Below are 55486 nucleotides of genomic sequence, written 5' to 3' on the forward strand. Positions count from 1 at the left end.
CATCAGGTTTGGTGGCGATAGCGAAGAGGTCACACCCGTTCCCATACCGAACACGGAAGTTAAGCTCTTCAGCGCCGATGGTAGTTGGGGGTCTCCCCCTGTGAGAGTAGGACGCCGCCAAGCTTTTCTAAGGATCAGTTCCATACGGAACTGGTCTTTTTTGTTTTTTAAGAAAAGGAACAAACACCCGATCTGACATGGATACATATACTAAACTACCATCTAAAACATTCTTAATTTTGTATACAATTGAAAGCGCTAGGGCATACTGAAGCTATAAGTGGAGGTGTCACAATGAGCAAAAAAGAGCGAGAAGCGATTTGTTTGATTTGTGAAGAGAAAAAGACAAAGGGAATTTATTTATATCATCAGTTTTTGTGCCGAGACTGTGAGCGAAAGTTAATTTCTACATCGACCTCGGATCCTAGCTATTCCGATTATGTGAGAAAGCTTAAAAATCTTCATACGCCGCCTTTGTATTCATAGACCACTAGATGGTCTTTTTTTATGAGCTATAAAGGATTGGTCTTGTTTTTTGGAACTTAGTTTGGACATCATCCGTAATTCATAATAAGATAAACAGAGAGCCTGATTATTCATAGGAGTCGATAAACATGAAATCAATCTTTTATACATTTATATGGGCCATCCTCTCTACTTTTTTTTCGCTTGTGATTTTAACCGTTAGTATTGGGGTTTTCCATCATCATGCTGGATTATCGATACTGTATGCGATGATTGGATGGGGTGTGATGTTTGTAGGGAGCAGATGGACTGCTTTCCAATTGTTTTTAAAGAAACACGGACTGTCTCGTAGTGATTATGTATATATCAAACAGCATTTAAAAGAAGCAGGGCAAAAGCTCGTGCGTTTAAAAAAAGCTTTATTTGCTGTGAAAAACGTACAAACGATCAAACATAATTATGAAGTTCTTCGGCTTGCACGACGAATCTATACAATAACAAAAAAAGAGCCAAATCGATTTTATGATGCACAGCGTTTTTATTTCGAAAGCTTGGATTCTGTCGTTGAACTAACTGAGAAATATGCACTATTGTATAATCAGCCTAATCGTAGTCATGAGCTGGAAATGACATTGAGCCAAACCCGAGTGACATTGACAGAGCTGCAAAAGCAATTGACCAATGATTTGCAGCAAGTTTTAGGAAGAGACATAGAAGCTCTTCATATTGAGCTTGAAGTAGCAGATAAAATGATGAAGAAATAGATGAAAGGAGTCAAACTCGATGAAACCGGAAGATCACGCCACACCATCACCTGCCTCCACTACAGATCTTCAGTTTCGGGTGTTTGATACCTTATCTGATGAGGAGAAAAAAGAAGCCGTGCAGCGTGCTAAGCAGATCCCTGACAATCCGCAAAAACTGCTTTTCTATGGTACACGTGTGCAGGAACGACTATTGGAACAATCACAACAGATGATGAAATATGTTGAGAAAAAAGATATTGATCAAATAGGAGACGTGCTTGAGACCTTTTTGCAGCAGCTGCATGTAGTGGAGCCTGAGGATTTACTGCCAAAGAAACAAGGTTTTTTTTTAAAATGGTTTCAACGGGATAAACGATCTACTCAGGAGATCATATCGCGTTTTCAACATGCAAAATCACAGATCGAGAGATTGTCAGCAAGGCTTCGTTATGCAAGAGGCGTATTAATCTCGGACCATATGTTATTAGAGCGTTTATTTGAAGAAAATCAAACTTATTTTCAAGAGATGACGCTGCAGGTCGCAGCAGTTGAAGCGAAAATGACAACGTTAGAGCAGCGGCCTATTTCAGAAACGCAACTTTCTGTTGACCGGACAATAGAGGAGCAATTGATGAGTCAAGAAGTCAATGAGGAAGAGTATGTGGAGAGACTAAAGGAACGAAAGTATGATTTGCTGTTAAGCCGGCAAATTGCATTGCAATGTAATGCTCAAATTCGGATGATCCAGCATACGAATCATACTTTGGCCAATCATATTCAATCAACTGTTTCTGCGTCTATTCCACTATGGATCAACCAAATGTCGATTGCGTTAACGCATATTCAGCAGCGGGCCAACTCAGCTCTTGAGAACCGAATCCAAAAAACATATGAAAAGGTATCGAAGCAGCAGGGACAGCTTCTTGAAGAGGCATCTTTTGCTCCTATAGATACGTTGAAAAAGGTCCAACGTCAATTAGCTGAAACATTACAGGAAACGTTACAGGTGAAAGAGCATGGAAGCCAAGAGCGAGCTCAATTGAAAAGCAGTATGTATGAGGCAGAGCAGCAGCTGGCGAATCCAATAAAGGAATGAGAAACCATCTTTCGGTTCACTTGTTTGAACGTTATAATAGACTTAAGATATCGTTAAAGTGAAAAGGGTCGATTTGTTTGAGAACACCTTTATATACAACATTAGCACAGCATGCGGAAAAGAAGCCTTATTCTTTTCACGTTCCAGGACATCACAATGGAGATGTCTTTTTTGATGAGGCACGGTCCCACTATGCTTCAATCCTTCAGCTGGATGTGACGGAGCTTGAAGGTCTAGATGACCTCCATCACCCGACTGGTGTGATTCAAGAGGCAGAAAATTTATTGACTAAGCTATATGGTTCAGATCAAAGCTTTTTCCTTGTAAATGGCACAACAGTCGGAAATTTGGCGATGGTGATGGCGGCATGCCGCACGGGAGACGAGATTTTTGTCCAGCGTAATTGCCATAAGTCTGTCTTCCATGCGATCGAGCTTGCAGGGGCAACGCCTATTCTGGTAGACGCTGAGATAGACCCACACTTGCATGTTCCAACACATGTGACGGATGATACAGTCAGAAAAGCCATCGCAAGACATCCTAATTGCCGAGCAATCGTTTTGACTTATCCGAACTACTATGGACATGCAGCTGATTTATCAAAGCTGATTCACATGTGTCATGAAGCAGGTGTGGTTGTTTTGGTTGATGAGGCTCATGGCGCGCATTTTGTATTAGGCGGCGCATTTCCTCCATCTGCTCTTTCCTATGGAGCGGACGTGGTGGTACAATCAGCACATAAAACCCTTCCGGCAATGACGATGGGTTCCTATCTTCATCTTCAAGGGGACCGAATCGATGCGAAGCGTTTGAAAACATTGCTCACGATGCTTCAAAGCAGTTCGCCGTCTTATCCAATTATGGCCTCATTAGATGTGGCGAGGGCTTATGTCGAGGAGATCAAAGGAAAAGGGACATTGGATGTAATCATGAAAGAACTGACAGAGCTGAAAGATCAGTTCAACCGTCTGACTCATCTTGAAGTGGTTGAGCCTGACTCGCTGCTTTCCGATCCATTAAAATGCGTCATTCGATCAACAAAAGGACTGACTGGTTACGAACTAAAACGGGTGCTTGAATCAGTGGATGTTCATCCAGAGCTTGCGGACGAACATCAGGTTTTACTTATTCTTAGCTTAGAACAGAGGAAGGACGTTCCTTTCAAGCGGATCGAGCAGGCTCTTAAGCAAAGTGATTCATTGCTCAAAGGAAAAAAACATATCCAAAATGAGACGTTATCTATTGAGACTGATGAGCAAAATCAAGACATAGAGGCTGTCCCATTTGAACATGCAGCAGGCCGGATGAGTGCAGAATCAATTATTCCCTATCCGCCTGGTATTCCTTTGATGATTAAGGGAGAGCGTATTGAGATAGATCAAATTAAGGCGTTAAGCCGTTTGCTTGGACATCAGGTTCATGTTCAAGCAAGTCAGGTCATTCATCAGAGAAAATTATATGTTTATATAGAAGAGGAGACACTATGAGCGGTATGTTTATTACGTTTGAAGGGCCAGAGGGCGCCGGAAAAACGACAGTGATTCGAAAAGTGTACGAAGAAATGGAACGTCAAGGATATGCAGTCATGGCAACACGTGAGCCGGGAGGCATTGAGATTGCTGAGCAGATTCGTGAAGTCATTTTAAATGAAAAAAACACGAAAATGGATGCGAAAACAGAGGCATTGCTGTATGCAGCAGCGAGAAGGCAGCATTTGGCTGAAAAGGTAGAACCGGCATTGCAGCGCGGAGACACAGTCTTATGTGATCGTTTTGTTGATAGCTCTCTCGCTTATCAAGGCTATGCGAGAGGGCTTGGAATTGATCAAGTCAGATCAATTAACGACTTTGCTATTGATGGCACGATGCCGCAAATGACCATTTATTTTTCCATTACACCTGAAGAAGGGTTAAAACGAATTCACGCCAATCAAGGAAGAGAAAAAAACAGATTAGACATGGAGACGCTGAATTTCCACCAGTTGGTCAGAGAAGGCTATGAACTGCTTATTGCGCAATCGCCAGAACGATTCCGTGTAGTAGATGCGTCTCAGCCGATACAGGATGTCTATGAAGAAGTACTTCGGGTGATTCAGGACACATTAAAGAAAAATCAAATATGACCTCATTCCCAATCGTTGTTATAATATAGAGGAAGACATCGGCATGTCACCTGTGCCTAAAACAAAGGAGGCCAATCAAATGAAATTAATTGTTGCCGTTGTACAGGACCAAGATAGCAGCAAGTTGTTGAAAATATTGACTGAACATCATTTCGGCGTGACAAAATTAGCTTCAACTGGTGGGTTTTTAAAGTCTGGGAATACGACTTTTATCATTGGTTGTGATGATGTCCGAGTGGATAAAGCATTACAGCTTATAAAAGAAAATTGCCGCAAACGTGATCAAATGATTGCACCTGTATCTCCAATGGGTGGTAACGCAGATTCATATGTACCATACCCTGTTGAGGTTGAAGTTGGTGGAGCTACTGTCTTTATTCTGCCAGTTGAACAATTTCATCAATTCTAAGGATGGGTTGCTGTGAAAATTAATCAAGATATGCGGCTGCTTTTAGAAAAGCGTGAACTCCAAGGCATTAAAGGAAGCCAAACATCTGCCTCCTTTAAAGCATCGATGGAGACGCAAAGCGGCAAAATGCGCTTAGAGCAGCTGACGGTCATGCTGAGTGATATCGAAGTGTTCGGTAAAAAGCTGACAAAGTCACGAAACCTAAAGGACTTGGCTAGGTTTAAAGGGCTTGTGAAGCGCTTTGTGAAAGAGACAGTCGATAATGGATTAAATATAGAAACATCAAGAAGCTTTGACATTTATGGCAACACGCGTACACTCGCTTTAGTCAAAGCATTAGATGAAAAGCTGATTGAATTAACAGAGGATATGATGGACCAAGAGAAACCTTCTATTGATTTGCTTGAACGTATTGGAGAAATAAAAGGTTTATTGATTAACCTTTACACATAGAGAGTGATAACATGGCAATTAGCTGGGATGACATGAATGATTTGCAGCCGCGCGTCATGCGGCTGATTTTTAATAGTATTGATAAAGACCGACTTGCGCATGCCTACTTATTTGAAGGAAAAAAAGGGACGGGAAAGCTGGATGCTGCGATGCTTTTGGCTAAGAGCTTTTTTTGCTTGAAAGCAGGAGTGAAACCATGTGAATCCTGCCAAAACTGCAAAAGGATTGAGTCAGGAAACCATCCCGATTTACATCTCGTGCAGCCTGATGGTCAATCGATTAAGAAAGCGCAAGTGCAGGCATTGCAAGAGGAATTTACAAAAGCAGGTGTGGAATCTCACCGAAAAATGTATATCATTCTTCATGCGGACAAAATGACGGTCAATGCCGCGAACAGTTTATTGAAGTTCCTAGAGGAGCCTAACCGGGAAACGATGGCAATTTTAATCACTGAGCAATCGCATAAAATGCTGGATACGATTATTTCAAGATGTCAGATGCTTAGCTTTCAGCCGCTGCAGCCGCAATCCTTGGAGCAGCAGCTATTACAAGAAGGCGTATCTCAGCATCTTGCAAGGCTTTTGTCGAATTTAACCAATAATTTAGCAGAAGCACTCGAATTAAGTCGAAATGATCAGTTTGCAGAGTCTAGAGCGAAAGTGATAAAATTGTATGAAGTCTTACACCAGCGAAAAGAACATGCATTTTTTTATATACAAGATCAATGGATGCCTTTTTTCAAAGAGAAAGACCTTCAAGAAACAGGTCTGGATATGCTTTTATTTATATATCGTGATGTATTGTCGATTCAAATAGGAAATGAAGATAAAGTCATTTATCAAGACTTATTCCAGACAATGAAGCAGCACGCGCTGCATTCCACACAGCAGATGGTGACGAACCAGATCCTTGCTGTATTAGAAGCGAAAAAGAGACTTCAATCCAACGTGAATGCCCAAGGGCTGATGGAGCAATTGGTGTTGATGTTGCAGGAGGGATAAGTTTGTACAACGTAATTGGTGTTCGTTTTAAAAAAGCGGGCAAAATCTATTATTTCGATCCTAATGGATTTCATATAGAAAATGATAGTTGTGTCATTGTAGAGACGGTCAGAGGAGTTGAGTACGGACAAGTGGTCATCGCTAATAAAAAAGTAGATGAACACGATGTCGTTCTTCCTCTGCGTAAGGTGATTCGTGTAGCAGACGAACGAGACCGGCTCATCGTTGAGGAAAACAAAGAAGCAGCGATGACAGCCTTTGATACATGTCTTCAGAAGGTAAGTGAACACGGGCTAGAAATGAAGCTGGTCGATGTTGAATTTACATTTGACCGAAACAAGGTCATCTTCTACTTCACAGCGGATGGCAGAGTAGATTTCCGCGAGCTAGTGAAAGATCTTGCTTCAATTTTCAAGACGAGAATTGAACTTCGCCAGATTGGTGTAAGAGACGAGGCAAAAATGCTGGGCGGCATAGGTCCTTGCGGGCGAATGCTTTGCTGTTCGACATTCTTAGGAGACTTTGAACCAGTATCCATTAAGATGGCAAAAGACCAAAACCTGTCGCTAAATCCTACAAAAATTTCAGGGCTTTGCGGCCGTTTGATGTGCTGCTTGAAATATGAGAATGATGAGTATGAAACAGCGAAAGAACAATTGCCCGATATCGGTGAAACGATTCAGACATCTAGTGGCTCTGCAAAAGTAGTAGGGCTCAACATTTTAGAACGAATTTTGCAAGTTGAATTAACCGGGCAAGAAAAAGTGATAGAATATACTTGGGAAGAATTATTACAAGAAGGCGTTGTATCTGCACAAACAACTGAGTAACGAGGTGTGCCACCTTGGATAAAAAGGAACTATTTGATACGGTGATCAATTTAGAAGAACAAATCGGTTCTCTTTATCGCCAGTTAGGTGATTTGAAAAATCATATCGGTGAAGTGATTGAAGAAAATCATCAGCTGCAGATGGAGAATCAGCACTTGCGTGAACGTCTGGATCAGTCTGATCGGGACAAATCGTCTGAGACAGAGAATGATTCTGCTCAGAAGCCAGGTCATTCTGATATAGGAGAAGGTCATGATAACCTGGCTCGGTTATATCAGGAGGGCTTCCATATTTGTAATGTACATTATGGGAGCATTCGTAAAGAGGGAGACTGTTTGTTCTGTCTGTCATTTTTAAATAAAAAATGAGAAAAGGCTTCCGCTGAATCGGAAGCCTTTTTCACAGGAAAAGAAAGGATACATCATGGTTTCGTTAAGAGAAGATGAACGATTAGATTACTTGCTCGCCGAAGATATGAAGATTATTCAAAGTAAAACGGTTTTCGCCTTTTCATTGGACGCAGTATTATTAGCGAAATTTGCGTATGTGCCAATCCAAAAAGGAGAGATCATTGATCTTTGTACGGGAAATGGCATTGTGCCATTGCTGCTTTCGACTCGATCTAAGGCCTCCATTACTGGGGTCGAAATTCAAGAACGGCTGTTTGATATGGCAAAAAGAAGTGTGGCGTATAATCAACTTGAAAAGCAAATTAAATTGATTCATGGTGATTTGAATGATATGCCAGCACGCTACGGCAACCACAAAGTAGATGTCATCACATGTAATCCGCCATATTTTAAGACACCTTCTAAGGAAGAAATCAATGAAAATGAATACTTGGCAATTGCTCGGCATGAAATCCATTGTACATTAGAAGATGTCATTCGTGTTTCTTCCACGCTGCTGAAGCAAGGGGGTAAACTGGCGATGGTTCATCGGCCGGGTCGGCTGCTTGAGATTGTGGAATTGATGAAGAAATACCGAATTGAGCCAAAACGAATTCAATTTGTTTATCCCAAACAGGGGAAAGAAGCCAATACCATCTTAGTAGAGGGTATAAAAGATGGAAAACCAGATCTGAAAATCCTCCCGCCTCTTTTTGTTTATGGAGATGATCAAGAGTATACAGAGGAAATCAGGACGATACTGTATGGAGAAGCATAATCATTATTTCTATGTATTGAAATGTGCAGACGGCAGCCTATATGCAGGTTATACAAATGATTTACAAAAAAGACTGACGACCCACAATAGTGGAAAGGGAGCAAAGTATACAAGAGCAAGACGGCCGGTTGAGCTGTATTATCATGAATGTTTTGCAACCAAAAGAGAAGCCATGCAGCAAGAATATCGTTTTAAAACGTGGACGCGGAAAAAGAAAGACCTTTATATAGAAGAAAAGCGAATAGAAAAGGAGGCGGCACATGAAAACACAGAAAAGCTTTGATGGTCAATCAGATATGGGCATTCTATATCTCGTCCCAACCCCAATTGGCAATTTAGAAGATATGACGTTTCGAGCCATACAAACATTAAAAGATGTAGACTATATTGCCGCAGAAGATACAAGACAAACGAAAAAACTTTGTCATGTCTATGAAATTGATACGCCATTAACGAGTTATCATGAGCATAACAAAGACAGCAGCGGCCACAAGTTAATCGAATGGTTAAAAGAAGGAAAAAACATCGCACTCGTGAGCGATGCTGGTTTACCGACGATCTCAGATCCAGGTGCTGAAGTGGTTCGAGACTTTACTAATATCGGCGGCTATGTCGTTCCGTTACCTGGAGCAAATGCTGCACTTACAGCACTCATTGCATCAGGGATTACACCTCAGCCATTTTTCTTTTATGGTTTTCTTGACCGACAAAAAAAGGAAAAGAAAAAACAGCTCGAAGCTTTGAAGAAGCGTCAAGAAACAATCATTTTCTATGAAGCGCCCCATCGATTAAAAGAAACGCTGACATTGATGAAGGAAGTGTGGGGCAACCGGAATATCGCCATTACGAGAGAACTAACGAAAAAATTTGAAGAGTTTATTCGTGGAGATTTAGAGTCTGTGCTGACATGGTCCGCAGAGCATCAAATCCGGGGTGAATTCTGTCTTGTCGTACAAGGTAACGATCAAGATGAAGAAGAGCTAAATGAAGATGTCTGGTGGAAGTCCTTATCTGAAAAGGAACACGTGATCCATTACATAGAAGAAGGATTAACGTCGAAGGAAGCCATTAAACGTACAGCCGTCGAACGTGGTGTACCAAAGCGCATGATATACGATGCCTATCATATTGAACAATAAAGAAAGGTTCTTGCAAACGGTGCAAGAACCTTTTTTATATCAAACTTATTTTTGTGATTGAAGTTGGTTTTGGATTTCGTTAATGATTTGCTCTGCACCTTCACGGCTAAGAACTAATTTACCATTAGCAAGTTTAAGGTTATCGTCTGATACTTCACCTGTAACTTGGCAAGTCATGTTTGGTTTATATTTTTTTAGGATAATTTTTTCATCATCAACATAAATTTCCAAAGCGTCTTTTTCAGCGATTCCTAGAGTACGGCGAAGTTCGATTGGAATCACCACGCGTCCTAATTCGTCAACTTTACGTACAATACCTGTAGATTTCATCTTCATTCTCCTCCCAAAGAGTTCTTATTCTTAATATAATATTATCTTCGTCATTATTCGACAAATTCCTTACATTCATAGCATAACAAGGTTTCCATAAATCGTCAATCATTTTGTTTACTATTGTTTGTAAAATATGACTCTTAAAGTCAAAAGACCTTGAAACTATTGATTTATAAGGATTTCTCGGGTTTTTTCTATGAAAATATGAGAAATGACGAGTTCAGATTAACAAGACTTTTGCCCTAAATTAGACAATTGTAAATCTGGAAATAGATTTCATACGACAATATTCGACAAAATGTCGACAGGTTTGTCGTTTTTTTCGAAAAACTCATCTTTTTCGATCATTTCATCTTGTTCTATGTATATATGCTTGATCTTAAAGGCTAAGATGGTATCATAGAGAAAGCACAAGTGCAAAATTTAATGAATTGATCTAACACATTTTCATGTAATGATGATAACCGCTCTCGTCCATTGGGCGGGAGTTTTTGACATTTACACACACGCAGGAGGTTCCGACATGCCGGAAAAGAAAAAAACGTTTTATCTGACAACACCTATTTACTATCCGAGCGGAAAATTACATATTGGACATGCTTATACGACAGTAGCAGGGGATGCTATGGCTCGTTATAAACGTCTTCAAGGCTATGATGTGATGTATTTAACGGGTACAGATGAGCACGGACAAAAAATTCAGCAAAAAGCTGAAGAACAAAATATTACACCGATCGAGTATTTAGATCCGGTCGTAGCAGACATTCAATCATTATGGAAGAAACTCGACATTTCGAATGATGATTTCATCCGTACAACAGAAAAAAGACATACGAAAATCATTGAGCAAGTGTTTCAAAAGCTGCTTGATCAAGGTGATATTTATTTAGATCAATATGAAGGCTGGTACAGTATTCCTGATGAGACATTCTATACGGAAACACAGCTTGTGGATGTTGAGCGGAATGAAAAAGGAGAAGTCATTGGCGGGAAAAGCCCTGACAGCGGACATCCTGTCGAATTAATTAAAGAGGAATCATATTTCTTCCGTATGAGTAAGTACGCGGATCGTTTACTAGACTATTATGAGAAGAATCCAACGTTCATTCAGCCTGAATCAAGAAAAAATGAAATGATCAATAACTTCATTAAACCAGGTTTAGAGGATTTGGCTGTATCAAGAACAACCTTTGATTGGGGAATTAAAGTTCCTAACAATCCAAAACACGTCATCTATGTATGGATTGATGCGTTATTCAACTATTTAACTGCGATTGGCTACGGAACTGATCAGGATGAAAAATATAAAAAATATTGGCCTGCTAACGTGCATCTCGTAGGGAAAGAAATTGTACGCTTCCATACGATTTATTGGCCAATTATGCTGATGGCACTAGATCTGCCGCTGCCGAAACAAATTTTCGCACACGGCTGGCTGCTGATGAAAGATGGGAAGATGTCTAAATCAAAAGGGAACGTAGTAGATCCCGTCACATTAATTGATCGCTATGGCCTTGATGCCCTTCGTTATTACCTCCTTCGTGAAGTACCATTTGGTGCGGATGGTGTGTTTACACCAGAAGGATTCGTGGAACGTGTAAACTATGACCTTGCCAATGATTTAGGTAACTTGCTTAACCGTACAGTTGCGATGGTACAAAAATATTTTGACGGTACATTAAGCAGCTATAAGGGTCCAGTTAATGAGTTTGATGAGGAACTTAAAGCGGTAGCTGAGCAAACAGTCAAAGCCTATGAAGAAGCGATGGAAAACCTTGAATTCTCGGTGGCTCTTTCAAATGTTTGGACATTAATCAGCAGAACCAATAAATATATTGACCAGACAGCTCCATGGGTGCTGGCAAAGGATGAAACAAAACGAAAAGAGCTGCATTCTGTCATGTATCATTTAGCAGAATCACTGCGCATCACAGCGGTGCTCTTAACGCCATTCCTAACGAAAACACCTGAGAAAATCTTCTTCCAGCTTGGCATTGAAGAAGAGAAGCTTAAAAGCTGGGATAGCATTCTATCTTTTGGTGCCATTCAACAAGCGACGGTACAAAAAGGAGAGCCTTTGTTCCCTCGTTTAGAGGTTGAAGAAGAAGTAGCGTATATTAAAGAGAAAATGCAGGGAAGTGCACCAAAGGAAGAAGAGAAAGTTGAAATAGAAGAAACGGAATTACCTGAGCTTGGAGCAGAAATTGCATTTGATGATTTCTCAAAAGTTGATCTTCGAGTAGCACAGGTACTGGAAGCAGCCCCAGTGAAAAAAGCGGATCGTCTCTTAAAGCTTCAGCTTGATTTTGGATTTGAAAAAAGACAAATTGTTTCAGGGGTTGCCAAGCATTATCAACCTGAGGAATTAGTAGGGAAAAAGCTCGTTTGCGTAGCGAATCTCACACCAGTCAAACTCAGAGGGGAAATTTCCCAGGGAATGATTTTAACTGGAGAAACTGATGGGAAATTGCAGGTTCTTGAAGTAGACCGATCTCTAGCAAATGGAACAAAAATTTTATAAATCAACAAAAGGTGTTCCACGTGTAACATTTCGTCGAACACCTTTTGTTTTTTAGAAGAATTGTCGAAAGGAGCAATCAACGATGTTATTTGATACACATGCCCATTTAAATGCTGAACAATATAATGAAGACTTAGAGCAGGTGATCGAAAGAGCGAAAAGTGAAAAAGTCGAAAAAATCGTGGTGGTAGGGTTTGACCGCCCGACAATTACGAGAGCAATGGAATTAATTGAAGAGTATGATTTCATCTATGCAGCCATTGGCTGGCATCCAGTCGATGCCATTGATATGACAGATGAGGATTTGCTGTGGATCAAAGAATTATCTCAACATGAAAAAGTCGTTGCGATTGGAGAAATGGGTCTGGATTACTATTGGGACAAGTCGCCAAAAGATGTACAAAAGGAAGTCTTTAGACGTCAAATTGCTCTTGCGAAGGAAGTGAATCTTCCAATCATTATTCATAATCGTGACGCAACGGAAGATGTCGTGACGATCTTAAAGGAAGAGGGAGCGGCTGATGTTGGAGGGATTATGCATTGCTTTACTGGCAGCCTAGAAATCGCAAAAGCGTGTATGGATATGAACTTTTATATTTCATTCGGTGGACCCGTGACATTTAAAAATGCCAAAAAACCGAAGGAAGTTGTCAAGGACATACCAAGTGACCGGCTTTTAATTGAAACAGACTGCCCTTACTTAACGCCAGCGCCATTTAGAGGGAAACGTAACGAGCCAAGTTATGTGAAATATATCGCAGAACAGATCGCGGAGTTACGAGAAACAAGCTTTGAAGAGCTTGCTGAATTGACCACAAAAAATGCGAAAAAAGTTTTCGGTATAAACTGACAGTATATGATGTCAATCCTTGTTTAAGCTTGTCCAATTGTGAAACATAACGAAAATGTTCTACACGTTTGCGCCTCCTCATAGGATAAGTTGTCGATAAGTCTTTCTTCCCTTCCTTCCATCAATCTCCCATAATAGGGTTACAATCGAGCATTTTTGTACAGTGGGAGGAAGGGTTGACAGGTTTTGAGATACTCTATATAATCTCTCCGAGGAGAAGGAGGCGTTTTTCATCGTACAAAAAATGAAAAATCTGTTTTCTGTTAAGCTAGGAAAAGGCAAGGTTTTATTACTAGTTGTTTGCTTGCTTTTAGCTGGAACTGGGACGGCTTACGGTGCGCATGAGCTCACTAAGCAGTCTATTACCATTTCAATCAATGGTAAAGAGAAGACAATTCGTACACATGAAGAGACAGTAGCACAGCTGCTTTCAGACCTTGGAATAAAGACCAGGGCGGAGGATCATATCTCTCCAAGTCTAAATACAAAAATTGAAGACAACATGAACATTGTGTATGATGCGGCTATACCGGTTCATCTGACCCTAGATGGGAAAGAGAAAACGATATGGACAACAGATCAGACGGTTGGAGCATTATTGAAGAATGAGAAGATAGATATTGGGAAGCACGATCAAGTAACTCCAGGAAAGAATGACAAGATTAAAAAGGATATGAATCTTGTGGTTCAGCAGGCCTTCCAGGTCAGCGTAAATGATGGAGGAAAAGATAAAAAGGTGTGGACCACTTCGACTACGGTCGCTGACTTTTTAAAGCAACAAGAGCTGAGGCTCAAGAAGCACGATAAGATCAAGCCTGCGTTACATAGTAACCTTTCTAAAAAGAGCGCAGATATAAAGATCACTCGGGTGGAAAAAGTCACCGATGTAGTGGAAGAGAAAATTGCTTTTGATACCAAACATAAAAAGGATCGTTCTCTTGAAAAAGGAAAAGAGAAGGTGCTTAAAAAAGGTGAAGAAGGTAAATTGAAGAAGCACTATGCCATTGTGAAAGAAAACGGCAAAGTGGTGTCTAAAGAATTGATTAAAGAAGTGACTGAAAAAGATAGCAAGGATCGTTTAGTGGCTATTGGTACACAAGTGTCCAATAAAGAGCCTAAAGCGACACCTGCCGTTTCAAGAAGCAATGAATCGTCTGGAAAAGAATTTTATGTGGCGTCGACAGCCTATACAGCGAGCTGTGCTGGATGTACGGGCAGAACGTCAACAGGCTTTGATTTAAAAGCAAATCCGGGTGCAAAGGTTATAGCAGTAGATCCGAGTGTCATTCCGCTAGGCTCTAAAGTGTATGTGGAAGGCTATGGATATGCCGTTGCATCAGACACTGGATCTGCTATAAAAGGGAATAAAATCGATGTGTTCGTCCCAAATAAGTCGGCAGCTTATCAATGGGGAAATAAACGAGTGAAAATTAGAGTACTCAAATAAACACATCAAATCATTTATATGAACAGAGGGCTTTGCGCACCCTCTGTTTTTTTGGTTATAATAGAAGCACTGTTTTCTAATTAATTAGACGCAAAAACAGCATGAAAGGTTTCATTTTTTAACCAAAAATTGTTTATTGTTTTTGCAAGCGGAGGAATACATGAAAATCAAAGAAATCATTGTGGTGGAAGGTCGTGATGACACTGCCAGAGTGAAGATGGCAGTTGATGCAGATACGATCGAAACAAACGGATCAGCTATTGGTGATACAGTTATTCAACAAGTGCGTCTTGCTCAGGAGACGAGAGGGGTCATTATTTTAACTGATCCTGATTTCCCTGGTGAGAAGATCCGGAAAACCATCGCAGAAGCGGTTCCTGGCTGTAAGCACGCATTTTTGCCAAAACATCTTGCGAAGGCGAAGCGAGACAAAGGAATTGGTGTCGAGCATGCTTCCTTGGACAGTATTCGAGAATGCCTAGCCCATGTCCATGAGGAAATGGAAGAATCGGAAAGTGACATTACATTAGATGACTTATTTGACGCAGGCCTTATCGGAGGAGAAGCATCGAAACGCCGCCGCGAACGACTAGGTATGCTTTTAAATATAGGATATACCAATGCGAAGCAGCTGCAAAAGCGCCTTCACATGTTCCAAATAACCAAACATGATTTTATTGCGGCCTTAAAGACCGTCATGCAGGAGGAAGCCGATGAATAAAGATATTGCGACACCCATCAGAACGAAGGAAATACTGAAGAAATACGGTTTCTCTTTTAAAAAGAGCTTAGGGCAGAACTTTTTAATTGATACAAATATACTCGATCGTATTGTCGATCACGCAGAGGTGACGGATGAGACCGGCGTGATTGAGATTGGGCCTGGTATCGGTGCATTGACCGAGCAGCTCGCTAAGCGTGCAAAGAAAGTCACCGCTTTTGAAATCGATCAGCGTTTATTGCCCATTTTAAACGATACGCTTTCTCCATATGATAATGTCACGATCATTCATCAAGACGTATTAAAGGCGGATGTGAGGAAGGTCATCGAGGAAAATTTTGCTGACTGTAAAGAAGTGATGGTTGTCGCCAACCTTCCATATTACGTGACGACACCGATTATTATGAAGCTGCTTGAAGAAAACCTTCCATTGAAAGGGATTGTCGTCATGCTGCAAAAAGAAGTAGCAGATCGTATGGCAGCAGTCCCTTCATCAAAGGAATACAATTCGCTGTCTATCGCAGTTCAATACTATACGGAAGCGAAAACAGTAATGGTTGTGCCTAAAACGGTTTTTGTTCCACAGCCAAATGTCGATTCGGCTGTGATCAAGTTGACCGTTCGTGAAACGCCTGCTGTTTCAGTAGAAAATGATGAATTTTTCTTTCAATTGATTCGTGCGAGCTTTGGTCAGCGCCGGAAAACATTGATGAATAACCTCATGAACAACTTACCTGATGGAAAGCAACATAAAGAGATCATTGAAGAAGCACTTCAAACAGCAGACATTGATGGAAAGCGCCGCGGCGAGTCATTATCCATTGAGGAATTTGCCCGTTTGTCGAATGTTTTACAAAAAGCCCTGTTTTAAGGGCTTTTTTTGTTTTTCACCACTTCGCTTGTTCGGGCATAGGCTAGAAAGAACAGCACATATGAAAGACGAACATATTTAGTGCAAGACGATACCAACAGGATATGAGCCTGATTGTGGAGTGAAAAGCATGCAATTTCAAATAGGAGATATGGTGACAAGGGCATCCTATCAAATGGATATTTTGTTTCGAATCATTCGAATTGATGAGACCGATCAGCACGAAGCCACCGCCATATTGCATGGGAATGAAGTGAGGTTGATTGCTGATGCCAAGTTGTCAGATCTCGTCAAGGTTCAAAAAGAGGAACAGCTGACTAGAGAGAAAAATGACGAACGAAAAATCAATGAATCGCTCGACTTACTAAGACAGGATTATCAGCTGCTGCGGGAAAAACAAGAGTATCATACGTCAGGGCAATATCAGCATCAGGAGCAGTATTTTCACATGCCTGGAAAGGTCCTTCATTTAGATGGAGATGCTTCATACTTAAAGAAATGCTTAGATGTATATGAACGAATTGGTGTTCCTGTGTATGGGGTGCATTGCCATGAGAAGAAAATGCCAAGCATGATTGACTCATTAATTGATCAGTATCGACCAGATATATTGGTTATCACAGGACATGATGCGTATTCCAAGCAAAAGGGCGGTGTACATGATATCGGTGCATATCGCCATTCTCGGCATTTCGTTGAAACAGTTCAAAAAGCCAGACGAAAAATCCCTCATTTAGATCAGCTTGTGATTTTTGCCGGTGCCTGTCAATCTCATTTCGAATCATTGATCCAAGCAGGTGCCAATTTTGCGAGCTCGCCTTCCCGTGTGAATATCCATGCGCTCGACCCCGTTTATATCGTTGCGAAGATCAGCTTCACTCCATTTGTAGATCGAATCAACGTGTGGGATGTGCTCCGTAATACATTAACAAGAGAAAAAGGGCTCGGAGGCATCGAGACGAAGGGTGTTCTAAGGGTAGGTATGCCATATAAAAGAGACCATGAATCGACATAACCCGACTGATTTCAGTCTGGTTTTTTTATGTTCAAAAAGAAATTGCAAAAGGATACATAATTCACCGGAATTTGAGAAAAATAGGGAGAAGAAAAGGTAGAAGTTTGTCAAAATTATTTTGTTGACAATGGCTCGTGTTGGTTGATATAATTTAATTTTTATTTGACAAAAACGGGCCGTTGTTGTATAATTATCTCAGTGAGGTGGATGCAATGGCGAAGACTTTGTCCGACATCAAAAGATCGCTTGATGGTAACTTAGGTAAACGTTTGACGTTAAAGGCTAACGGGGGCCGCCGTAAAACAATTGAGCGTTCGGGCATTTTAGCTGAAACGTACCCTTCTGTATTTGTGATTCAATTAGATCAAGATGAGAATTCGTTTGAAAGAGTTTCTTATAGTTATGCAGATATACTGACTGAGACGGTCGAATTAACGTTCGATGATACCGCTAGCTCAGTCGCCTATTAATGGGCAGTGAACTTCTTGTTTACTGCTTTTTGTTTTGCCTTTTTTTCTGAATGGGAGTCTGTCCATTTTTTGAAAGGGGTAAAAGAAAGGATTCGATACAAAATAAGAAAGCCACACAAGCAGTGGCACTGATTCGAATTCTCGACTAAAGGGGCTGTTTCGTTTGGGTAGACGCCGAGGTATTATGTCAGATGAGTTCAAATACGAGCTGGCGAAGGATCTTGGATTTTATGATACCGTCAAAAATGGAGGCTGGGGAGAGATTCGTGCGCGTGACGCAGGTAATATGGTCAAACGTGCCATTGAATTAGCTCAACAGCACATGGCTCAGGATGAGAATCAACGATAGAAAAACGGTCAGGGATACCTCGGGTGTCTCTGGCTTTTTTTGATGAAAAAGTCAGTGTGCTCGGCGTAAAAGCCTATATTCATCAGATCCATCAAATGTGATACAATATTGATACTTATGTTTAGATGGAGAAGTAGGTGAAATGTTTGCGTATTTTAGAAAAAGCACCGGCAAAAATTAATCTCTCACTTGATGTTCATGGAAAAAGACCGGATGGATATCACGAAGTGGAGATGGTGATGACAACAATAGACCTTGCAGATCGACTAGAGCTGACGGAGCTGGACAAGGATGAAATCCGTGTATCATCTCATAATCGATTCGTGCCAGATGATCAGCGTAATTTGGCTTATCAGGCGGCTAAATTACTCAAAACAAGGTTCGGTATTCAAAAAGGTGTATCCATTGTCATCACAAAAGCAATTCCAGTCGCAGCAGGTTTAGCTGGGGGCAGCAGTGATGCGGCAGCAGCTCTTCGCGGCTTAAATCGTTTGTGGAAGTTGAACCTCACTTTAGATGAACTAGCTGAGCTTGGAGCGGAGATCGGCTCAGATGTGTCCTTTTGTGTACACGGAGGCACAGCACTAGCGACAGGACGTGGAGAAAAGCTGAAGCATATTGCGACACCGCCGCATTGCTGGGTGATTTTAGCGAAGCCGGTGATTGGGGTATCTACAGCTGAAGTCTATAGACAATATGACGCAAGCAAAGTAGAACACCCGAATGTAAAGCGTATGATTGAAGCGATTGAAGCGAAAGATTATAAAGAGATGTGCGGCTCACTCGGCAACGTTCTAGAGTCTGTGACATTAAAGATGTACCCAGAAGTAGATATGATCAAAAGACAGATGAAGCGTTTCGGTGCTGACGCTGTTTTAATGAGTGGAAGCGGCCCTACAGTATTTGGCTTGATTCAATATGAATCGAAGGTACAAAGAATATATAACGGACTGAGAGGATTTTGTGATCAAGTATACGCTGTCCGCATGATCGGCGAACAAAATGCCCTTGATTAAATCCGTATATTAAGTTATATTTATCATAAATTATTCGGGTTCTGGGGGTAAGTTCATGAAGTTTCGTCGAAGCGGCAGATTGGTGGACTTAACAAATTATTTGTTAGCCCACCCGCACGTACTAGTACCGTTAACTTTTTTTGCAGAAAGATATCAATCTGCGAAGTCCTCTATTAGTGAAGACTTAACGATTATCAAACAGACCTTCGAACAGCAGGGAATAGGCACATTGCTTACTGTACCTGGTGCTGCTGGCGGAGTGAAATATATTCCAAAGATTCACCTAAAAGAAGCAGACGACGTAGTAAACGATATCGGAGAGGCTCTATCGACTCCTGAACGTGTACTTCCTGGCGGTTATTTATATTTAACCGATGTTTTAGGTAATCCATCAATTCTTGCGAAAATCGGTAAGCTGTTTGCGACCATCTTTGCAGACCGTGCGATTGATGTCGTCATGACCGTTGCGACAAAGGGTATTCCAATTGCCTATTCTGTTGCGGGTTATTTAAATGTGCCTGTTGTGATCGTTAGAAAAGATAATAAGGTAACCGAAGGATCAACTGTAAGTATTAACTACGCGTCAGGTTCGTCTAACCGAATTCAAACCATGTCACTTGCAAAGCGGAGTTTAGATAAAGGATCCAATGTCCTAATCATTGATGACTTTATGAAAGCGGGCGGAACCATTAACGGCATGATGAATTTGCTTGAGGAATTTAATGCAAATGTTGCAGGGATCGGTGTTCTTTTAGAAGATGAAGGCGTAAATGAACGTCTCGTTGATGAATATGTATCGCTTTTAAAGCTTTCAACCATTGATATGAAGCAGAAGATCATTGAGATCAATGAAGGCAATTTCCACGAGTTTTTTCATTCGAAAGCTTAAGCTTTGATCAAACATGTAGTTGAATGGGAGAGATTGATATGACAAAAGTTGTTCAAACCAAACATGCACCAGCAGCCATTGGACCTTACTCTCAAGGGATTATTGTCAATAACATGTTTTACAGCTCAGGGCAGATTCCATTAACGCCAGCTGGAGACTTTGTAAATGGAGATATTAAAGAACAAACACATCAAGTGTTCCGTAATCTTAAGGCCGTACTTGAAGCAGCAGGTGCTTCCTTTGAGACAGTCGTGAAAGCAACAGTTTTTATCAAAGATATGGAACAATTCGCAGAAGTAAATGAAGTGTACGGTGAGTATTTCCATACACATAAGCCAGCTCGTTCATGTGTGGAAGTAGCAAGACTTCCTAAGGATGCACTCGTAGAAATTGAAGTAATTGCATTAGTAAAGTAAACAGGCAGTCTCAACGAAAGCCGTTTGGTTTCATCATATGCAGGAAAAGACATCATCATGATGTCTTTTTTTCACGCAAAGAATGTAAGCGTCGTCACCGAAATGACAAATAATGTATAAATATCCCGATATTTCAAAAAAAGTTTAAAAAAAGAGCAGGAGAATCACCACAATCGTTGAATACCTAAGTAATGCTTTTATATTGGGAAAAGGTGGTGAACTACTGTGGAAGTTACTGACGTAAGATTACGCCGCGTGAATACCGATGGTCGCATGAGGGCGATTGCATCCATCACGCTGGACCACGAATTTGTTGTTCATGATATTCGTGTGATTGATGGAAACAATGGGTTGTTTGTGGCAATGCCTAGCAAACGCACGCCTGATGGAGAGTTTCGCGATATTGCACACCCAATTAATTCAGGTACTCGGGGTAAAATCCAAGATGCTGTATTAAATGAATATCATCGCTTAGGCGAAGAGGAAGAAACAATTGAATATGAAGAAGCTGGAGCTTCTTAATCATATGTGAATCCAAAAAGACAGCTTTAAGAGAAAATGGAATGTTTTCTTTTAAATGCTGTCTTTTTTGCGTTTTTTCTCTTGTTTCTTATGTCTTTCATCCATTAGAAAATTATTGCACTTCCTCTTGTATCCTTGAAATCAGTCCTTATTTAGGATATATTTTTCTATGGATAATAGGGATATTGGAGGCCAATCAATGGATAAGCGGTTCGCAGTGATTTTAGCAGCGGGAAAAGGAACGAGAATGAAGTCAAAGCTATACAAAGTACTTCATCCAGTTTGCGGAAAGCCAATGGTCGAGCATGTGGCAGATGAAGCGTTAAAGCTTTCTTTAGCCAAGCTAGTGACGATCGTCGGTCATGGAGCAGAGAACGTCAAAGAGCAGCTTGGAGACAGAAGTGAGTATGCACTTCAAGAAGAACAGCTGGGAACAGCACATGCCGTCAAACAAGCAAAGTCGTTCCTTGCGCAGGAAAAGGGAACAACCATTGTCATTTGTGGTGATACGCCATTATTGACAGCGGAAACAATGGAAGCTATGTTGAGCGAGCATCAAAAACATCAAGCGAAAGTCACTATTTTAACTGCACATGCGGATGACCCGACGGGTTATGGTCGTATTATTCGTGACGAAACCGGTGCTGTCGTGAAAATTGTGGAGCATAAAGATGCGAATGATGCGGAACGTCAAGTGAATGAAATTAATACAGGGACCTATTGTTTTTCAAATGAAGATCTCTTCCGTGTGATTGAGCAAGTATCGAATGAAAATGCACAGGGTGAATACTATTTGCCAGACGTCATTGAAATTTTAAAGAATGAAGGGCAAACGGTTGCAGCATATCAAACACCGCATTTTGAAGAAACACTTGGAGTCAATGATCGTATCGCTCTATCACAAGCAGAGCAATTCATGAAGCGACGTATTAATCATCAGCATATGAAGAATGGTGTGACCTTGATTGATCCTGAGAACACGTATATTTCACCAGATGCTGTCATCGGTGAAGATACAATCATTTATCCTGGGACGGTCATCAAAGGGAATGTAAAAATCGGTGCAGACGCTACTATTGGGCCAAACACTGAAATTGTTGACAGCATCGTCGGAGATCGCACAGTGATTAAGCAATCTGTCGTCTGCGATAGTGAGGTTGGAGTCGATGTGACAATTGGGCCGTTTGCTCATATTCGCCCGTTGTCGAAAATTGGCGATGAAGTGAAGATCGGGAATTTTGTCGAAATCAAGAAAACGGTTTTCGGTGACCGCAGCAAAGCATCTCATCTAAGCTATATTGGAGATGCAGAGGTCGGAACTGATGTAAACCTTGGCTGTGGATCTATTACAGTCAACTATGATGGGAAGAACAAATTCTTAACGAAGATTGAAGATGGCGCTTTTATTGGCTGTAATTCAAATCTCGTAGCACCAGTCACTGTCGGAAAAGGGGCATATGTTGCAGCTGGTTCAACGGTTACAGAAGATGTACCGCAGGATGCATTGTCTATTGCTAGAGCAAGACAAGTCAATAAAGAAGATTATGTGAAAAATATTCATAAAAAATAATCCAAATACCCGGAGGTTTACCATGTCTAATCGTTATGCTGATGCGAATTTAAAGATATTCTCTTTGAATTCAAACCCTGAACTTGCTAAAGAAATTGCCGATCGTATCGGAGTTGATGTAGGAAAGAGCTCTGTTAAACGCTTTAGTGACGGTGAAGTCCAAATCAATATTGAAGAAAGTATTCGCGGCTGTGATTGTTATGTCATTCAATCAACGAGTGCGCCAGTCAATGAGCACATTATGGAACTGCTCATTATGGTGGATGCACTAAAACGCGCTTCTGCGAAAACGGTCAATATTGTGATCCCTTATTACGGATATGCACGTCAAGATCGTAAGGCAAAACCTCGTGAGCCAATCACTGCGAAGCTTTTTGCGAACTTACTTGAGACAGCAGGTGCTACTCGTGTCATTGCACTTGATCTTCATGCGCCGCAGATCCAAGGTTTCTTTGATATTCCAATCGATAACTTAATGGCTGTGCCAATCTTAACAAACTATTTCGAACAGAAAAACTTGAAGGATATCGTCGTTGTGTCTCCAGACCACGGTGGTGTGACACGTGCGCGTAAAATGGCAGACCGCCTGAAAGCGCCAATCGCTATTATCGACAAACGTCGTCCGAAGCCAAATGTTGCTGAAGTGATGAACATCATTGGTAACATTGAAGGCAAAACGGCGATTCTCATCGATGATATCATTGATACGGCTGGTACCATTACACTTGCTGCAAATGCACTTGTGGAAAATGGAGCGGCTGAAGTATATGCTTGCTGTACTCACCCAGTATTGTCTGGACCAGCAGTAGAACGTATCACAAATTCTAAAATAAAAGAATTGGTTGTGACAAACAGTATTCATTTAACAGATGACAAGAAAGTTGAAAAATTCATTCCGCTTTCAGTTGGGCCTTTGCTTGCAGAAGCCATCATCCGTGTACATGAAGAAGAATCTGTGAGCTACCTTTTTAGCTAATTTTCTGATTAAAAAAGGCCCTAGGCATCAGCTTGGGGTCTTTTTGCTGTCATCATTCAGAGCAAATAGGTTTAAAATGATTCGCTTATGGGTAATTATGAGAGTAGTGACAAAAATGAAATAGGATGGTGCTGAATATGGCAACTTTAAAAGCAAATAAAAGAACTGATTTCAAACGTTCCACACTGCAAAAAATCCGTCATTCAGGACACGTTCCTGGTGTCATATACGGAAAAAATACAGACAACCTGGCTGTTTCACTAGACAGCATCGATTTATTAAAGACCTTACGTGATGAAGGAAAGAATACAATCATCACATTAGACGTGAACGGTGAAACAAAATCCGTGATGGTCACAGAATTACAAACAGATCCGCTGAAAAATGAGCTTGTCCATGCAGATTTCCAAGTGGTCGACTTACAGCGTGAAATTGAAGCAGATGTACCTGTCCAGCTGATTGGCGAATCTAAAGGGGTAAAAGATGGCGGTGTGCTCCAGCAGCCACTATTTGAACTATCCATTACAGCGAAACCAAAAGATATCCCGCAGCATATTGAAGCAGATATTACAAACTTAGAAGTAAATGATGTCCTAACAGTCGCTGATTTGTCTGTTCAGTCATCATATCAAGTGAATAACGATCCAGAAGAAGTCGTTGCATCCATTTTGCCGCCTCAGCAATCAGAGGTTCCTGAGCCAGATAGCGAAGAGGAACCAAAAGAACCTGAGGCCATTAAAGAAAAGGATAACGATGGAGAATAACTGGTCATTTAGAGACGTAACCCTCCCGCGGTTGCGTCTTTTGTGCTAGAATGAAAAGAATTCATACGTTTTTACATGGGGCAATCCTATTGGCTCATTTTTTAGGCGTGTGCTTTGTGACAAAGGAGGTTATTGGTTTCATGATTGCATTCGTTGGATTAGGTAATCCAGGAAAAGAATATGAAAAAACAAGACATAATGTCGGGTTTATGACAATAGATGAATTATCGAAAAAATGGGACATCCCCTTAAATCAATCAAAATTCCATGGACAATTTGGAACAGGGTTTGTTTCAGGGCAAAAGGTTCTACTTGTAAAGCCGCTTACATATATGAACTTATCAGGAGAATGCGTGCGTCCGCTAATGGATTACTATGATATTCCACTTGAACATTTGAAAGTCATCTATGATGATCTTGATTTGCCAACTGGGCGGATTCGTTTGCGTACAAAAGGAAGTGCAGGCGGGCATAATGGAATCAAATCGTTGATTCAGCATTTAGGGTCACCTGAGTTTGACCGATTACGTATCGGCATTGGACGTCCTCAAAATGGCATGAAGGTCGTCGATTACGTGCTAGGACGCTTTTCTGAAGAGGAGCAGCCTGACATTGCATCAGCCATTCAGGCGTCTGTCGAAGCTTGCGAGGCGGCTTTAACAAAGCCATTTTTAGAAGTGATGAATGATTTTAACAAGAAGGTATAAGAATGATAAGCAAAGCACATACTGATTATAAAATCTCAGCATGGGAGGATCACGTATGGCTTTGCATTATTACTGCCGGCACTGTGGTGTAAAGGTTGGCAGTCTAGATGAATCCGCTGTTCAAAGTGAAGCACTTGGATTTCATCACTTAACAAATGAGGAAAGAAACGATATGATTTCTTATAGGGAAAATGGTGATTTACATGTACAAACCATTTGTGAGGATTGCCAAGAGGCGCTCGAAAGAAATCCTGATTACCATCAGTATCATACCTTTATTCAATAAAAAGCTTTGGTGTAGATAATAGACCAAAGCGTTTTTCTGTTTTAAACAAGCAGGGAGGAGGAGCCAAATGAAAAATATACAATCATTTATCAAACAAAGTGATGATTTTCAGTCCATTTTTAATGGGCTAAAGGAAGGGTTAAAAGAACAGCTGCTCGCCGGACTATCAGGCTCCGTCAGATCTTTATTTACAGCCGCTATATCAGACGAACTTAAGCGGCCGATGTTTATTGTGACTCACAACTTGTATCAAGCGCAGAAGGTAACAGATGATCTTGCCAGTGTGATTTCAGATCGCTCGGTCCTTCTTTATCCTGTTAATGAACTCATTGCTTCAGAAATTGCCGTTGCCAGCCCTGAGCTCAGAGCACAGCGTCTAGATGTTCTGAACCGGCTGGCGAATGGAGAAAACCCCATTATCGTCACACCGGCTGCAGCGGTGCGCAGAATGCTTCCGCCAGTTGAGCTCTGGAAGGAGAGTCAGATCCATTTAAAGCTCGGTGAAGAAATTGATTTGGAGGCGTTTTCAAAACAACTTGTACAAATCGGTTATGACCGGACGTCGATGGTTGCTGCGCCCGGAGATTTTAGTGTGCGCGGAGGAATCATTGATATTTATTCGTTAACGGAAGATCATCCGATCCGTATTGAGCTGTTTGATACAGAAGTAGACTCGATTCGAACGTTCCACTCAGATACACAGCGTTCATTAGAAACACTTCAAGAGATTAAAATCGGTCCCGCAAAAGAGCTGATTGTGAGAGGTTCTGAACGAGTGAGAGCCATTGAACAGCTTGATCAAGGACTTGCGAAGAGCTTAAAGAAATTTAACTCAGACCAGCAAAAAGAACTGCTTCATCAACATATTTCTGCTGATCGAGAGAAGCTGCTAGAAGGTATCGTGACACAGGAAATGACGAAGTACCTGTCCTATTTCTATGAAAAGCCTGCTAGTTTGCTAGATTACACATCACAGGATACGATTATTATTTTAGATGAAATTAGCAGAATTCAGGAGATGGAAGAACAGCTTGAACAGGAAGAAGCTGATTGGACAATTAGCCTGCTTGAAGAAGGTAATATCCTTCATGATTTATCCCTTTCTTTCCCGTTCCAACAACTGATCAATCAGCAATCGCGGTCTATTCTGTACTACTCCTTGTTCCTGAGACATGTCCAGCAGACAAATCCACAAAATATCGTCAATGTATCTAGTAAGCAAATGCAGAATTTCCACGGGCAGATGAATGTGCTTGCGAGTGAAATTGAACGCTACAAAAAACAACAATATACAGTTGTCTTCTTAGGTGCGGATGAAGAGCGGACAGATAAACTATCTTCTGTCTTACATGATTATGACATTGAAGCCGCTCTTGCCAAGCCGGACGCCGAGCTTGTAAGCGGACAGGTGTATATTTTACAAGGTGAGCTGCAAACAGGCTTTGAACTGCCGTTATCGAAAATTGCCGTGATCACAGAAGGCGAGCTCTTCAAGAAACGTGTGAAGAAGCAGGCACGTAAGCAAAAGCTGACCAATGCAGAGCGAATTAAGAGCTATTCAGAGCTTCAAGTCGGCGATTATGTGGTGCACATTAACCACGGGATCGGTAAGTATTTAGGAATTGAAACGCTTGAAATCGGCGGCATTCATAAAGATTATTTAAATATTCATTATCAAGGAAGCGACAAGCTTTATGTACCGGTTGAACAAATTGATCAGGTGCAGAAGTATGTCGGATCAGAAGGTAAAGAACCAAAGCTGTACAAACTAGGCGGCAGCGATTGGAAACGTGTGAAGAAAAAAGTGGAAACATCTGTACAGGACATCGCAGATGATCTCATTAAGCTGTATGCGGAACGTGAGGCAAGCAAAGGGTATGCCTTCTCGCCTGATCATGAGATGCAGCGCCAGTTTGAATCAGCGTTCCCTTACCAGGAAACAGATGATCAAATCCGTTCGATTCACGAAATCAAACAAGACATGGAGCGGGAGCGTCCAATGGACCGCCTACTTTGTGGAGATGTGGGATATGGAAAAACAGAAGTGGCGATTCGAGCGGCCTTCAAAGCCATTGCTGACGGAAAACAGGTTGCTCTGCTTGTACCGACAACCATCTTAGCGCAGCAGCATTTTGACACGATTATGGACCGATTCCAAGACTACCCTGTCAAAATCGCTCAGCTGAGTCGTTTCCGTACAAGAAAAGAAACAACCGAAACGTTAAAAGGGCTGAAAAACGGAACGATTGATATGGTCATCGGCACACACCGTTTGCTTTCTAAAGATATTGTCTATAAAGACTTAGGTTTGTTGATCATTGACGAAGAGCAGCGTTTTGGTGTGACGCATAAAGAGAAAATTAAACAGATGAAAGCCAATATCGATGTACTGACATTAACGGCTACGCCAATTCCGCGTACGCTGCATATGTCTATGCTTGGCGTACGGGATTTATCGGTTATTGAGACACCGCCTGAAAACCGTTTCCCTGTTCAAACCTATGTGGTCGAGTACAATGGCGCTTTAGTCAGAGAAGCGATTGAGCGAGAACTAGCACGCGGCGGTCAAGTGTACTTTCTTTACAACCGTGTTGAAGATATTGAACGCAAAGCAGATGAAATCTCTATGCTAGTCCCAGACGCGAAAGTCAGCTATGCACATGGGAAAATGAGTGAGAACGAGCTGGAATCAGTGATGATCAATTTCCTTGAAGGTGAATCAGATGTATTGGTCAGTACCACCATCATTGAAACGGGAGTCGACATTCCAAATGTGAACACGCTCATCGTCCACGATGCGGATAAAATGGGGCTTTCTCAGCTGTACCAGCTAAGAGGACGAGTAGGACGCTCGAATCGTGTCGCATATGCTTATTTCACGTATCGAAAAGATAAAGTTCTGTCTGAAGTAGCAGAGAAGAGACTTCAAGCTATTAAAGAATTCACAGAGCTCGGATCAGGATTTAAAATTGCGATGCGTGATTTAACGATTCGAGGAGCAGGAAATTTACTTGGTGCACAGCAGCATGGATTCATTGATTCTGTTGGATTCGACCTCTATTCTCAAATGCTGAAAGAAGCCATTGAGGAAAGAAGAGGCGATACAACGGCTCAAGATAAATTCGAACCGGAAATCGATCTGCAAATCGATGCCTACATCCCGGACACTTACATTTCGGATGGGAAGCAAAAGATCGAGATGTATAAACAGTTCAGAGCGATTGGATCAATCGAAGAGCGAAAAGAGCTTCAAGATGAAATGATCGACCGATTTGGTGAATATCCGCAAGAAGTGGCGGACTTGTTCACGATTGCGACGATGAAAGTATACGCAGTGCAGGAACGTGTCGAACTGATCAAGATGGAGAAAGGCATTGTCAGGCTTACTCTTGAAGAGCAAGCAAGCAGTGAAATCGACGGTCAAAAATTATTTGCGCTCAGCAGTAAATATGGTCGTGATATAGGCTTGGGAATGGAAGGCAGCAAGCTGATTATTTCTGTTCAAACGAAAGGCAAGAAGACTGAGGAATGGCTTGAGATCGTTCTGAATATGCTTCGAGGCCTTCAAGAAGTGAAAAAAGAAACCATTCCATCTTCATAAAATTTTGTTTGTCTCTCGTGTATATTACGTTTGATGTGACGGATACTAAACTCAGGGTCAAGTGGTGAATGTTGCATAAAGTGGACGCTTTTGTTCCATTCACCCAACACATCATCAAACGAAAGAGAGGCAGCAGTGAATGAAAGCAACTGGAATTGTACGCCGCATCGATGATCTAGGTAGAGTGGTTATTCCGAAGGAGATTCGCAGAACATTGCGCATCCGGGAAGGAGATCCGCTTGAGATTTTCGTCGACCGCGATGGAGAAGTGATTTTGAAGAAATATTCGCCGATTAGTGAGCTAGGAGACTTTGCGAAGGAATATGCTGATGCATTATTCGACAGTTTGGGTCATTCCATCCTGATCTGTGATCGAGATACGTATATTGCTGTATCCGGCAGTTCGAAAAAAGAGTACTTAAACAAATCCATCAGTGATTTACTTGAACGAACAATGGACCAGCGTAATTCTGTATTAGAAGAAAGCAAAAAAGAAATTCAACTTGTCGATGGTATTGATGATGACGTATCTGCTTATACCATTGCACCTATTGTTGCAAACGGAGATCCGATTGGCGCCGTCGTCTTATTTTCTAAAGAGCGTTCAATGGGAGAAGTGGAGCATAAAGCGGCAGAAACGGCAGCTGGCTTCTTAGCCCGTCAAATGGAACATTAGGTCTAATAATTCTATATCATATAGATAAAATGAAAGAATGCCGATGAAATCATTTGATTTTGTCGGCGTTTTTTATATGGGATGAAACAAAACGAGGAATGTGCCGTCTACTCCTTAGAAAGAAACGGCTTTTCATTCACGTATGATATAATGAGTGCGTTTAACTGTAGATCTATTTTTAAAGGAGTCATCCATGAAAAATGCTGTGAATCAGCCGCATTGGCTTTTCCAGGGTGCGGTGATTTTGACCATCGCAGGCTTGTTATCAAAGGTTCTAAGTGCCGTTTATCGTGTTCCGTTCCAGAACATCGTAGGAGACACAGGGTTTTATATTTATCAGCAAGTGTATCCCTTCCTTGGCATTGCCATCATGCTCGGCACCACAGGGTTTCCTGTCATGGTGTCCAAGCTTCTGAGTGAGCATGGGGAAGAGAATCGAAGGATCATTACAAGGGTATCCTTGGTCTATATCACTTTACTGAGCTTGGTCTTATTTTTTTGTCTTTACATAGGAGCAGGCAGAATTGCGAGCCTTATGGCGGACAGTCAATTAATCCTGCTCATCCAAATGAGTGCTTTCGTGTTTTTATTTCTTCCGCTTACCGTGATGCTGAGGGGAGTTTTTCAGAGTGACGGTATGATGCTTCCAACGGCTATTTCTCAATTGGTGGAGCAACTCATCAGGGTAGGCGTCCTGCTTGTTTTATCCTTCTATTTCGTGAGGCGCGGCTATTCGCTTTATGAAACAGGGGCGGGTGCGGTCTTCTCCTCCATAGCGGGGAGTGCGGCCTCGCTTATACTACTTCTTTTTCTTTGGCTGACATACCGAAAACAGCCTGCTGCAAGTATGACAAGCAAACAGGCGACACTTCGGAAAAAGGATGTTTTGAAGAGTTTGGTGCTGTATACATTCACGATTTGTGTCAGCGGATTGCTCATTTTATGGATGCAAATGGTTGATGCCTTTCATCTGTATGCGTTGCTGCGCAGTGAGGGTCTGAGTGAAGCCGCGGCAAAAGCGGCAAAAGGTGTGTATGACCGAGGACAGCCGTTCTTACAGCTAGGGACGGTGTTTGCCATTAGCATCGGAACCTCTCTTGTGCCATTTTTATCGGCGGCCATGAGGAATGGAGAGCATGAAGCGATAAGGCAAAAAGTGCGTACATCGTTTAAGACCACGTCGGTTTTAGGGATTGGTTCAGCAGTTGGGCTGATTTGTATTCTAGCGTCAGTCAATACCATGCTTTTTCGTAATGACTTAGGCACCGATGCGCTGCAAATATTCTGTATTTCCATCGCATTTACATCGATTGCGATTACGCAAGCAGCTTTACTTCAAGGGCTCGGGCATACTGTGTATCCGGCTGTTGTGGTGATTCTCAGTGTGCTGGTGAAATGGATACTAACGCTTGCACTTGTCCCGCTATTTGGCATCTACGGTGCCGCATGGTCAACCGTATGTGGTTTTCTCGCTGCGGCTCTGCTCAATGCCGTTTATTTGAGGCATAAAGGATGGATTTCGTTGAGAGAGCTGTTCCCAGTGAAAATTCTTTTATCGGCTGCTTTCATGGCCATTGTCTTAATAGGGTATCAGGCACTGTTTTCTTGGGTCATTCCCTTTGAAAAACGTCCTTTTTTCGTTTTAGAGAGCCTGACGTCAGTTTTTATTGGTGGTTTCGCCTTTTTATATAGTATTCTTAAGCTAGAAGTATTTACGGACGAGGAATGGAGACTCATTCCATTAGGAGAAAAGATTTTATATTTTAAACAGATGAGAGGGAATCGAAATGGCAGGTAAGATTACCGTCGTCGGTCTCGGGGCAGGCGACATGGATCAGCTGACGCTCGGTGTATACAAGCAGCTGAAGCAGGCGAAAGAGGTATTTATGAGAACGCAGGATCATCCGCTTACCGCAGAGTTGATGCAGGAGGTCTTATCGCTGACCTTTTTTGATGAAATTTATGAAAAACACGATCAGTTTGATTCGGTCTATCAGGAAATCACTGAAATTTTATTTACAGAGGCTGCGGAAAAGGATATTGTGTACGCAGTACCAGGACACCCATTTGTCGCAGAAAAGACCGTCCAGCTATTAGTTTCTCAGCAGCAAGAGCGCGGGATTGAGGTGTCTGTTGCTGGTGGACAAAGCTTTTTGGATGCGACGTTTAACTCCTTGCAGATTGACCCAATCGAGGGATTACAATTCGTTGATGCAGGAGATATGAGAGCGGACGATCTGAAATTGACCCAGCATGTCCTCATTTGTCAGGTATATGATCAGCTGACCGCTTCGAATGTGAAACTCACGCTGATGGAAAAGCTTCCTGACGATTATGAAGTCTATATTGTGACTGCGGCTGGAAGCAGTCAGGAAGAGATTACTGCCGTTCCTTTATTTGAACTTGATCGAGATGTGTCGATAAATAACTTAACGAGTGTTTATGTACCTCCGATTCAAGATGAAAAGCTGCTTTTTCAACAATTTGACACTTTCCGTGACGTCATACGTACATTAAGAGGTCCGGGCGGCTGTCCATGGGATCAAAAACAAACCAATGAGTCACTTAAACCATATTTAATTGAAGAATGCTATGAACTGCTTGAAGCAATCGATGAAGATGATCCAGACCATATGGTGGAAGAGCTCGGAGATGTGCTGCTGCAGGTGTTACTTCACGCCCAAATTGGTGAAGATGACGGCTTTTTCTCAATTGATGACGTCATCCAGCATGTCACAGAAAAAATGATTCGTAGACATCCCCATGTGTTTGGTGACACAAATGTTTCTGAAGCAGCAGATGTGGTCGCCAACTGGGAAAAAATCAAGCAGCAGGAGAAGCCGGAGCGGGCAGCCTCCATTTTGCAATCCATCCCGGCGACGCTTCCAGCACTAACAAAGGCATATAAGCTCCAAAAGAAAGCCGCCAAAGTAGGCTTTGATTGGACAGATGTGAAAGATATTTGGAACAAATACGAAGAAGAGAAGCAGGAATTTCTCGTTGAAGTGGCAGAGAAGCCGGACGAAAGTGCAACGAAGCAGATGAAAGATGAATTTGGAGATCTTTTGTTTGTTCTCGTCAACATTGGAAGGTTCTATCAGCTAGAGCCTGAAACGGCACTCGCTTCCGCCAACACAAAATTCATGCGTCGCTTTCAACATATCGAACAAAAAGCAAAGGACATGGGACGTTCATTAGATGACTTAACGCTAGAGGAAATGGACGATCTATGGAACGATGCCAAACGTATAGAAAGAGGTGAGCATACATGAGACTAGATAAATTTTTAAAAGTGTCCCGTTTAATTAAAAGAAGAACATTGGCAAAAGAAGTAGCTGATCAAGGCAGAATTTCTATTAACGGCACACAGGCGAAAGCCAGCTCTGACGTGAAAGAAGGAGACGAGCTTCAAATCCGTTTTGGTCAAAAACTTGTGACGGTTCAAGTCAACGAGTTAAAGGACACGACGAAAAAAGAAGAAGCCGCTGGCATGTATACTGTGCTAAAAGAAGAAAAAACAGCAGAATAGGGCTTGTTCTAAATGATCCTCCTGTCACATACAATGCAGTAACAATGCAAGTATGAGATATGGGGGATGTATAAATGAATCAATATTATAATCAACCTCAAGGCACGAAGCTGTCATCAGAAGCGGAGCACAATGTCACAATGCGAAACAGAAAGCATTTAGATATTACCGGTGTCAAACAGGTGGAAAGCTTTGATAATGAAGAATTTCTGCTTGAGACGGTCATGGGGATTCTCGCTATCCGTGGAGAAAATCTGCAAATGAAAAACCTAGACGTCGAAAAAGGCGTTGTATCGATCAAAGGGCGTGTCTTTGACTTAATTTATGTAGATGAGCAGCACGGGGAGAAAGCTAAAGGATTTTTTAGCAAGCTGTTTAAATGACGCTGACAGTCCAGTTTTATACGATGCTTTCGATGGTAGCGATGGGCATCTGGCTGGGCGCATCGCTTGATACGTACAAGCTGTTTGTGAATCGGGAAAAGACAGCAAAATGGCTTTTGGTTATACACGATCTCCTTTTTTGGCTGGTACAGGGCCTCTTATTCTTTTATGTCCTGCTGCTGACAAATGAAGGAGAATTCAGGCTTTATATCTTTCTAGCCGTTGCACTAGGTTTTTCGATGTATCAGGCATTGATGAAACAGCTGTATATGAACATTCTCAAGTTTATGATGATGTGTGTGTATCAGACCGCTCTCGTCCTTAAACGGCTGGTCATGTCCATCGTCTTCCAGCCAATCCGCTGGCTGCTGACATTGATTATAAGTGCTATTATGTTCTTGCTCCACTTGCTCTTACGTCTTGTTCATTTTACGTTTCGGCTCGTGTGGAAGGTGCTGTCCATTGTTTGTTATCCGCTCATCTGGTTACTTAATGTGACCATTATTCATCGGATTCCCGAAAAATGGCGAACATCAATGAGATTGTTTTTCTCTAAAGGAGCAGGAATTTTACAAGGGACCAAGAAATTATCTGGTACCATCAAAACGAAATGGAAACAATTCTGGACAAAGTAAGAGAGGAGGCCTTCAACCTTGAACAAGAGAAAAAGAAATATCGCACAAATTCAAAATGATTACCAAAAACAAATGGAACAGCAAGCACAGCGCTTAAAACGCAAACGCCGTGGACTCCTTAGAAGGCTTACCGTGTTTGGTGTGATTGTGCTCATGTTTGCTGTCTTGGTGACAAGTGCCCTCTGGTCGCAATCGTCCTCATTAAAGGAAAAAGAAGAGAAGAAGGTTGCGCTTGAAAAAGAATTGAAGCAATTACAAACAAAGCAGGAAGATATTTCTGATGAAATTAAAAAGCTGAAAAGCAAAGAATACGTACTCGAACTGGCACGACGAGACTATTATATGTCCAAAAAAGGCGAAAAAATCTTTGATGTGGGCAATAAGAGCGATTAGCCTTGTTGACACTTAAAATTCAGTTTATGTATAATTGAACAAATGAGATTTTTTTATAAGTCTAAGGAGGAGCACTTTTTTTATGTCGATTGAAGTTGGCAGCAAGTTACAAGGGAAAGTTACGGGCATTACAAATTTTGGAGCTTTTGTGGAGTTGCCAGGCGGTTCAACTGGTCTCGTTCATATCAGTGAGGTAGCCGATAACTATGTAAAAGATATTAATGAGCATTTAAAAGTCGGTGAACAAGTTGAAGTGAAAGTGATTAACGTTGAAAAAGACGGTAAAATCGGCTTGTCCATTAAAAAAGCAAAAGATCGTCCTCAACAACAACAATCAAGACCGAGCAGAAATGATTTCCGTCCGAAGGAATCGTTTGAGCAAAAAATGAACAAATTCTTAAAAGATAGTGAAGACCGCTTAACATCTTTAAAACGTAACACGGAATCAAAACGTGGGGGACGCGGAGCAAGAAGAGGTTAACTTGTTGCTGCTTTCTATATATCTTTCACAACAAAGCACCTGCTGTCCGCAGGTGCTTTTTTTCTTGATCCATACGACATTTTTTGAGATTTCTTCATTTAATTTAGAACTTCCTATTGACGGACAAGCGATTCCTTTGTATTATAGATCTTGTGCTTCTTAGCGCATTTTTATTATGGCGGTGTAGCTCAGCTGGCTAGAGCGTACGGTTCATACCCGTGAGGTCGGGGGTTCGATCCCCTCCGCCGCTATCCTTTTTAGTAGAACATAAAAGCAAGGCCCGTTGGTCAAGCGGTTAAGACACCGCCCTTTCACGGCGGTAACACGGGTTCGAATCCCGTACGGGTCATCTTCAAAACAGCTTTCTTTAGGAAGGCTGTTTTTTTGTGTCTTCGTAAAATTCTGATGAAAGACATCGACTTTCATGAAAGTATGCCTCTTTGACGAATAAAGCGTCGAACGTTTTATGGAAACGACAACTTCTTTTGACAAAATTTCTTTTTCACCTTCGCTATAATGACAAGCAACGAATATCAGGTGGGGGATGAAAAGATGGAAAAACTAGAAAGAAGAACTGATTTAACAGGAGCGGGGTTTGAAAGAATCAGTGCAGGGTTAAAAAAGATGAAAAACCTGTTTCTTCATCACACGCATTCTCTTTTTTTCTATAAAGGGTTTATTTATGTTGTACTTGGTTTTTTATTAGGACGAGCCTTTATTTTATCTGAAATCATGCCGTTTGCTCTGCCTTTCTTCGGCTCCATGCTGCTTATCAAAAGAGATAAGGCCATGCTTGCTTGTCTCGCTTTACTCGCTGGAGCCATGACGATATCACCTCAAAACGCATTGTTTGTGTTTGCGTCGTTGATCGTGTTTCTCCTTATGTCCAAGGTGGTTTCTTTCATCATCAAAGACCCAGTGAAAACATTGCCGGTTGTCATTGTGCTGTCAATGCTGATCACCCGAGGAGCATTTGTTTACCTAGAGCAAGGTGCTATGCAAAGCTACGATTACGTCATGGCGGGTGTTGAAGCAGGACTTGCCTTCATTTTGACACTGATTTTCCTTCAAAGCCTGCCGATTTTTACAGTCAGGAAAATCAAACACTCCTTAAAGGTTGAAGAAATTATTTGCTTTATGATTTTAATTGCCTCAGTTTTAACAGGTCTGGCTGGTATCACATTTCAAGGGATGCAGGCAGAGCATATTTTGTCACGTTATGTAGTGCTGAGCTTTGCCTTTATTGGAGGAGCCAGTATTGGTTGTACGGTGGGTGTCGTGACAGGATTAATTCTCGGTCTCGCTAACATCGGAAACCTTTATCAGATGAGTCTTCTTGCCTTTTCAGGCTTATTAGGGGGATTGCTGAAAGAGGGGAAGAAAGCAGGCGCAGCCATTGGCTTAATTGTGGGTTCCTTACTTATTTCCCTATACGGAGAAGGATCAGCAGGTCTTGTGACCACGCTGTATGAATCACTTATTGCAGTTGCGCTCTTCTTACTCACGCCACAATCAGTGACCTCTAAGGTAGCGAAATATATTCCTGGTACGGTAGAGCATGTACAAGAACAGCAGCAATACGCCCGGAAAGTACGGGATGTGACAGCAAAAAAGGTAGACCAATTTTCTAATGTATTTCATGCGCTGTCTGAGAGTTTTGCGACATTTTACGAATCCATTCCTGAAGAAAAGAAGCAGGAAGAGGATGTAGATCTTTTTTTAAGTACGATCACAGAACGATCCTGTCAAACGTGCTATAAGAAAAATAAATGCTGGGTGCAGAACTTTGATACAACCTATGAACTGATGAAACAAGTTATGCATGAATCTGATGAAAAAACCTACGAGCATAACCGGAAATTGAAGAAGAAATTTAGCCAGCACTGCTCAAAATCAAAACATGTCGAGGAATTGATTGAAGAGGAGATCGCTTACTATAAAGCCAACCAGACTCTGAAGAAAAAGGTCCAAGACAGCAGACGACTTGTAGCCGAACAGCTGATGGGGGTCTCACAAGTGATGGAGGATTTTTCCCGGGAAATAAAACGAGAAAGAGAACAGCATTTTATTCAAGAAGAGCAGATGATAGAAGCACTTCAGCACTTTGGGATTGAAATTCAGCAAGTAGAAATTTATAGCTTGGAGCAGGGGAATGTCGATATTGAAATGAGAATCCCATATTGCCAAGGACATGGTGAATGTGAAAAAATCATCGCTCCCATGCTCTCAGATATTTTAGAAGAACAGATTTTAGTCAAAGCAGAGCAGTGTGCAGAGCACCCAACAGGCTATTGCCACGTTGTATTTGGCTCTGCAAAATCATATCGAGTGGCTACAGGCGTAGCGCATGCAGCGAAAGGCGGAGGGTTAGTGTCTGGGGATAGCTACAGCATGATGGAGCTGGGTGCGGGCAAATATGCCGCAGCTATTAGTGATGGAATGGGCAATGGAGCAAGGGCTCATTTTGAAAGCAATGAAACGATTAAGCTGTTAGAAAAAATATTGGCGTCAGGTATCAATGAAAAAGTGGCAATCAAAACCATTAATAGTATTTTATCTTTACGAACGACGGATGAAATCTATTCTACATTAGATTTATCAATTATTGATTTACAGGATGCGAGCTGTAAGTTCCTCAAGATTGGTTCAACACCCAGCTTTATTAAACGGGGTGATCAGGTGATGAAGGTACAAGCGAGCAACTTACCAATTGGGATTATTGATGAATTTGAAGTGGAGGTAGTGAGTGAACAGATGAAGGCAGGAGATCTGCTGATTATGATGAGTGATGGCATTTTCGAAGGACCAAAGCATATTGAAAATCATGATCTGTGGGTGAAGCGCAAAATGAAAAGCTTTAAAACAGAAGATCCGCAAGAGATTGCTGATTTATTAATGGAAGAGGTCATTCGAACAAGAGCGGGTCAAATTGACGACGATATGACGGTTGTTGTCATCAGGCTTGATCACAACACACCAAAATGGGCATCCATTCCGACTGGTACATTCTATCTTGAGAAACAAGAGATTTCTTAAAATATCGTATAATATGAATTTCTTCTGGCGATGATGGGGATATAAAGCATTCAGTTACGATCCCAGGAGGAATGAAGATGCGAAAAGGTCACGTAAACCAAATCTTATTGATTACAGATGGCTGCTCAAATCACGGGGAAGATCCACTTGCGATTGCCTCATTGGCAAAGGAACAAGGGATTACAGTCAATGTCATTGGCATTATGGAGGAAAACAGACACGATCATGAAGCGATGAAAGAAGTCGAGGGGATTGCCCTCGCAGGCGGAGGCATTCATCAGGTTGTCTACGTCCAGCAGTTATCTCAAACGGTACAAATGGTCACAAAAAAAGCGATGACACAAACCTTACAAGGTGTTGTGAATCAAGAATTGCAGCAAATACTTGGCAAAGACACTGAAATTGAAGAGCTTCCGCCTGATAAGCGTGGGGAAGTGATGGAAGTAGTTGATGAGTTAGGAGAGACGGTTCATCTTCAAGTACTTGTGCTTGTTGATACAAGTGCAAGTATGAAACCGAAGCTGCCGACCGTTAAAGAAGCACTCATCGATCTCTCTATTAGTTTAAATTCAAGGATTGGTGAAAATCAGTTTGGGATGTGTATATTTCCCGGGAAAAACTCAGATGCTGAAATTGTGTTGAATTGGACGCCTCGATTCGATTCGTTATCATCTATTTTCCCGAAACTGACCACGGGAGGAATTACTCCAACTGGACCAGCGCTTCGAGAAGCACTCCAGCATTTCAAATCAGTTCGTTCGCGTAAAGGGCTGCTTGAAGCAAAGGAAGAGCATGATAATGAATTCGGCTTCTAACATTCCGTTAGGCACGGTGATTCAAGGGAAATGGCATCACCATCATTACCGCATTGTAAAAGAGCTGGGAAAAGGGGCGAACGGTATTGTCTATCTAGCCGAATCGCCAAATGGTCAAGTAGCCCTTAAAGTGAGTGATGACAGTATGCTCATTGCATCTGAAGTCAATGTATTAAAATCCTTTTCTAAGGCTCCTGTGAAAACCATGGGGCCTTCTTTTTATGATATGGATGATGCGATTTATCCCGGTATGCTTCAAAAGCGTTCCTTTTATGTGATGGAGTATGTCAGAGGCCCGTTACTGCTTGAATTTGTAAAACAAAAAGGTGATGAGTGGATCGTCGTTTTAATGGTTCAGCTTTTATCTAACCTGGGTCATTTACATCAGGAAGGCTGGATTTTTGGTGACTTGAAGCCAGATAATCTCATCGTGTCAGGTCCCCCAGCCGCGATCCGGTGCATTGATGTAGGGGGAACGACAAAAGCAGGCAGGGCAATCAAGGAGTATACAGAGTTTTTTGATCGAGGCTATTGGGGATTCGGCACAAGAAAGGCAGAGCCATCCTATGATCTGTTTGCCTTAAGTATGGTGATGGTGAATTGTGCGTATAAGAAAGAATTCAAAAAAGGAGCAGAACCGGAAAAGCAGCTTTACAGAGCGATTGAAGGACATCCTTTATTAAAGCGTTATGAAAGGGTGTTAAAGGCTGCTCTACAAGGTAAATATCAATCAGCGGCGGCTATGAAGAGTGCGATGCTGAAAGAAGGACAGCTGATCGCTTCAAGAAAAGCGAGTCAAAAGAAGCAGCAGCAAAAAAACGGGCAAAAGCCCGCTGTTCATCAAAATCAACAGGTGACTTCACGATCGAGAGTTGCAGCAGCAAAAAGAACACCAGTACGCAAAAAATCAGGCGGGCTTTTTGAAACTGTTCTGATCGTGTGCAGTGTACTTGCTCTTTACTGTGCATATGTAGTTTTGTTCCTGCTATAGACCTGTAAAAAAGCAGGCTTCATCTTTGCTTGGAGCTACTGAAAGTGATAGGATATGTATATCTTTAAATTACCTGCTCTTTGTGAGGAGGAAGTTGTGAATAGAATTGAATCATTTTTGAAAAAACATGATGTTTACCTTGAAAATACGACAGTCATTGTCGGGGTTTCTGGCGGACCAGATTCCATGCTCTTACTGCACGAACTAAACAAGCGTCGAAAAGGTTCCTATCAGCTGATTGCAGCCCATGTAGATCACATGTTCAGAGGAGAAGAATCCTTTGCTGATTTGGCATTTGTTGAGGCTTACTGCAAGGAGCAAGAGATTCCTTTTGAATCGGCCCGCATACAGGTCACCCAATATGCAAAAGAAAACCACTTAAACAAACAGGCAGCTGCAAGGGAGTGCAGATATGCTTTCTTTCGTCAATTGATGGAGCAATACAACGCTCAATTTATAGCGCTTGCACATCATGGAGACGACCAAGTAGAAACAATGATGATGAGGCTTGCGAGAGGGACTGTTGGAATAGGACTCGCCGGTATCCAAGCAAAACGTCCTTTTCAAGATGGATGGCTGATTCGGCCGCTCATTGGATATTCCAAGGACGACGTGCTGACCGCTTGTGAAAAAGAACATATTCCCTATGTCATTGATCAAAGCAATCACACTGATGACTACTTGAGAAACCGGATAAGAAGACACATTCTTCCCGTGTTAAAAGAAGAGGCACCTCATGTACATGAAAGCTTTCAGTTTGTAAGTGACATGCTGACTGAGGATGAGCAATACTTGCAGGCATTAACAAAGGAACAAATGAACCAAGTGATAACGAATCAATCGCCTAAGCAAATTAAGATCAAAACGAAGCCTTTGCTTGACCTGCCTTTGCCTTTACAAAGAAGAGGCATTCAACTAATATTAAACTATCTTTATGAAAACACTCAATCAGCGTTTTCAAACCAGCATATTCTAGGGACTTTGGACTGGTTATCTCATACCGAACAACCGTCTGGATCATTAGATTTGCCAAAAGGTTTACAAGCTGTCAAGTCTTATGATTACTGTATGTTTACCTTTGAACGATCGCTTGTACTAGACCAGTCTTATGCTCTTCACTTAAAGGGTGAGCTTGGAGAGGAGCTTTTCCTTCCGAATGGGCAGTCTATCGTGGTATCAAATCATGTTCCGAAGGATGCACGGAACGGAAACCATTTTTTCTTGCTTCAAAAAGATCATGTTCGTCTCCCTTTGATCATTCGCTCACGAAAAAATGGTGATCGAATCAAACTTAAAGGGATGAATGGATCAAAAAAGGTGAAGGATATATTTATTGATAAAAAAGTGCCTCTTGCAGAAAGAGACAGCTGGCCGATCGTCACTGACTCGGATCATCAAATCATCTGGATCCCAGGTCTGAAAAAATCCGTTTTTGAAGAAATTGATATGACAAACAGCGATCTCATTGTATTACAATATAGACAGCATGAAAATTTGTAGGGGGCAAGCAAAAGCATGAAACAAGATATTGAAAAGGTTTTGATCTCAGAAGAAGAGATCCAGCAAAAAGTGAAGGAACTGGGTGCAACATTAACCAGCGATTATGATGGTAAATTTCCCCTGGCTATTGGTGTTTTGAAAGGGGCTCTTCCATTCATGGCAGACCTGATCAAACACATTGATACATATTTAGAACTTGATTTTATGGATGTATCTAGCTACGGAAAATCTACCGTATCTTCAGGAGAAGTAAAGATCATTAAGGATCTTGATACTTCTGTTGAAGGAAGAGATATTTTAATTATGGAAGATATCATCGACAGTGGGTTAACTTTGAGCTATCTGGTAGAGCTTTTCCGATACCGTAAAGCAAATTCCATAAAAATTGTGACATTGCTTGATAAACCAAGCGGTCGTAAAGCAGACATCAAAGCAGATTATGTTGGATTTGAAGTGCCAGATGCATTTGTTGTCGGCTATGGATTGGATTTCGCTGAACGTTACCGAAACCTCCCGTATATTGGAGTGTTAAAACCATCTGTTTACGAAGGCTAATCAGCATACGTATACATGAGGTTATTGGTTGTATTGGAATGATTTTCTATGATACTATTGAACATAGTTGTGCTTACTGTGGGAGGAGGTAAGGAATGAATCGGGTTTTTCGTAATACGATTTTTTATATACTTATTTTATTACTTGTGATAGGGGTAGTCAGTTGGTTAGGATCCCCTAATCAAAAGCCTGAGAACATGTCTTACAGCAAATTTTCGCAAAATCTAAGTGCGGGAAAAGTGGAGAGTATCTCCATTCAGCCTGTAAGAGGGGTTTATGAAATTCGTGGTCAATTAGATGGCGCGAAGAAAGATCAATACTTCATTACCCATGTTCCAGATGGTCAAGGTGTTGACCAGATTTACAGTGCACTGAAGAATACAGATGTAAAAGTAGAACCAGCACCTGAAACAAATGGATGGTTGCAAGTTCTGACCACCATCATTCCGTTTATCATCATCTTTATCCTGTTCTTCTTCTTATTGAACCAAGCTCAGGGCGGTGGAAGCCGTGTTATGAACTTTGGTAAGAGTAAGGCGAAGCTTTACACAGAAGAGAAGAAACGTGTGAAATTTAAAGATGTTGCCGGTGCAGATGAAGAAAAGCAAGAGCTTGTAGAAGTGGTTGAATTCCTAAAGGACCCACGTAAATTTGCGGAGCTTGGCGCAAGAATACCTAAAGGGGTTTTACTAGTAGGACCTCCAGGTACAGGTAAAACATTGCTTGCGAGAGCATCTGCAGGAGAAGCAGGCGTTCCTTTCTTCAGCATCAGTGGTTCTGACTTCGTCGAGATGTTCGTCGGTGTCGGTGCATCACGTGTACGTGATTTATTCGAAAATGCGAAAAAGAATGCACCTTGCTTAATCTTTATTGATGAGATTGATGCAGTGGGTCGTCAGCGTGGAGCCGGTCTTGGCGGTGGTCATGACGAGCGTGAACAAACGCTTAACCAGCTTCTTGTTGAAATGGATGGTTTTAGTGCGAACGAAGGTATTATTATCATTGCTGCGACGAACCGTGCAGATATCCTAGATCCTGCATTGCTGCGTCCGGGACGTTTTGACCGTCAAATTACGGTTGACCGACCAGATGTCATTGGCCGTGAAGAAGTACTGAAGGTTCATGCGAAAAACAAACCGCTTGATGATACAGTGAACTTGAAAGCCATTGCAAGCAGAACACCTGGGTTCTCTGGAGCAGATCTTGAGAACTTACTAAACGAAGCAGCGCTTGTTGCTGCCCGTCATAACAAAAAGAAAATCGATATGCGTGATATCGACGAAGCGACTGACCGTGTCATCGCTGGACCGGCGAAGAAAAGCCGCGTCATTTCGAAGAAAGAACGTAATATCGTGGCTTACCATGAAGCAGGTCATACTGTGATTGGACTTATCCTAGACGAAGCGGACATGGTGCATAAAGTAACGATCGTTCCTCGTGGTCAGGCAGGCGGATATGCGGTCATGCTTCCAAGAGAAGACCGTTATTTCCAAACGAAGCCAGAGCTTCTTGATAAAATTGTCGGCTTGCTCGGCGGTCGTGTTGCAGAGGAAATTACGTTTGGTGAAGTAAGCACAGGCGCTCACAACGACTTCCAGCGTGCAACAGGCATTGCAAGAAAAATGGTTACTGAGTTCGGTATGTCTGATAAGCTTGGTCCACTTCAGTTCGGTCAAGCACAAGGTGGTCAAGTGTTCCTAGGCCGTGATTTTAACAACGAGCCGAATTATAGTGAAGCCATTGCTTACGAGATTGACCAAGAAATTCAGCGTTTCATCAAGGACAGCTACGAACGTGCGAAACAAATTCTCACTGAGAATAAAGATAAGCTAGAAATCATCGCACAGGCCCTTTTAGAAGTTGAAACATTAGATGCTGAGCAAATTAAATCTCTTTACGAAACTGGAAAGCTTCCAGAGCGTGTATACGCAGATGACGAAGAGAAAAACGATGATGTGAAAGTGAACATCAAGAAAAAAGAAGATGAGGAGATCTAATCTCCTTCTGTGAAAGCTGCCGGGATCACCGGCAGCTTTTTTTATTTCGATTCCTAAATGGATCGGTTTCGAATTGTTTACAAATGGAACTCAATTCGTGTATGGTATGATAGAAAGTCGAAAAATGCTCTTTTTGAGAAACTATTCAAAGTGGTGATGAAGTTGTTACTCGTGATAGATGTAGGAAACACAAATACCGTTTTAGGTGTTTATCATAACGGCGATCTAAACTACCATTGGCGAATTGAAACAAGCCGTCATAAAACAGAAGACGAATTTGGTATGGCCATCAGGTCTTTATTTGATTATGTGGGGCTGATGTTTGATCAAATAGAAGGAATTATCATCTCGTCTGTTGTCCCGCCAATGATGTTTGCACTAGAAAGAATGTGCGAGAAGTACTTTCACTTAACACCCCAAATTGTAGGGCCTGGAATGAAGACTGGATTAAACATTATGTGTGACAATCCAAAGGAAGTCGGGGCTGATCGAATTGTGAATGCAGTAGCGGCGATTCACCTATATGGGGCACCTCTCATTGTGGTAGACTTTGGCACAGCGACAACCTACTGCTATATCAATGAACAAAAACAATACATGGGTGGGGCAATTGCACCTGGTATTACCATCTCAACAGAGGCTTTATATACAAGAGCGGCGAAGCTGCCGAGAATTGAAATTGTCCGTCCAGATCACATTGTTGGAAAAAACACCATTAGTGCGATGCAATCCGGCATCCTTTATGGATATGTTGGGCAAGTCGAGGGAATAGTGAAACGGATGAAGCAGCAAGCGAAACAAACACCGAAAGTCATTGCAACAGGCGGTTTGTCAACATTGATTGGAAATGAATCAGACTGCATTGATATTGTCGATCCGTTCTTAACATTAAAAGGACTTCAACTTATTTATGAACGTAATCGTGTCGGTGTACTATAGGAGGTTTAAAATCGAATGGATCACTTAGTTAAAGCGTTAGCATATGACGGAAAAGTCCGAGCATATGCTGCAAACACAACAGATACAATCAACGAAGCACAAAGAAGGCACCATACATGGCCAACAGCATCAGCAGCGATTGGCAGAACAATGACAGCTACAGTCATGATGGGTGCTATGCTGAAAGGCGAAAATAAGCTAACGGTCAAAATTGAAGGCGGTGGACCAATCGGTGCCATCATTGCTGATGGAAACGCAAAAGGTCAGGTGCGCGGATATGTCTCAAACCCACAAGTCCACTTTGACTTAAATGAACATGGCAAGCTGGATGTCAGACGTGCAGTCGGGACATCTGGAACGTTGAGTGTTGTCAAAGATATCGGACTGAAAGATCACTTTACAGGACAAACGGAGATCGTCTCAGGTGAAATTGGAGATGACTTCACTTATTATCTTGTCTCTTCTGAGCAAGTGCCTTCCTCTGTAGGCGTAGGGGTTCTGGTCAATCCAGATAACTCGATCCTTGCAGCAGGCGGTTTCATCATTCAATTGCTGCCTGGAACAGAAGATGCTGTCATCGAAAGACTAGAAAAGCGGCTCTCAACCATTGAACCTATTTCTAAACTCATTGAAAAAGGGATGACACCAGAAGAAATTTTAGAAGAAGTACTAGGAGAAAAACCTCAAATTTTAGAAACTGTACCTGTCGAATTCTCTTGTAACTGCTCAAAAGAACGTTTTGCTAATGGCATTATCAGCCTAGGGAAAGCCGAAATTGACGACATGATTGAACAAGACGGACAAGCAGAAGCTCAATGCCATTTTTGTAACGAAACGTATGTATTTACAAAAGAAGAGCTAGAAGAGCTACGTGAAGAAATAACCCGCTAAGCTCTAAGCAGCGGGTTTTCTTTTTAGAATGGAAAGGAGACGAAAAATGAGACTAAAAGCAAGAGTGGTATGGACATTTATCCTCGTGTTGCTTATGATCAATGCCGTTGTCATTGCATATGTATTAACAAAGTCGCAAATGTCACAGGCTTCTTCAAATGGGAAGAGCGGTGAAGAAATTGCGTCGATTGGAAAAGAGAAGGTGACGCGTCAAGAATGGTTAAAGAAGATGGAAGACCGCTATGGCAAGGCAACACTTGAGCAAATGATTAATCAGAAGGTGGTCAATCAGCTTGCGAAAGAAAACAAGCTTGAGGTGTCTTCAAAAGAGATCAATCGTGAATTGCTCATGCTTAAAGCGGTATCTAATAATTTCTACGAAGATGGACATACGAGTGAAAAGGAATGGAAAGAACAGATTCGTTATCAAATTTTATTAGAGCAGCTTTTAACGAGAGATGCTGTCGTTTCTGAAAAAGAAGCGAAATCCTTTTATGAAAAAAACAAGGACTTATATCAATATGATGATTCATACCGTATTCGTCATATCGTCGTGAAGACAAAAGGCGAAGCTGAAAATGTATTGAAGGATCTGAAAGGCGGATCTAGCTTCGAAGCGGTGGCAGCTGAACGCTCCATTGACCGCTACACCTCTCCATATGGCGGAGATCTTGGGTTTGTGACAGAAGAACAAGAAAGTATACCAGCCCTATACATACAGGAAGCTCAAAAGCTTCAGCCAGACGAATGGACAAAAGAACCGATCGAGACCAAAAACGGGTATGCCATTATTCAACTAAAAGAAAAATTAGATGGCCGCTCCTTCTCTTATGAAGAAGTCAAAGATCAGATCAAAAGGCAGATTGCCATGGAAGACCTAGGTGAAAAGGCGAATGTCAAAACCCTGTGGAAAGAAGCAAAAGTCACATGGTTTTACGATGGCGAGCAGGACTAAAAGCATTGACAAAATTTTTTGAAATTGATAATTTAATATTAATGCAATAAAATTACTCGGAGATAGAGGTGTTAGTGATGGCTCGTATTGCAAATTCAGTTTTTGAACTAATAGGAAATACACCAGTCGTTAAAATAAACCGTTTAGTAGATGAAGACAGTGCGGATGTCTACTTGAAACTTGAATATATGAACCCGGGCAGCAGTGTAAAAGATCGTATTGCGTTAGCGATGATCGAAGATGCTGAAGCGAAAGGTACTTTAAAAGCCGGCGACACGCTCATTGAACCAACAAGCGGAAACACAGGGATCGGTCTTGCGATGGTAGCGGCAGCTAAAGGAATTAACGCAATTCTAGTGATGCCAGACACAATGAGTCAGGAGCGCCGCAACCTTTTACGCGCTTATGGTGCAGAGCTTGTATTAACACCAGGTGCAGAAGGAATGAAAGGTGCCATTAAAAAGGCAGAAGAATTGGCAGAAGAGCATGGTTACTTCATGCCTCAACAATTTAGCAACGAAGCCAATGCGGAGATTCACCGTCGTACTACAGGAAAAGAAATTCTTGAACAGTTTGACGGCGAGCTTGATGCATTTATTGCAGGTGTTGGTACGGGCGGCACGATTACGGGTGCTGGTGAAGTCCTAAAAGAAGCCATCCCATCGATTCAGCTTTATGCGGTAGAGCCGACAGATTCTCCTGTATTATCAGGCGGAAAGCCAGGCCCGCATAAAATCCAAGGGATAGGAGCAGGTTTTATCCCTTCAATCTTGAACACGGAAGTATATGACGGTATTATCCAAGTGAAAAACGAAGATGCATTTGAGCTTGCAAGAAAAGCAGCGAAAGAGGAAGGGATCCTTGGCGGTATTTCTTCAGGAGCAGCTATTTACGCAGCACTTCAAACAGCGAAGAAGCTTGGTAAAGGGAAAAAGGTTCTGGCAATCATCCCAAGTAATGGGGAGCGTTATCTCAGTACACCTCTTTATCAATTCGATTAAACCAATTACCCCAGCATTTGCTGGGGTTTTTTTATGAAATCTGTAGATGGAAAGCAAATACTATTTTCTAAATAAATTGGATTGCATTACAATAAGATTAATGAAAATGAAAAAGGATGATAACATGACACAACGCAGGCCGATGGGCATCAAAATTCCTTTTACGAAAGATGCTTTCCTAAAAAGATACGAACAATTAACTGCTGGCGAAACACACCATGTTCTTCTTGAAAGTGCTCGCGGCGGTTCATACAGCATTGCTGGCATTGACCCGGTTGCTAAAGCGAAGGGGAAAGACGGGATGACAACCATCCATTATCAAGATGAGGTGCTGTTCAAAGAAGGCGATCCATTCAGAGCGTTTACGGATTGGTTCCAAACCCTTCAAACCGAAATGAATGAGGAATATCCTGATTTTCAAGGCGGGGCGATTGGATTTTTAAGCTATGATTATGCAAGATATATCGAGCATTTTAAAATGCTGTCCATTGATGACCTGAAAACACCTGATCTTTATTTTCTCGTATTTAATGATGTTGCGGTCTTTGATCATGAAGAAAACGTGCTGTGGCTGATCACTCACACAGAAGGAACGGAACCTGTGAGTGACACTCATCAAAGACTCGAAGATTTGAAGCGAAAGTGGACAAGCTCTTCAGAAGAATCAGCGCAATCTCCTGTTCATGAATCTTCTGCAGAATTTGTACCAGCAGCACCGTTTACCGAAGAAACCTTTGGAGAAGCAGTAGAGAAAATTAAACAATATATCGCAAGCGGTGATGTGTTCCAAGTGAATTTATCCATCAGACAAGATGAACAGCTCCACACACATCCGTATGATTTATTCAAAACGTTACGTCAAGTCAATCCATCTCCGTATATGTCTTATCTGCACACGCCTGATTTCCAGATTGTTTGTGGATCTCCAGAGCTGCTTATTAAGAAAAAGGGGAATCAATTAGAAACAAGACCGATTGCGGGTACAAGATCAAGAGGCAAAGACGACGCTGAGGATCAAGCGCTGGCAAAAGAGCTCATTGAAAATGAAAAAGAACGCGCAGAGCATGTGATGCTCGTGGATCTTGAGCGGAATGACCTTGGACGCGTGTCTACTTATGGCTCAGTAAAAGTGAACGAATTTATGGCGATTGAGAAATATTCACACGTGATGCACATTGTATCCAACGTACAAGGGGAACTGCGTAATGATTGTGATGCAGTAGATGTCATGAGAGCTGTATTCCCAGGCGGAACAATTACAGGTGCTCCAAAGGTGAGAACAATGGAAATCATAGAAGAGCTTGAGCCGACAAGGCGTGGGCTTTATACTGGATCTATAGGCTGGTTTGGATTCAATCAAGATATGCACTTTAACATCGTCATTCGTACGGCGTACTGCACTGAAGGCAAAGCCTTTATGCAGTCGGGTGCTGGGATCGTCATCGATTCTGTACCAAAGCACGAATACAAAGAATCGATTAAAAAAGCCTATGCAGTGAAAAAAGCATTACAGTTGAGCAAAGAAGAGACTATTTTGAGTTAGAGGTGAGCAGAGCATGATATTAATGATTGATAATTATGATTCATTTACGTACAACTTGGTCCAGTATTTAGGTGAGCTTGGAGAAGAATTGATCGTGAAACGGAATGATCAAGTAACCATTCAAGAAATCGAAGAACTCAAGCCGGATTTTCTCATGATTTCCCCGGGGCCATGCAGTCCAGATGAAGCGGGAATTAGTATGGAGGCGATCAAGCACTTTGCGGGAAGTATTCCGATCTTCGGTGTGTGTCTAGGTCATCAATCCATCGCGCAAGTTTTTGGCGGGGATGTCATTCGTGCAGAACGCTTAATGCATGGTAAAACGTCAGAGATTGCTCATGACGGAAAAGGTGTCTTCACTGGACTCCAAAATCCGCTTGTCGCAACGAGATATCATTCATTAATTGTCAAAAACGAGACGCTGCCGGAGTGTTTTGACGCAACAGCCAGCACAAAGGAAGGCGAGCTCATGGCCATTCGCCATAAAGAGCTGCCGATTGAAAGTGTACAGTTTCATCCTGAATCGATTATGACGTCGTTCGGAAAAGAAATGCTTAAAAATTTCATTGAAACCTATCGTAAAAAGGGGCATGAAGTAAACGCATGATCATTTATCTGAACGGTCAGTATATAGAGGAGAAAGACGCGACTCTTTCTCCTTTTGATCATGGTTTTCTATATGGCATCGGTGTATTCGAAACATTTACCAGCCTGGCAGGACAAGTCTTTCTGTTAGATTGGCACCTTGAAAGGCTCAATCAATCATTGCGTGACCTTTGCATCGAATCCACAATAGAGAAACCATTTGTACTCGACATTATTCATACCTTACTAAATAAAAACGAAATAGCCGGTGGACACGCGAGAATTCGCTTCAATGTTTCTGCGGGCAGGGGCAATGGATTTTCTGCAGATCCTTATGAAGAGCCTGTCGTGTTTGTCATGATCTCTCCATTCCGGCCCGAATCTGTTTTAGATGAGAAACAGGGAGTCATTCTTCAAACGAGGAGAAATACCCCGGAAGGTCCGAGGCGCCTTAAGTCTCACCATTATATGAACAACCTGCTGGCTAAAAGAGAAGTGGGAAATGATCCGAAATTAGAAGGTATCTTTTTAACAAAAGAAAATGATGTGGCAGAAGGAATTACTTCCAATGTATTTTGGCGAAAAGGCGATGTGATTTATACACCGTCACTTGATACAGGCATTTTAAATGGAGTCACTCGTCGATATTGTATCGAAACACTCCAAGCGATGGAGGCTTCACTAAAAGTAGGGCGATATACAGTCTCCCATTTGCTATCAGCTGATGAGGCATGGATGACCAATTCTGTTCAAGGGATTGTGCCTTTCAGAAGTATAGGGGAAATCTCCTTTCCTCAAAACAGCCGGATCTTCTCAACAAAATTGAGAACACAATATACAAAAGAACGTCTAGATTATAAAGAGTAGGTGGACACAATGACACAACAAGTGATAAAACAGCCTAAAATCATACAAGCCAAGCACCACACCCTTAGTTATGAAGAAAAGACATTGGTCATGGGCATTTTAAATGTCACACCTGACTCTTTTTCAGATGGAGGAAAGTTTAATCAAGTGGATAAAGCGCTGGCTCATGCAGCCCAGCTGATAGAGGACGGGGCACATATCATTGATATAGGCGGAGAATCGACTCGCCCAGGAGCGGCATTTGTCTCAGAACAAGAGGAGCTTTCAAGAGTCATTCCCGTCATTGAAAAGATCACAAAACAATTGGATGTACCGATTTCCATTGATACGTATAAAGCCCATGTTGCAGATGAAGCGGTGAAAGCTGGAGCTTCCATCATTAATGATGTATGGGGAGCGAAGGCAGATCCTCAAATGGCGCATGTGGCAGCGAAGCACAATGTGCCGATTATTTTAATGCACAATCGGCCAGAGCGAAACTACACACATCTGATTTCAGATATGATCGCAGATTTGAAAGAAAGTGTTCAAATTGCAAAACAAGCGGGTGTCCGTGATGACATGATCATATTAGACCCAGGTGTAGGATTTGCGAAAAATAAAGAGGACAATCTCATGGTCATGAATGAGCTCGAACATTTTTGTCACCTTGGGTATCCACTGCTCTTAGCTACATCTCGAAAGCGATTCATCGGAGCTGTCTTAGACCTGCCGCCGGAAGAACGTACTGAAGGAACGGGAGCCACGGTCTGCCTTGGGATTCAAAAAGGCAGTGCGATGGTTCGTGTACATGATGTAAAAGAAATCGCAAGAATGGCAAAAATGATGGATGCCATGTTGAATAAGGGAGGCGCTTATCATCGATAAAGTATATGTAAATGGAATGGAATTTTACGGCTATCATGGCGTATTTGCAGAAGAAAATAAATTAGGACAGCGGTTCCGTGTGGATTTAACAGCTTCACTTGATTTAAGTAAAGCCGGACAAACTGATGACCTCAATGAGACCATTAATTATGCAGAGCTCTATCAAATCTGCAAAAGCATTGTAGAAGGTGAATCAGTCAACCTCGTTGAAACACTGACAGAAAGAATTGCGAACCAAGTGTTAAAGGACTTTCCGACAGTTCAGGAATGTACAGTAAAGGTAATCAAACCAGATCCGCCAATTCCAGGACACTATCAGTCCGTTGCAATTGAAATGACGAGATCACGCACATGAACAATACCGCATACATCGCTTTAGGTTCGAACATAGGTAAAAAGGAAACCTATTTAAAAGAAGCTGTCAAAAAACTGCACGAACATCCAGAGGTTCAAGTAGAATTGATCTCCTCTATATATGAAACAACACCTGTAGGTTACGAAAACCAAGATGACTTTTTAAATATGGCTGTGAAAATTTCCACTTCGCTTCGTCCAAATGAACTACTGGTGCTTACTCAGAAAATCGAGCAAGAGTTAGGCAGAACAAGAGAAGTGAGATGGGGACCGCGAACGGCTGACCTTGACATTTTACTTTATAATCGTGAAAATATTGAAACAGAACAGCTTGTAGTACCACATCCTAGAATGTACGAACGTTTATTCGTTCTTGTTCCGATGAGTGAGATTTGCCCAGGAATCGGCGAAGTACAAATAAATGCCGTAACAGACCAAGAAGGTGTAAGCATATGGAAAAAGACATGTGGGGTAGAAGAATTCGTGCATACCGAAAGCTAAAAGGGTATACTCAGGAAGGGTTCGCGAAAAGACTAGGCATCTCTGTCTCTGTCTTAGGAGAAATTGAGCGAGGCAATCGATTACCAACAAACCAATTGGTTGGTCAAATAGCAGATGCTTTAAATATAACGGTGGAAGAACTTTCGCCAATTCTTGAAGAAGGAAGGAGGGGAAATAATGTTTAAAATCGGAGATATCGACATTAATAACAAAGTGGTGCTCGCGCCTATGGCTGGTGTGTGCAACTCTGCCTTCAGACTGACAGTTAAAGAGTTTGGAGCGGGTTTAGTCTGCGCTGAAATGGTCAGTGACAAAGCGATCCTGATCAACAATGCAAGAACAATGGGTATGCTATACATTGATGAACGTGAAAAGCCTTTGAGCCTTCAGATATTTGGAGGTGAAAAAGACACACTCGTTGAAGCAGCAAAGTTTGTAGACCAGAACACAACAGCAGACATTATTGATATCAACATGGGCTGTCCTGTACCGAAGATTACGAAATGTGATGCAGGAGCGAAATGGCTGCTTGATCCAAACAAGATTTATGAAATGGTCTCTGCTGTTGTAGATGCTGTAGATAAACCTGTTACGGTGAAAATGAGAATGGGCTGGGACGAAGATCATATCTTCGCTATCGACAATGCCCGTGCTGTTGAACGAGCAGGTGGACAAGCGGTTGCGCTTCACGGACGTACACGTGTGCAGATGTACGAAGGAACAGCGAATTGGGATATTATAAAAGAGGTCAAACAATCTGTTTCCATCCCTGTCATCGGCAATGGAGATGTCAAAACCCCTCAAGATGCAAAACGTATGCTTGATGAAACAGGTGTAGATGCTGTCATGATCGGAAGAGCCGCACTAGGAAACCCGTGGATGATCTATCGAACGGTTCATTATTTAGAAACGGGTGAACTAAAAGAAGAGCCAAATGTACGTGAGAAGATGTCAGTGTGCAAACTTCACTTAGACAGACTCATTGACCTAAAAGGCGAACACGTGGCTGTCAGAGAAATGAGAAAGCACGCAGCATGGTACTTAAAAGGTGTCCGAGGCAATGCGGACGTAAGAAATCAAATCAATCAAAGTGAAACGAGAGCGGAGCTGGTACAAGTTCTTGATGACTTTACGATCGAAGCCGAGGCAAAAGAGCTTCAAAGTATAAAAGTAGGATAAGACTATCTTTCTTTTTGTAGCTCACTGCTAGTGCATGTACTGGCAGTTTTTCTGCTTTTCTCTGCAAAATACATTATTGGAGTGATATAAATGAGTAATGAAGGGCTTAATAACGAAGAATTAAATGACCAATTCCAGGTCAGACGTGACAAAATGAATAAAATGAGAGAAGAGGGTATCGATCCATTCGGCGAACGATATGACCGTTCTCATCAATCCGCACAAATTATCGCTGAATATGATGAGTTTTCTAAAGAAGACTTAGAAGAAAAGTCTGCCCAAGTGACAATCGCTGGACGTATGATGACAAAGCGAGGAAAAGGGAAAGCTGGCTTTGCGCATATACAAGACTTAGAAGGACAAATTCAAATATACGTTCGTAAAGATAGTGTAGGAGAAGAAGCTTACGAGTTATTCAAAAGCTCAGACCTAGGCGATATCATCGGTGTAACAGGAATGGTATTTAAAACGAACGTTGGAGAACTTTCAATTAAAGCGACTAGCTTTGAGGTTCTCACAAAAGCACTTCGCCCGCTTCCTGATAAATATCATGGACTCAAAGATGTTGAACAACGTTATCGTCAGCGCTACCTTGACCTGATTGTAAATCCAGAAAGTAAGCAGACGTTCATCATGCGAAGCAAGATTATTCAATCCATGAGAAGATACTTAGATTCTAAAGGGTACCTAGAAGTTGAAACACCAACAATGCACAGCATCCCTGGTGGTGCATCAGCACGTCCTTTCATTACTCATCACAATGCACTGGATATGCCGCTTTATATGCGTATTGCGATTGAACTGCACTTAAAACGCTTGATTGTCGGTGGCCTAGAGAAAGTATACGAGATTGGCCGTGTATTCCGTAACGAAGGTGTATCAACTCGTCATAACCCAGAATTCACTATGATCGAGCTGTACGAAGCTTACGCAGATTACAAAGACATCATGAACCTAACTGAAAACCTGATTGCTCATATTGCCGAAGAGGTACTAGGAACAACCACTATTCAATATGGAGAAGATGAAATTGATCTCAAGCCTGAATGGAAGAGACTCCATATGGTTGAAGCGGTCAAAGAAGCAACTGGTGTAGACTTCTGGCAGGAGATGTCTGTTGAAGAAGCGAAGCAGTATGCCGCTGATCACGGAATTGAAATCACGAAAAACATGACAGTAGGTCATATCATCAATGAGTTCTTCGAGCAAAAAGTAGAAGAAACATTGGTTCAGCCTACATTTATTTACGGACACCCAGTGGAGATTTCTCCATTAGCTAAGAAAAATCCTGAAGACCCTCGCTTCACTGATCGCTTTGAACTATTTATCGTACGCCGCGAGCATGCTAATGCATTCACAGAGCTAAACGATCCAATCGATCAAAGAGAACGATTCGAAGCTCAATTAAAAGAACGTGAAGAAGGGAATGACGAAGCGCATCTAATGGATGACGATTTTGTTGAAGCATTAGAATATGGTATGCCTCCAACAGGCGGACTAGGAATCGGTATCGACCGGTTAATCATGCTATTAACAAATTCTCCATCAATCAGAGATGTACTGCTTTTCCCACAAATGAGAAACCGTTAATACATCACTCAAAGCGCCATTTTAACTATGGTGCTTTTTATTTTTCATAAAATGAAATTTTTTTTTAAAAAACTATTGCAAGGAAAGAATCAAGATGGTATATTATTATTCGTTGCCGCAAAACAGCAACGAGGTTAAAAAAGAAATTGAAAAAAGTTCTTGACTTTAACCGATGCGAAATGTTAAGATATTAAAGTCGCTTACGAGCGATAACGAAAATGATCTTTGAAAACTAAACAAGACAAAACGTACCTGTTAATTCGAGTTTTTATAAAAAAATCCTATGAAACATCATAGGTAGTCAGTCAAACTGGCGAAAAACAAAACTTCGGTTTTGTACTTTTTCGGAGAGTTTGATCCTGGCTCAGGACGAACGCTGGCGGCGTGCCTAATACATGCAAGTCGAGCGGACAGAAGGGAGCTTGCTCCCGGATGTTAGCGGCGGACGGGTGAGTAACACGTGGGTAACCT

At 41.8% G+C, this 55486-nt stretch carries 58 protein-coding genes, 2 tRNA genes, 2 rRNA genes and 1 pseudogene; 62 read left to right on the forward strand and 1 reads right to left on the reverse strand.

All coding sequences use genetic code 11. The features are described 5' to 3' along the window. Positions 1-7: 7 nt before the first annotated feature. The 14 genes from rrf to rsmI all read left to right on the forward strand — a co-directional run bounded on the left by rrf (position 8) and on the right by rsmI (position 9428). Positions 8-123: ribosomal RNA gene (gene rrf, locus C6Y06_RS19165) — 5S ribosomal RNA — on the forward strand. A gap of 171 nt (positions 124-294) precedes the next feature. Further along, positions 295-486 (forward strand): sigma factor G inhibitor Gin, encoded by a 192-nt coding sequence (locus C6Y06_RS19170; RefSeq protein WP_003217973.1) that lies wholly within the window; start codon positions 295-297, stop codon positions 484-486. A gap of 128 nt (positions 487-614) precedes the next feature. Beyond that, positions 615-1229, forward strand: a complete 615-nt coding sequence (locus C6Y06_RS19175; protein WP_106031933.1) for a 5-bromo-4-chloroindolyl phosphate hydrolysis family protein — start codon at positions 615-617, stop codon at positions 1227-1229. A gap of 19 nt (positions 1230-1248) precedes the next feature. Further along, positions 1249-2307, forward strand: a complete 1059-nt coding sequence (locus C6Y06_RS19180) for a toxic anion resistance protein (protein ID WP_106031934.1) — start codon at positions 1249-1251, stop codon at positions 2305-2307. A gap of 77 nt (positions 2308-2384) precedes the next feature. Continuing rightward, positions 2385-3794, forward strand: a complete 1410-nt coding sequence (locus C6Y06_RS19185) for an aminotransferase class I/II-fold pyridoxal phosphate-dependent enzyme (RefSeq protein ID WP_106037502.1) — start codon at positions 2385-2387, stop codon at positions 3792-3794. After that, positions 3791-4429 carry a dTMP kinase gene (tmk, locus tag C6Y06_RS19190; RefSeq protein WP_034665671.1) on the forward strand — a complete coding sequence of 213 codons (639 nt, stop codon included), beginning with the start codon at positions 3791-3793 and terminating at the stop codon, positions 4427-4429. Before C6Y06_RS19185 ends, tmk begins: the two co-directional genes overlap by 4 nt. 79 nt (positions 4430-4508) lie before the next feature. Further along, on the forward strand, positions 4509-4838 hold the full coding sequence (locus C6Y06_RS19195; protein ID WP_024425625.1) for a cyclic-di-AMP receptor: 330 nt from the start codon (positions 4509-4511) through the stop codon (positions 4836-4838). Between the two features lie 12 nt (positions 4839-4850). After that, the gene (locus C6Y06_RS19200; protein WP_058015827.1) at positions 4851-5291 is read left to right on the forward strand and encodes a YaaR family protein; all 441 of its coding nucleotides are present in this window, start codon (positions 4851-4853) and stop codon (positions 5289-5291) included. 11 nt (positions 5292-5302) lie between these two features. Beyond that, positions 5303-6292 carry a DNA polymerase III subunit delta' gene (gene holB, locus C6Y06_RS19205; RefSeq protein WP_106037503.1) on the forward strand — a complete coding sequence of 330 codons (990 nt, stop codon included), beginning with the start codon at positions 5303-5305 and terminating at the stop codon, positions 6290-6292. Between the two features lie 2 nt (positions 6293-6294). Then, entirely contained in the window at positions 6295-7122 is an 828-nt protein-coding gene (gene ricT / locus C6Y06_RS19210) for a competence/sporulation regulator complex protein RicT (protein WP_012008643.1), read from the forward strand. Positions 7123-7136: 14 nt separating this feature from the next. Next, positions 7137-7490 carry a DNA replication initiation control protein YabA gene (gene yabA / locus C6Y06_RS19215; protein ID WP_003217957.1) on the forward strand — a complete coding sequence of 118 codons (354 nt, stop codon included), beginning with the start codon at positions 7137-7139 and terminating at the stop codon, positions 7488-7490. Positions 7491-7545: 55 nt separating this feature from the next. Beyond that, positions 7546-8289 (forward strand): tRNA1(Val) (adenine(37)-N6)-methyltransferase, encoded by a 744-nt coding sequence (locus C6Y06_RS19220; protein ID WP_106037504.1) that lies wholly within the window; start codon positions 7546-7548, stop codon positions 8287-8289. Further along, on the forward strand, positions 8276-8572 hold the full coding sequence (locus C6Y06_RS19225) for a GIY-YIG nuclease family protein (RefSeq protein ID WP_106031938.1): 297 nt from the start codon (positions 8276-8278) through the stop codon (positions 8570-8572). The genes C6Y06_RS19220 and C6Y06_RS19225 overlap by 14 nt, the downstream gene beginning before the upstream one ends. Further along, positions 8550-9428 carry a 16S rRNA (cytidine(1402)-2'-O)-methyltransferase gene (gene rsmI / locus C6Y06_RS19230; RefSeq protein ID WP_106037505.1) on the forward strand — a complete coding sequence of 293 codons (879 nt, stop codon included), beginning with the start codon at positions 8550-8552 and terminating at the stop codon, positions 9426-9428. Before C6Y06_RS19225 ends, rsmI begins: the two co-directional genes overlap by 23 nt. A gap of 45 nt (positions 9429-9473) precedes the next feature. On the opposite strand, the gene abrB is transcribed toward rsmI, so the two are convergent. Beyond that, positions 9474-9764, reverse strand: coding sequence for a transition state genes transcriptional regulator AbrB (gene abrB / locus C6Y06_RS19235; protein ID WP_087975202.1), 291 nt, complete (start codon positions 9762-9764; stop codon positions 9474-9476). A 520-nt stretch (positions 9765-10284) separates the two neighbouring features. Here abrB and metG point away from each other — a divergent pair. The 48 genes and pseudogenes from metG to C6Y06_RS19475 form a co-directional block, all read left to right on the forward strand. Beyond that, positions 10285-12282 carry a methionine--tRNA ligase gene (metG, locus tag C6Y06_RS19240; RefSeq protein ID WP_106037506.1) on the forward strand — a complete coding sequence of 666 codons (1998 nt, stop codon included), beginning with the start codon at positions 10285-10287 and terminating at the stop codon, positions 12280-12282. 82 nt (positions 12283-12364) lie between these two features. Then, positions 12365-13132, forward strand: a complete 768-nt coding sequence (locus C6Y06_RS19245) for a TatD family hydrolase (RefSeq protein WP_034665688.1) — start codon at positions 12365-12367, stop codon at positions 13130-13132. 244 nt (positions 13133-13376) lie between these two features. After that, positions 13377-14579: a G5 and 3D domain-containing protein gene (locus C6Y06_RS19250; RefSeq protein WP_034665691.1), complete on the forward strand. Its 1203-nt coding sequence runs from the start codon at positions 13377-13379 to the stop codon at positions 14577-14579. A 160-nt stretch (positions 14580-14739) separates the two neighbouring features. Continuing rightward, on the forward strand, positions 14740-15300 hold the full coding sequence (gene rnmV / locus C6Y06_RS19255) for a ribonuclease M5 (RefSeq protein ID WP_060595350.1): 561 nt from the start codon (positions 14740-14742) through the stop codon (positions 15298-15300). Further along, positions 15293-16171 (forward strand): 16S rRNA (adenine(1518)-N(6)/adenine(1519)-N(6))-dimethyltransferase RsmA, encoded by an 879-nt coding sequence (gene rsmA / locus C6Y06_RS19260; RefSeq protein ID WP_106037507.1) that lies wholly within the window; start codon positions 15293-15295, stop codon positions 16169-16171. The genes rnmV and rsmA overlap by 8 nt, the downstream gene beginning before the upstream one ends. A gap of 130 nt (positions 16172-16301) precedes the next feature. Continuing rightward, positions 16302-17186: a sporulation peptidase YabG gene (gene yabG / locus C6Y06_RS19265; RefSeq protein ID WP_034665700.1), complete on the forward strand. Its 885-nt coding sequence runs from the start codon at positions 16302-16304 to the stop codon at positions 17184-17186. Between the two features lie 212 nt (positions 17187-17398). Beyond that, entirely contained in the window at positions 17399-17656 is a 258-nt protein-coding gene (gene veg, locus C6Y06_RS19270; protein ID WP_003217979.1) for a biofilm formation stimulator Veg, read from the forward strand. Positions 17657-17819: 163 nt separating this feature from the next. After that, positions 17820-18005 carry a small, acid-soluble spore protein, alpha/beta type gene (locus tag C6Y06_RS19275; RefSeq protein ID WP_012008653.1) on the forward strand — a complete coding sequence of 62 codons (186 nt, stop codon included), beginning with the start codon at positions 17820-17822 and terminating at the stop codon, positions 18003-18005. Between the two features lie 146 nt (positions 18006-18151). After that, positions 18152-19021, forward strand: coding sequence for a 4-(cytidine 5'-diphospho)-2-C-methyl-D-erythritol kinase (gene ispE, locus C6Y06_RS19280; RefSeq protein WP_106037508.1), 870 nt, complete (start codon positions 18152-18154; stop codon positions 19019-19021). A gap of 55 nt (positions 19022-19076) precedes the next feature. Then, positions 19077-19910, forward strand: coding sequence for a pur operon repressor (gene purR / locus C6Y06_RS19285; RefSeq protein WP_034665706.1), 834 nt, complete (start codon positions 19077-19079; stop codon positions 19908-19910). 38 nt (positions 19911-19948) lie between these two features. Then, on the forward strand, positions 19949-20326 hold the full coding sequence (ridA, locus tag C6Y06_RS19290) for a 2-iminobutanoate/2-iminopropanoate deaminase (RefSeq protein WP_034665708.1): 378 nt from the start codon (positions 19949-19951) through the stop codon (positions 20324-20326). A 225-nt stretch (positions 20327-20551) separates the two neighbouring features. Continuing rightward, on the forward strand, positions 20552-20848 hold the full coding sequence (spoVG, locus tag C6Y06_RS19295; protein ID WP_034324487.1) for a septation regulator SpoVG: 297 nt from the start codon (positions 20552-20554) through the stop codon (positions 20846-20848). A gap of 199 nt (positions 20849-21047) precedes the next feature. Beyond that, positions 21048-22418: a bifunctional UDP-N-acetylglucosamine diphosphorylase/glucosamine-1-phosphate N-acetyltransferase GlmU gene (gene glmU, locus C6Y06_RS19300; RefSeq protein ID WP_034665711.1), complete on the forward strand. Its 1371-nt coding sequence runs from the start codon at positions 21048-21050 to the stop codon at positions 22416-22418. A 22-nt stretch (positions 22419-22440) separates the two neighbouring features. Continuing rightward, entirely contained in the window at positions 22441-23394 is a 954-nt protein-coding gene (locus C6Y06_RS19305; protein ID WP_060595354.1) for a ribose-phosphate diphosphokinase, read from the forward strand. 137 nt (positions 23395-23531) lie between these two features. Further along, positions 23532-24158: a 50S ribosomal protein L25/general stress protein Ctc gene (locus C6Y06_RS19310; protein WP_060595355.1), complete on the forward strand. Its 627-nt coding sequence runs from the start codon at positions 23532-23534 to the stop codon at positions 24156-24158. A 140-nt stretch (positions 24159-24298) separates the two neighbouring features. Then, positions 24299-24865, forward strand: coding sequence for an aminoacyl-tRNA hydrolase (gene pth / locus C6Y06_RS19315; RefSeq protein WP_106037509.1), 567 nt, complete (start codon positions 24299-24301; stop codon positions 24863-24865). A 55-nt stretch (positions 24866-24920) separates the two neighbouring features. Further along, positions 24921-25151 (forward strand): anti-sigma-F factor Fin, encoded by a 231-nt coding sequence (gene fin, locus C6Y06_RS19320; RefSeq protein WP_003217967.1) that lies wholly within the window; start codon positions 24921-24923, stop codon positions 25149-25151. Between the two features lie 67 nt (positions 25152-25218). Further along, on the forward strand, positions 25219-28752 hold the full coding sequence (gene mfd, locus C6Y06_RS19325) for a transcription-repair coupling factor (protein ID WP_060595356.1): 3534 nt from the start codon (positions 25219-25221) through the stop codon (positions 28750-28752). A 139-nt stretch (positions 28753-28891) separates the two neighbouring features. Further along, positions 28892-29428, forward strand: a complete 537-nt coding sequence (gene spoVT, locus C6Y06_RS19330; RefSeq protein ID WP_003217990.1) for a stage V sporulation protein T — start codon at positions 28892-28894, stop codon at positions 29426-29428. 193 nt (positions 29429-29621) lie between these two features. Continuing rightward, positions 29622-31226 (forward strand): putative polysaccharide biosynthesis protein, encoded by a 1605-nt coding sequence (locus C6Y06_RS19335; protein WP_106037510.1) that lies wholly within the window; start codon positions 29622-29624, stop codon positions 31224-31226. Next, the gene (yabN, locus tag C6Y06_RS19340; protein WP_106037511.1) at positions 31216-32700 is read left to right on the forward strand and encodes a bifunctional methyltransferase/pyrophosphohydrolase YabN; all 1485 of its coding nucleotides are present in this window, start codon (positions 31216-31218) and stop codon (positions 32698-32700) included. Before C6Y06_RS19335 ends, yabN begins: the two co-directional genes overlap by 11 nt. Beyond that, positions 32697-32957: an RNA-binding S4 domain-containing protein gene (locus C6Y06_RS19345; protein ID WP_008341839.1), complete on the forward strand. Its 261-nt coding sequence runs from the start codon at positions 32697-32699 to the stop codon at positions 32955-32957. The genes yabN and C6Y06_RS19345 overlap by 4 nt, the downstream gene beginning before the upstream one ends. Positions 32958-33031: 74 nt before the next feature. Next, on the forward strand, positions 33032-33340 hold the full coding sequence (gene yabP, locus C6Y06_RS19350; RefSeq protein WP_034665732.1) for a sporulation protein YabP: 309 nt from the start codon (positions 33032-33034) through the stop codon (positions 33338-33340). Next, the gene (gene yabQ, locus C6Y06_RS19355; RefSeq protein ID WP_060595359.1) at positions 33337-33975 is read left to right on the forward strand and encodes a spore cortex biosynthesis protein YabQ; all 639 of its coding nucleotides are present in this window, start codon (positions 33337-33339) and stop codon (positions 33973-33975) included. Before yabP ends, yabQ begins: the two co-directional genes overlap by 4 nt. A gap of 18 nt (positions 33976-33993) precedes the next feature. Next, complete coding sequence (locus C6Y06_RS19360) at positions 33994-34368, forward strand: FtsB family cell division protein (protein ID WP_003217952.1); 375 nt, start codon at positions 33994-33996, stop codon at positions 34366-34368. 82 nt (positions 34369-34450) lie between these two features. Continuing rightward, a complete protein-coding gene (locus C6Y06_RS19365; protein ID WP_003217901.1) occupies positions 34451-34849 on the forward strand; it encodes a S1 domain-containing RNA-binding protein in 399 nt (132 codons plus the stop codon). 177 nt (positions 34850-35026) lie between these two features. Next, positions 35027-35100: transfer RNA gene (locus C6Y06_RS19370), tRNA-Met, on the forward strand. A 26-nt stretch (positions 35101-35126) separates the two neighbouring features. Further along, positions 35127-35198, forward strand: a tRNA-Glu gene (locus tag C6Y06_RS19375). Positions 35199-35401: 203 nt separating this feature from the next. Next, the gene (gene spoIIE / locus C6Y06_RS19380) at positions 35402-37885 is read left to right on the forward strand and encodes a stage II sporulation protein E (RefSeq protein WP_066031449.1); all 2484 of its coding nucleotides are present in this window, start codon (positions 35402-35404) and stop codon (positions 37883-37885) included. Between the two features lie 77 nt (positions 37886-37962). Continuing rightward, a complete protein-coding gene (locus tag C6Y06_RS19385) occupies positions 37963-38700 on the forward strand; it encodes a vWA domain-containing protein (protein WP_106037512.1) in 738 nt (245 codons plus the stop codon). Beyond that, a complete protein-coding gene (locus C6Y06_RS19390) occupies positions 38684-39691 on the forward strand; it encodes a protein kinase domain-containing protein (protein ID WP_060595361.1) in 1008 nt (335 codons plus the stop codon). Before C6Y06_RS19385 ends, C6Y06_RS19390 begins: the two co-directional genes overlap by 17 nt. 96 nt (positions 39692-39787) lie before the next feature. Beyond that, positions 39788-41210: pseudogene (tilS, locus tag C6Y06_RS19395) on the forward strand (tRNA lysidine(34) synthetase TilS). Further along, a complete protein-coding gene (gene hpt, locus C6Y06_RS19400) occupies positions 41207-41746 on the forward strand; it encodes a hypoxanthine phosphoribosyltransferase (protein ID WP_003217950.1) in 540 nt (179 codons plus the stop codon). The pseudogene tilS and the gene hpt overlap by 4 nt, the downstream one beginning before the upstream one ends. Before the next feature lie 95 nt (positions 41747-41841). Beyond that, entirely contained in the window at positions 41842-43743 is a 1902-nt protein-coding gene (gene ftsH, locus C6Y06_RS19405) for an ATP-dependent zinc metalloprotease FtsH (protein ID WP_060595363.1), read from the forward strand. A gap of 162 nt (positions 43744-43905) precedes the next feature. Beyond that, positions 43906-44682: a type III pantothenate kinase gene (locus tag C6Y06_RS19410; protein WP_060595364.1), complete on the forward strand. Its 777-nt coding sequence runs from the start codon at positions 43906-43908 to the stop codon at positions 44680-44682. 15 nt (positions 44683-44697) lie between these two features. Beyond that, positions 44698-45573: an Hsp33 family molecular chaperone HslO gene (gene hslO / locus C6Y06_RS19415; RefSeq protein WP_060595365.1), complete on the forward strand. Its 876-nt coding sequence runs from the start codon at positions 44698-44700 to the stop codon at positions 45571-45573. A gap of 46 nt (positions 45574-45619) precedes the next feature. Beyond that, positions 45620-46528: a peptidyl-prolyl cis-trans isomerase gene (locus C6Y06_RS19420; protein WP_034665753.1), complete on the forward strand. Its 909-nt coding sequence runs from the start codon at positions 45620-45622 to the stop codon at positions 46526-46528. A gap of 77 nt (positions 46529-46605) precedes the next feature. Then, positions 46606-47529 carry a cysteine synthase A gene (gene cysK / locus C6Y06_RS19425; protein ID WP_106037513.1) on the forward strand — a complete coding sequence of 308 codons (924 nt, stop codon included), beginning with the start codon at positions 46606-46608 and terminating at the stop codon, positions 47527-47529. A 124-nt stretch (positions 47530-47653) separates the two neighbouring features. After that, positions 47654-49072, forward strand: coding sequence for an aminodeoxychorismate synthase, component I (pabB, locus tag C6Y06_RS19430; RefSeq protein WP_106037514.1), 1419 nt, complete (start codon positions 47654-47656; stop codon positions 49070-49072). A gap of 13 nt (positions 49073-49085) precedes the next feature. Beyond that, on the forward strand, positions 49086-49679 hold the full coding sequence (gene pabA / locus C6Y06_RS19435; RefSeq protein WP_060595368.1) for an aminodeoxychorismate/anthranilate synthase component II: 594 nt from the start codon (positions 49086-49088) through the stop codon (positions 49677-49679). Continuing rightward, complete coding sequence (gene pabC / locus C6Y06_RS19440) at positions 49676-50524, forward strand: aminodeoxychorismate lyase (protein WP_066031445.1); 849 nt, start codon at positions 49676-49678, stop codon at positions 50522-50524. Before pabA ends, pabC begins: the two co-directional genes overlap by 4 nt. 9 nt (positions 50525-50533) lie before the next feature. Further along, a complete protein-coding gene (gene folP / locus C6Y06_RS19445) occupies positions 50534-51391 on the forward strand; it encodes a dihydropteroate synthase (protein ID WP_060595370.1) in 858 nt (285 codons plus the stop codon). Continuing rightward, a complete protein-coding gene (gene folB / locus C6Y06_RS19450; protein WP_034665765.1) occupies positions 51384-51746 on the forward strand; it encodes a dihydroneopterin aldolase in 363 nt (120 codons plus the stop codon). Before folP ends, folB begins: the two co-directional genes overlap by 8 nt. After that, positions 51743-52246 carry a 2-amino-4-hydroxy-6-hydroxymethyldihydropteridine diphosphokinase gene (folK, locus tag C6Y06_RS19455; RefSeq protein WP_066031444.1) on the forward strand — a complete coding sequence of 168 codons (504 nt, stop codon included), beginning with the start codon at positions 51743-51745 and terminating at the stop codon, positions 52244-52246. The genes folB and folK overlap by 4 nt, the downstream gene beginning before the upstream one ends. Continuing rightward, a complete protein-coding gene (locus C6Y06_RS19460) occupies positions 52198-52431 on the forward strand; it encodes a helix-turn-helix domain-containing protein (RefSeq protein ID WP_106037515.1) in 234 nt (77 codons plus the stop codon). The genes folK and C6Y06_RS19460 overlap by 49 nt, the downstream gene beginning before the upstream one ends. Further along, entirely contained in the window at positions 52424-53425 is a 1002-nt protein-coding gene (gene dusB / locus C6Y06_RS19465) for a tRNA dihydrouridine synthase DusB (RefSeq protein WP_066031443.1), read from the forward strand. The genes C6Y06_RS19460 and dusB overlap by 8 nt, the downstream gene beginning before the upstream one ends. A gap of 90 nt (positions 53426-53515) precedes the next feature. Beyond that, a complete protein-coding gene (gene lysS / locus C6Y06_RS19470; protein ID WP_106031948.1) occupies positions 53516-55015 on the forward strand; it encodes a lysine--tRNA ligase in 1500 nt (499 codons plus the stop codon). A 341-nt stretch (positions 55016-55356) separates the two neighbouring features. Continuing rightward, positions 55357-55486: ribosomal RNA gene (locus C6Y06_RS19475) — 16S ribosomal RNA — on the forward strand; the annotation flags it as partial.

The organism is Bacillus sp. MZGC1 (assembly GCF_002998605.1).
Classification (GTDB): Bacteria; Bacillota; Bacilli; order Bacillales; family Bacillaceae; genus Bacillus.

Excerpts from the sequence above, each read along its gene's own strand:
- yabP (WP_034665732.1), top strand. The coding sequence starts at position 33,032 with ATGAATCAATATTATAATCAACCTCAAGGCACGAAGCTGTCATCAGAA.
- pabB (WP_106037514.1), top strand. The coding sequence starts at position 47,654 with ATGACACAACGCAGGCCGATGGGCATCAAAATTCCTTTTACGAAAGAT.
- C6Y06_RS19220 (WP_106037504.1), top strand. The coding sequence starts at position 7,546 with ATGGTTTCGTTAAGAGAAGATGAACGATTAGATTACTTGCTCGCCGAA.
- purR (WP_034665706.1), top strand. The coding sequence starts at position 19,077 with ATGAAGTTTCGTCGAAGCGGCAGATTGGTGGACTTAACAAATTATTTG.
- spoVT (WP_003217990.1), top strand. The coding sequence starts at position 28,892 with ATGAAAGCAACTGGAATTGTACGCCGCATCGATGATCTAGGTAGAGTG.
- C6Y06_RS19170 (WP_003217973.1), top strand. The coding sequence starts at position 295 with ATGAGCAAAAAAGAGCGAGAAGCGATTTGTTTGATTTGTGAAGAGAAA.
- C6Y06_RS19345 (WP_008341839.1), top strand. The coding sequence starts at position 32,697 with ATGAGACTAGATAAATTTTTAAAAGTGTCCCGTTTAATTAAAAGAAGA.
- abrB (WP_087975202.1), bottom strand. The coding sequence starts at position 9,764 with ATGAAGATGAAATCTACAGGTATTGTACGTAAAGTTGACGAATTAGGA.
- pth (WP_106037509.1), top strand. The coding sequence starts at position 24,299 with ATGATTGCATTCGTTGGATTAGGTAATCCAGGAAAAGAATATGAAAAA.
- C6Y06_RS19175 (WP_106031933.1), top strand. The coding sequence starts at position 615 with ATGAAATCAATCTTTTATACATTTATATGGGCCATCCTCTCTACTTTT.
- C6Y06_RS19390 (WP_060595361.1), top strand. The coding sequence starts at position 38,684 with ATGAATTCGGCTTCTAACATTCCGTTAGGCACGGTGATTCAAGGGAAA.
- C6Y06_RS19310 (WP_060595355.1), top strand. The coding sequence starts at position 23,532 with ATGGCAACTTTAAAAGCAAATAAAAGAACTGATTTCAAACGTTCCACA.
- holB (WP_106037503.1), top strand. The coding sequence starts at position 5,303 with ATGGCAATTAGCTGGGATGACATGAATGATTTGCAGCCGCGCGTCATG.
- pabA (WP_060595368.1), top strand. The coding sequence starts at position 49,086 with ATGATATTAATGATTGATAATTATGATTCATTTACGTACAACTTGGTC.
- C6Y06_RS19195 (WP_024425625.1), top strand. The coding sequence starts at position 4,509 with ATGAAATTAATTGTTGCCGTTGTACAGGACCAAGATAGCAGCAAGTTG.
- glmU (WP_034665711.1), top strand. The coding sequence starts at position 21,048 with ATGGATAAGCGGTTCGCAGTGATTTTAGCAGCGGGAAAAGGAACGAGA.
- C6Y06_RS19420 (WP_034665753.1), top strand. The coding sequence starts at position 45,620 with ATGAGACTAAAAGCAAGAGTGGTATGGACATTTATCCTCGTGTTGCTT.
- yabQ (WP_060595359.1), top strand. The coding sequence starts at position 33,337 with ATGACGCTGACAGTCCAGTTTTATACGATGCTTTCGATGGTAGCGATG.
- ftsH (WP_060595363.1), top strand. The coding sequence starts at position 41,842 with ATGAATCGGGTTTTTCGTAATACGATTTTTTATATACTTATTTTATTA.
- C6Y06_RS19225 (WP_106031938.1), top strand. The coding sequence starts at position 8,276 with ATGGAGAAGCATAATCATTATTTCTATGTATTGAAATGTGCAGACGGC.
- hpt (WP_003217950.1), top strand. The coding sequence starts at position 41,207 with ATGAAACAAGATATTGAAAAGGTTTTGATCTCAGAAGAAGAGATCCAG.
- folP (WP_060595370.1), top strand. The coding sequence starts at position 50,534 with ATGACACAACAAGTGATAAAACAGCCTAAAATCATACAAGCCAAGCAC.
- rsmI (WP_106037505.1), top strand. The coding sequence starts at position 8,550 with ATGAAAACACAGAAAAGCTTTGATGGTCAATCAGATATGGGCATTCTA.
- mfd (WP_060595356.1), top strand. The coding sequence starts at position 25,219 with ATGAAAAATATACAATCATTTATCAAACAAAGTGATGATTTTCAGTCC.
- C6Y06_RS19245 (WP_034665688.1), top strand. The coding sequence starts at position 12,365 with ATGTTATTTGATACACATGCCCATTTAAATGCTGAACAATATAATGAA.
- C6Y06_RS19365 (WP_003217901.1), top strand. The coding sequence starts at position 34,451 with ATGTCGATTGAAGTTGGCAGCAAGTTACAAGGGAAAGTTACGGGCATT.
- C6Y06_RS19180 (WP_106031934.1), top strand. The coding sequence starts at position 1,249 with ATGAAACCGGAAGATCACGCCACACCATCACCTGCCTCCACTACAGAT.
- ridA (WP_034665708.1), top strand. The coding sequence starts at position 19,949 with ATGACAAAAGTTGTTCAAACCAAACATGCACCAGCAGCCATTGGACCT.
- C6Y06_RS19305 (WP_060595354.1), top strand. The coding sequence starts at position 22,441 with ATGTCTAATCGTTATGCTGATGCGAATTTAAAGATATTCTCTTTGAAT.
- yabN (WP_106037511.1), top strand. The coding sequence starts at position 31,216 with ATGGCAGGTAAGATTACCGTCGTCGGTCTCGGGGCAGGCGACATGGAT.
- veg (WP_003217979.1), top strand. The coding sequence starts at position 17,399 with ATGGCGAAGACTTTGTCCGACATCAAAAGATCGCTTGATGGTAACTTA.
- spoIIE (WP_066031449.1), top strand. The coding sequence starts at position 35,402 with ATGGAAAAACTAGAAAGAAGAACTGATTTAACAGGAGCGGGGTTTGAA.
- yabG (WP_034665700.1), top strand. The coding sequence starts at position 16,302 with ATGCAATTTCAAATAGGAGATATGGTGACAAGGGCATCCTATCAAATG.
- C6Y06_RS19250 (WP_034665691.1), top strand. The coding sequence starts at position 13,377 with ATGAAAAATCTGTTTTCTGTTAAGCTAGGAAAAGGCAAGGTTTTATTA.
- metG (WP_106037506.1), top strand. The coding sequence starts at position 10,285 with ATGCCGGAAAAGAAAAAAACGTTTTATCTGACAACACCTATTTACTAT.
- lysS (WP_106031948.1), top strand. The coding sequence starts at position 53,516 with ATGAGTAATGAAGGGCTTAATAACGAAGAATTAAATGACCAATTCCAG.
- folK (WP_066031444.1), top strand. The coding sequence starts at position 51,743 with ATGAACAATACCGCATACATCGCTTTAGGTTCGAACATAGGTAAAAAG.
- C6Y06_RS19335 (WP_106037510.1), top strand. The coding sequence starts at position 29,622 with ATGAAAAATGCTGTGAATCAGCCGCATTGGCTTTTCCAGGGTGCGGTG.
- tmk (WP_034665671.1), top strand. The coding sequence starts at position 3,791 with ATGAGCGGTATGTTTATTACGTTTGAAGGGCCAGAGGGCGCCGGAAAA.
- rsmA (WP_106037507.1), top strand. The coding sequence starts at position 15,293 with ATGAATAAAGATATTGCGACACCCATCAGAACGAAGGAAATACTGAAG.
- hslO (WP_060595365.1), top strand. The coding sequence starts at position 44,698 with ATGGATCACTTAGTTAAAGCGTTAGCATATGACGGAAAAGTCCGAGCA.
- cysK (WP_106037513.1), top strand. The coding sequence starts at position 46,606 with ATGGCTCGTATTGCAAATTCAGTTTTTGAACTAATAGGAAATACACCA.
- fin (WP_003217967.1), top strand. The coding sequence starts at position 24,921 with ATGGCTTTGCATTATTACTGCCGGCACTGTGGTGTAAAGGTTGGCAGT.
- dusB (WP_066031443.1), top strand. The coding sequence starts at position 52,424 with ATGTTTAAAATCGGAGATATCGACATTAATAACAAAGTGGTGCTCGCG.
- pabC (WP_066031445.1), top strand. The coding sequence starts at position 49,676 with ATGATCATTTATCTGAACGGTCAGTATATAGAGGAGAAAGACGCGACT.
- C6Y06_RS19385 (WP_106037512.1), top strand. The coding sequence starts at position 37,963 with ATGCGAAAAGGTCACGTAAACCAAATCTTATTGATTACAGATGGCTGC.
- rnmV (WP_060595350.1), top strand. The coding sequence starts at position 14,740 with ATGAAAATCAAAGAAATCATTGTGGTGGAAGGTCGTGATGACACTGCC.
- C6Y06_RS19460 (WP_106037515.1), top strand. The coding sequence starts at position 52,198 with ATGGAAAAAGACATGTGGGGTAGAAGAATTCGTGCATACCGAAAGCTA.